Origin of the sequence: Neolewinella litorea, from assembly GCF_004803465.1 — a bacterium.
GTDB classification, from domain to species: Bacteria; Bacteroidota; Bacteroidia; order Chitinophagales; family Saprospiraceae; genus Neolewinella; species Neolewinella litorea.
Map to the genome: position 1 here is coordinate 516382 of NZ_SRSF01000003.1, position 41139 is coordinate 557520.

Sequence of the window (41139 nt, forward strand, 5' to 3'; positions counted from 1 at the left end):
CGTAGAACCGCGCCTTTGGTTATCCCACATCGATTGGTAGTGATATTGACTGGTCAATCCGACCGCAAAACTCTGGCCAACGAGCAACTGTATTGAAGGATTAGCCCGTACCTGTACAACGTCGCGGTCCGTCAGGGCGGTGACGGTAATCGCACTCGTGCCAAGCATGATCGACCCCTTGCGAAAACCCGATTCAACGGGAACCCCCTTGTTCTCGCCATCGTTCAGCACAAATCCTATACCGAGCGAAGCGATGAACCGGTCATTCCGCGCCGTCATCGCTTCAGCAGTGGCAATTGCGTATGCCAGTTCCGGTACGAACCTTACGCTGGGTGATAAACGAAGGCTGGCGCCAAAGCCCGGCGCCACTTCCAGTACCCCGTCGGTGAAGACTACTGCACCGCTGACGAAAACACCGGTCGTCGGGGTATTAGTCAAGTACGTACGCGTACTCATTCCTAAACTGTAGGTATAACTTCTATCGGCAACTTCGGCGGTAATGGACGTAAAGCCGGCCGCAAAATGAAGCTGCAGGGCATCCGCTAGCATGAAGCCGTAATTCGGTAGTACATAGGATTGAATGGTACGGGAGGCCGACAGAGGGCCGAGAAAAGCTAAGTCGGAAGCCAGCAGCGGTTCCAACCGACCGAGAGCGTACACCGGGGAGGCAGTGCCAAAACCTAAAAATTGATCGCCCTTTTGTAGTTGGGCCGTGACCGGCAGGGATAATAGTCCCATCGCCAGCAAAAGAGATAATCTGTGCATCAATAAGTGAGTATAAAGATTACTATAACAACGGGAGCAACGGCCACCCTATTTGAAAGGCGGGTCGATGTAACGGGGAAGAGAGAAAATAAAAGAGCCCAAGCAATTAGTAACGCTTAGTGAAAAACAGTCAGTCGCCATTACTCAAACACCACCCGCTCGCCGCCCATAATCCACCCCTCCATCCGCTCGCGGTAGAAGGCGTGTACCTGCGGCCGCTTGACCTTCAGGGTAGGGGTGAGGCGGTCGTTCTCGATGCTGAAGGGCTCTTTTGCGATCACCACCGCGGCCACTTTCTTGTAGCTGGGCAGCTTGGCGTTCACCTCGGCGAGCTGCGCCTCGAGTTGGGCCTTCACGGCCCCGCGATCCCGGTCCTGCCCGATTTCGGAGAGGGACACCACCAGCATGGGTTGGGGCATGCCAAGGCCCAGGATGCAGAGCTGGTCAACGTCGGTATTGCCGGCAAACTTCTCCTCGATCTCGTTCGGGACGATGAACTTGGCTTTGGCCGTCTTGAAGGTGTCCTTCACCCGGCCGATGAGGTAGAGGAAGCCCTCCTCATCGACGCGCCCCTGGTCGCCGGTGTGGAGCCAGCCGTCGGCGTCGATGGTCTCCGCGGTCTTTTCCTCCTCCTTGTAGTAGCCCCGCATAGTGTAGGGCGAGCGCGTCAGCACCTCTCCGCTCTCGGAGTCGATACGGCATTCGGTGCCGGGAAGGGTCTGCCCCACGGAGCCCGGCTTGTCCTGGTGGGCGAAGATCATGTGGCTCACCGCGCCGTTTTCGGTCATGGCGTAGGCCTCCGAAATGGGTATGCCGATACTGGCGAACCAGTCTTTGGTGGCCTGCGCAATGGGCGCCGCGCCGGTTACGTTGCAGCGCGATTGGTCCAGCCCCAGTCCCTTGCGGATCTTGCGTTTGATGAACCAAGAGACTACCGGGATTTTCAGCAGGGTATCCAGTTTTTCCTGCGGGAGTTTTTTCAGTACGCCCTGTTGCAGTTTGGTCCAGATGCGCGGCACGGCAAAGAAGAAGGTCGGCCGTGCGTGCTGCAGGTTGGCGGCGAAGCGGTCGATGCTCTCGGTGAAGAAGATCTCCCCGCCGTGGGTGAGGCACATGGTCTCGATGGTGCCGCGTTCGGCTACGTGGTTGAGCGGCAGGAAGCTGAAGTAGCGGTTGTCGCCCTGGTAGTCGTTCTCCAGCGGATTTTTCGGGTAGAGCTCCCGCATCAACGCGATCTGGTTTTCGATGCTCAGCATCACCCCCTTGGGCGTTCCGGTGGTGCCGGAAGTGAAGATGAGGGTCCAGAGTCCGTCGCGGTCCTGCAGTGGCTGGCCCGGCAGGGGTTCGTACGTTTCGAGGATTTCTTCCCAGGCCTTGCCGCGGTCAACTTGGGAGTTGTCGGCGTAGTGCGGAAAGCGGACGACCGGCAGGTCGTCGGGGACGCCGGTCTTCATGTTGTCCCACACCTCCGTTTTGCCCACGAAGAGTAGGTCAACGTCGCCCAGCTCCAGCACTTCGGCGATCTGCTCTCCCGTGAGCGTAGCGAAGAAGGGTACGCTCACGTGGCCGGCCATCATGATCGCCAGGTCGGCGATGATCCATTCTCGACAGTTCTTGCTTACCAGTCCGATATGGCTGCCCGGCGCCAGGTCCTGATCGTTGAGGTAGGCCGCGATTCGGCGGGCCATTTGTCCGGTCTCGCCCCAGGTATAGGTCTCCCACCGTTCGCCGAAGGGCTGGTGCAGGAAGGGCTTTTCGGGGTGCGCGGCTTCCTTCTCGTAGAAAGATTCCAGGGTAGTGCGGTCGTACATGGTCGTCGGTCGGTTAAATCGGCTCGTAAGGTAGGAACTGGGGCGGCGGCGCGCGGGTGCCGAAGACGGTCAGGTAGGCCGTAACCGGGGAACACCGTTAGGGGTGAGGCAGTAACCGTAAGCGAATGGGTAATACAGAATATTGGTTGGCCATCCCAAATTTGGCATACAATCCGGTGGTGATCTCATTAGATTGAGGATCGTATTGGAAGGATAACAAATCGCAGGCCTCACTTACGGCGTACAGCATCCGGGGGTCGGTAGGGGAGCGGCTGACCACAGGGAAATCGACAAATACCTGATCGTTTACGGACAGATATGCCGTCTGTTGGGTGTCGATCTCCATTCCGAAGCGATAATCTTGGTGGTGAATCAGGTCATCGATGGGTAGTGATCCTCTCGCCGCAGCGGCAGGGGAACGGCGCGAGAAGGCGAAGCGGGGGTCGAGAGAAAAAAGGTTCGACTTCGATAGTTTATCGTACGAGGTCGGTTCGTCCGCCAACCATTTACCGGCCAATTCACCGGGAATATTATCCAACGTATCTTTCTTCCAGTGATAGGTGCCGGTCGATACCTGCCCTAAGGGGTTCACCAAGCGGTAAGCCCCGATATCGGCCCCTTCACCGAAAAGGTGCAGTATACCCATCTCATACAAGTAGAACAGGACATATCGTTGCAGTCTCACGACCCGTCTTTCCATGAGCTTAACGGCCTGAAGTGAATCGCCGTAGCGCAATTCCACGATGGCCGGGGGTGTCTGCTCGCACATTGTCAGGGGCACCAGTGTTGCGGCGGGCTCAGAAAGGCTCAGGGTAGAACGTTCGAACCGTTCGGTGGGGTAGAATTTTTCCGGGGCGGCGGCTAGCAAATCAAGCCGGTAGGTTTGGCCGGTCTGAAGATCGCCCAGCCGTAGTCCATCATCGCTACCGGTAATCGTGATTTGCCATTTCCCGAGGTCAAGTGTATCTCCCCTGCGCGTGTAGGCATACGAGTTCACATCGCGTTGACTGGGGTAGTAAAAGGACAAGGAGTCTCCGTGGAGGATGAACACCATACCCGCTAGATCGGAGTAATCCAAGCCGTCCACACTGTTCGTAGCGTTAGTGACGACGTAGAGTTTTTCCTCTTCCAAAGGGCTTGTGGTGGTCTCGGTCTGATCAATTTGGCACCCCGGAAAACAGCAGAGCAAGAAAAAGTATATAAACATACAAGTGGGATCAAGGTGGCGCAGGGGGTAATTTTTCCTAAAGGTAGAAACATGAAGATACTTGGGGCGGTCGCGAACGCCCCCGCTTTCAGCGGTGCGCTACTGATCCGATTTACCCAGACGATGCCGCGGACGCGGTACTTCATTCTTAGCTTTGGATACCTTCCGCGAGATGGTACTCGTGCGGGTCCGTACGCTTCTACCAAATGCGGATCTGGTCCTGTTCCATCTGGACTGGGCGGCGGCGCGCGGGTGCCAGGGACGGAACCGGCCGCCGGGCGGCAAAAGGCACCAAATCGCTATCTTCCCGGCCAAGCCAAAAAATAGCCCCACGTTGAAGAATTTGACCCCGCTCCTGTTGCTCTTTGCTTTACTGTATTGCACCCGCGCACTGGCGCAAAACGCCCCTACGGAAACGCCCGTGCCGCGCCAGACCTCCAACAGCCTGGAAGACTGGCCCCTGACCTACTACCTGCCCGACCTCGAGTACGATCCCGCCATCCCCACGCCGGAAGAATTCCTGGGCTGGCAGATCGGCGACTGGCACATCAGTCACGACCTGCAACAGGCCTACATGCGCCTCCTGGCGGCGAGCAGCGACCGCATAAAACTGGTGGAAATCGGTCGCACCTACGAAGACCGGCCGCTGCTGAACCTCATCTTCACCACCCCCGAGAACCACGCCAACCTGGAAGAACTGCGCCTGCGCCACCTCAACTGGAGCCGCCCGGACGGCGACTCCCGCGCCTCGGAGGTGAGTGACGTGCCCGGCGTCCTGTACCAGGGCTTCAGCATCCACGGCAACGAGCCCAGCGGCGCCAATGCCGCCCCCCTGGTGGCCTACTACCTGGCCGCCGCCCCAATGAGCGAGGTGGGCGACCTGCTGAACGACAACATCGTGGTCTTTGACCCCAGCTTCAACCCCGACGGACTCAACCGCTTCGCCAGCTGGGCCAACAGCCACAAAAACAAGAACATGACCGCGGACGGCAACGACCGCGAGTACAATGAAGCCTACCCCCGCGGCCGCAGCAACCACTACTGGTTCGACCTGAACCGCGATTGGCTGCCCGTGCAGCACCCGGAAAGCCGCGCCCGTATCGAGCAGTTTCACCGCTGGAAACCCAACGTGCTTACCGACCACCACGAGATGGGCACCGACGCCACCTTCTTCTTCATGCCCGGCGAGCCGACGCGCGTTCACCCCATGACGGCCCCCGTTAATCAGGAGCTGACGGCCAAGATCGGCACCTACCACGCCGCCGCCCTGGATGAAATCGGATCGCTTTATTACAGTGGGGAGGGCTACGACGACTTCTACTACGGCAAGGGATCGACCTATCCCGACATCTTCGGTACGGTGGGTATCCTGTTCGAGCAGGCCAGCTCACGCGGCCACCTGCAGGAGTCGGACAACGGATTACTCACCTTCCCCTTCACCATCCGCAACCAGGTGACCACGGCCCTGAGCACCTTCAAGGCCCTGACGGAACTGCGCCCCGAACTGCTTGCCTACCAGCGGGAGTTCAACCGCGACGGGGTGACGCGCGACGGCTACGTGATCGATGCCGACGGCGACCCGGGCCGCGCCCGCGAGCTGGCCAACATCCTGGCCCGCCACCAGCTGCCCGTGCAGCACGGCCGGAACAACCAGGGCCAGGAAGCCTACTACGTGCCGAAGACCCCCTTCAGCGAGGCGGCCTTCGAGCCGATCCTGGAATTTGAGGACAGCCTCTTTTACGACGTGTCCACCTTCAGTCTGCCCATGGCCTTTAACCTGCCGTACCGCCAGGTGAGCGGCGGTGCTCCCGGCGGGATGCAGTGGACCGATTTCACCCTTGGTGGAAGCCCCTCCGAGATTGACCGCAGCCGGGCGGAATACGCCTACTTCATCCCTTCCAACGACTACTACTCGGTGCGCGCCATCTTCCAGCTGCAGGAAGCCGGACTGCGCGTCAAGGTGAGCGACCAACCCTTCTCGATCAACAACGGCGCCACGCAATTCGGCCGCGGTACGGCCATGGTGCCCGTGGTGGGCCAGAATATGTCGGCCGAGGAAATCCACCGCATCGTCAGCGAGGTGGAGGACGAGACCGGGATCGATATCCTGACCACTGACAGCGGCCTGGTGGATCCGGGCGGGCTCATGCTCGGCTCACGCTCCGCTTACCAGACCCTGCGCAAACCCGAAATTGCCCTGCTCATCGAGGGCTCCACGAGCAGTCTGGACGCCGGCGAGGCCTGGCACCTGCTCGACCAGCGCTTCGGCATTCCGATCACCAAATTGCCGATCGACGAGGTGGGGCGTGCCGACCTGAGCCGGTACAACACCATCATCATGCCCGACGGCTACTACAACAACCTGGACGAGTCGGTAGCCACCGCACTGAAGGACTGGATGGGCCACGACAAGGTCTTCATCACCGTAGAGCGGGCCAGTGCCTGGGCAGCCAAGAACGGCCTGGCCAAGCTCACCGAGCGTAAGCCCGCGGATCCCGACAGCAGCATCACCCAGCGGCCCTACGCTAAAGCCTCGCGCGACGGCGGCGGCCGGGTACTGGGCGGCTCGATCTACCAGACGACGGCCGATCTGACGCACCCCCTGCTGTTCGGCCTGCAACGGGAGGAGATCCCAGTCTTCCGCAGCGGCACCCTGCTCTTTGAGCCCGCCAAGAACGTGTACGCCACGCCCTTGCGCTACGCCGAGGAGCCCCTGTTGAGCGGCTACAGTCCGCGGGGTTTCGCCAAGTCAGCGGCCGGATCGGCAGCCATAGTGGTGAGCGGCAACCGGGGCGGGCGCACCATCTCCTTCGCCAACAATCCGAACTTTCGCGCCTTCTGGTTTGGGACGAACCGCCTGTTCATGAACGCCATCATGTTCGGCAGCACGATCGACGGCTCGGCGGTGGAGTAGTGGTCGGACCGGTAAGTGGTCGGACGACTTAAGTGGTCCTGCCACTTATCGGTGGACCACTTTGCAATAAAAATGCCCCAACAGCCCGCCCCCGCGGTGGCCCCTAACCCCTGCCTATGAAACTCTACGCCGCCCACCTTCACGCCATCGCCGAGGCCCTGCAGAATATCTTCCGTGAGGGAGCCTACGCCGACCGGGAGATCGCGCGCATCCTCAAGGCCGACAAGCGGCGGGGCAGCAACGACCGGGCCTTCATCGCCGAACACACCTACGCCATCGTGCGCTACTACCGGCTCTACGCCCACCTGGCCGGCGCCGAACCGCAGACGAAGGCGGAGTGGTGGAGGCTGATGGGGATTCACCTGCTGCTCAACGGCATTGACCTGCCCGACTGGCGCGAGTTCAAGGATCTGGACCGTAGTACCCTGCAAAGCGCCCTGGAAGAAGCTCGTACCGACCGGGCGCTGCGCGAGAGTATCCCCGACTGGCTGGACGTGCTGGGAGAAGAGCAATTGGGAGCGGAGTGGACCGCCACTATTGCCGCCCTCAACGAGCAGGCACCGGTGGTGTTGCGGGTCAACCGACTACAGGCCGATGCGGCCGCTGTCACCGAAAGCCTCGCGCAGGAGGGAATAGTCGTGGAACCCCTGGCCGGCGACGCACTGCTGGTCACCGAACGCAAGAACCTCTTCCGCACCAAGGCCTTCCAGCGCGGGCTATTCGAGGTGCAGGACTACAGCAGCCAGCAGGCCGCGCCGGCTCTCGAAGTGGAGCCCGGTCAACTGGTGGTCGACGCCTGCGCCGGAGCCGGAGGAAAGAGCCTGCACCTGGCCGCGCTGATGGAGAACAAGGGGCGGCTGCTCAGCCTGGACATCCACGGCTGGAAACTGGAAGAACTCAAGCGCCGCGCCCGCCGCAACGGCGTGACCAATCTCGAAGCGCGGCCCATCACCTCCACGAAGATCATCAAGCGCCTCACTGGCAAAGCAGACCGGGTATTGCTCGACGTGCCCTGCTCCGGACTCGGTGTCCTACGCCGGAACCCGGACGCGAAATGGAAACTCAGTCCCGAATCGATCGAGCGCGTAGTGCAAGAGCAACAAGAAATTCTGACCAACTACAGTCGCATGGTCAAACCCGGGGGCAAACTGGTCTACGCCACCTGTAGCGTACTGCCGCGGGAGAACGGCGATCAACTTCGAGCGTTCCTGCCTTCCCCCGCCGGGGAGGGCTGGGAAGTGGAGGAGGAGCGCAGCCTGCTGCCGCAACGCGACGGCTACGACGGATTCTTTATCAGCCGGCTGTCCAGAACCCGATAGCGGTCCAGCAGGCCCATGTTCTTGGCTTCAAAGGTGCCGATGCGCTCGCACTCGAAGCGGCTGTCGAGCAGGTTCCGCGTGGCTTTGCTGATGGTGACTTCCCCCGGCACCCCGGCGGCCTCCAGTCGGGCGGCCTGGTTGACCGTATCCCCCCAGATGTCGAAGGCGAATTTCTTCTGGCCCACCACGCCGGCCACCACCGGCCCGGTATGAATGCCGATGCGCGCCTGGAAGTCGCCGGCCTCGGACAGGTACCGCTGGATTTCCAGGGCGGCCCGCACGGTTTTGGCGGCGTGGTCGGGGTCCTCTTCCGGCACGCCCCCCACGCACATGTAAGCGTCGCCGATGGTTTTGATCTTTTCCAGCCCGTGCCGTTCGATGATCTCGTCGAAGGCCCGGAACGTGCGGTCGAGTACCTCCACCAGTTCTTCCGGCTCGCGTTGGCTCGCGATGCGGCTGAAGCCCACAAAATCGGAGAACAGCACCGATGCCGAGTCGTACCGACGGGCGGTGGCCCGGCCTGTTTCCTTGAGTTCCGTGGCAATTTTTCGGGGCAGGATATTGAGCAGCAGCTCGTCGCTGCGTTCCTGGGCCACCTGAATGCGCTGCTGAAAGCGTTGCGCCGAACGGTAGCGCAGGTACAGCAGCGCCAATGCCACCAGGATGCCGAGGGCCAGCACGATGAAGAAGTTACGTCGCTGCCGTTCTTCGGAGGTGAGGGATTCCTGCTGTTTGAGGAGAAACTCCTGCCGCACGATCCGTAAACTGTCGTTGAGGAGCTCGTACTTGAAGGAGTCCAAAGCCAGGTCCTGCTGCTGGATGCGCAGCAGTTGGCGCAGTTGACTGTCGTTGAGCGCTTCGATTTCCCGGTTTTGCAGGGCCACGATCGCGGTCAGGGCCGTTTCATCGACATCGTCGCTGTTGTCGGGGGAGGGCGCGGGTGCACTGGGGCGGAACTCGCGCAGGAGTGGCAGACCCTGCACGGTGGAGCCCTCCTGCTCGACAATGTCGCGCAACTGGGCGATGATGGAGTCCACCGTCGAGGTCATCCCCGCATCGCTAAAGCCCGCTGAGGCCAGCCGTAGTGATTCTATCCCAGCCACCCGGTCGCGGGAACTCGACGCGGGATCCTCCAGCAGGGCGCGGCCGTAAAGGTAATTGCCGTAGGCCTCCACGTTTGAGAGGCGCTGCTGGCGCCCGGATTCGGTGAGCGCGCGGCTCTGGGTGCGGGCGAGCTTGAATTTACCCTGGTCGATCATGGACTCGATCGCCTGAATCTGTCCGTCGTAGGCCGATTGGCCGAAGCAGGCTGGGGCAGCGGGTGCCAGAGTGAGCAGGCACAAGAGCAGGATCAGTCGGTTCAGCCATTGGTGCGGCGCGGCGAGCGGGAGCATGGCCATCGCTAATGCAGGTAACTGGCCCCGTTCAGGTCCAGTACCCCTCCGGTGGTGAAGGCGGCGTCGGGACTCGCCAGGTACAGCACCGCCCGGGCTACTTCCTCTACGGTGGCGACCCGGTTGAGGGGGCTTTGCGCGCGTACCGCCGCCCCGGCCTCGCCCTGGAGGTGGGGGCGGGCCATCGCGGTTTCGATGAAGCCGGGGGCCACGGCGTGTACCGTTATGTTGTCGCCTCCGACTTCCCGGGCCAGGGACTGGCTCAGGCTGTGCAGGCCGGCCTTGGCGGCCCCGTAGCCCACCTGCCCTGGCTCACCGCGGTAAGCGCCCCGGCTGCCAATGTTGATGATGGTTCCGCCGCCCCGCCCGCGCATGTGCTGAATGGCCTGGTAGGCGGCCGCGGCGGGTCCGATAAGGTTGGTGTTCAGGGTCTGCTGAAAGGTGCTCAACCACTTCTCGAAGGATAGACTGCCGTCGACGGGGTGGGGGGTGAAGATGCCCGCGTTGTTGACCAGAATGTCCAGGTGGCCCAGTTCGGCCACGGCACCGTCAACCAGTTTCCTGGCGGCCTGGGGATCGGAAACGTCAGCCTGGAGGATGGCGTGGCCGTCACCGGGTAGGGATGCGAGCACTTCGCGGGCGGCGTCGGCACTGCGGTGATAGTGGAGGCAGACGCGGGCACCGGCCTGCGCCAGCAGGGCAGCCGTAGCCCGGCCCACGCCCCGGCTGCTGCCCGTTACCAGGGCGGTGCGATGGCTGAAGTCGACTGTTATCATAATGCAAATGTAGGAGGTGGGGTCATACTTTTAGGGTGGCGCCAGCGTCTTAAGCTGAAGACCTAATCTTACTTATGTACTACCGTAGATTGCTTTTGACGTTCCTCGTGTTCGCTTCGGTGGGCCTCTCCGCCCAAACGGGGGACCTTTCCGAAGGTGCGCGCGCCGAAATGGCCGCGGCGGAGGAGCGGCTGGCCGCTCTCGTCGAGACCGTCTACACGGACAGTTCGGAGGTGGCTCGCTTCCAGGCCTGCCGGGACCTCATCAAGGAACTGGTGGCCGTACTGGATCGCCCGCACTCTTTTGAGTACGACTTCGCCGGCGTGCCCGGCCTGAGCATTCAGTATCCCGACGACCGCAGTTTCCGCATCTTCTCCTGGGAGCTTTACGTGGACCGCGAAACTTACCGCCATTACGGTGCCATCCAGCGCAACTCCCAGGAGCTGGAACTCATTCCCCTGGTCGACCGCGGCGAAAGCTGGCTGGAAAATCCGGAAAACGCCGTAGTGACGGCCGACAACTGGTTGGGATACGTAGTCTACGATATCCAACAGGGTGGGGAATACCAGGGTAGGCCGTACTACTTCGTGTTCGGCTACGACAGCTACGATGCTTATCGCCGGCGCAAGATCCTGGACGTGTTGTCCTTCGATCCATCCGGGAAGGCGGTATTCGGAATGCCGATTTTCGACACCTACTCCGAATCCGGCCTGCTGCTGCCCGACCGGGCCCGTCTGATCCTCATGTACGGCGCGGAAGCCACGGTGGCCCTACGATTCGATGACGAACTGAACGGGGTGGTCTTTGAGAACCTGGTGATGATGCCCGGCAGCTACGGGGAGGGGCCCGTGAATATGCCCGACGGCAGCTACCACCTGCTCAGTCTTGGCGAGGACGGCCGCTGGAAGGAAGAAGAGCAAATCTTTACCCATAAATACGACGAAGCCCCCCGCGAGGTACCTAAACCAAGCGAGGGGCGTGATATCATCGGCCGTGGGGGCAAGCCCAAGGGCGGCGGCGGTCGCTAGCGGGCGGCGGGGGCCACGGGGAAGCTGATCACCAGGTCGGACCACATCATCTCGACGTTGTTGTCGTCCAGGGCGAAATCCATCCGCTCGGCGGGAGTGGAAACTTCCTCGGCCATACCCTTCACGCGGAGTGCGTCGTCGGCCTCCGAGTAATCGTAGGCCCCCCACTGGTCAGCGGTCTTATTGAAGATAATCGTCCAGTTGTTCTTGTCCTCGGGCAGGGTAAAGAGTGAATAGGTACCGGCGGGCAGGGTGGCTCCTTCGGCGCCGACCTTTACGTCCTGCTTGAAGGTAATGCGGGTGGCTTCGTTCGCGCCCGTACGCCAGACCTTGCCGTAGGGCACCAGGTCACCGTAGATGGTCCGCTCATTGACTGCGGGGCTACCGTAATTGATGGTTACGTCTACGCCGTTGACCGTACCGGTAAGCTCCTTGCGGGGGCTTTTGACGGTAGTGTCGAGCACGGCGATGTTGTAGCCGCGATCGTTGGTCATACCGTCGTCGGTGGAAGCCATATCGGGCTGTTCAGCCGTCGGCGGCGGGGTGGTCTCCGGGGCACCGTTAGACGGGGTGTTGCAGCTCACGGCGAAGAGGAGGCCGCCGAAGAGCAGAGAGTGAAAGATGATGCGTTGCATGGTTGGTTTGTGTTAGTAAGTAAAAGTGCTCGTTAAACGTGGGACGGCGGGTAAAGGTGAAGTTATACCTGCGGTTTTTTTGCGCCTTCGCGGATGCGATCGACGAACTGCGGCGAGGCGGCGTAGGCCGACCAGCCTCCATCGACGAGTAGCTGCTGCCCGGTAATGTGCGCCCCGCCCGGTCCGAGCAGGAAGCCGACCGCCGCTGCCACATCGGCGGGCAGGCCCACGCGGCCCGTGGGGTTCAGGATGGACCATACGCCGGCGTAGTCCGGTTCCTCCATTTCGGTACGTTCGGTAAGCACGGCTCCCGGGGCCACGCAGTTTACGGTGATGCCGAGGGGAGCCAGGTCGAGGGTAAGTTGCTGGGCCAGCATGGCGATCCCCGCCTTGGACATGCCGTAGGCGGCCAGGTCCGGATAGGCCCGGTTGCCAACGTTGGAGCCGATCAGCACGATCCGTCCTGCCGTGCCCTCCTGGCGGAATTGTCGCGCCGCCGCCTGCGCCAGGAAAAAAGTACCCTTGAGGTTCAGGGCGGTAAGCCGGTCAAAGCTTTCCTCGGAGAACTCAAAGAAACTGCCGAATTCCGTCAGTCCGGCATTAGCCACGATCATTTTCAGGGTCGAGTTCTCGAGTGTAGCGGCAAAGTCCACCAGTTCATAAACGAAGTCCACGCTGCCGGCGTCACCCACGTACGGGAAGGCACGACCGGGTCCGAAGCTGTTCAATTCCCCTACGGCCTCGGCCGTGGCGGTGGGGTTGATGTCGTTCACGACTACGGAGGCGCCGTTCTCCACGAGGTAACGGGCGATGCCGAAACCGATCCCGGTAGCGGCACCGGTCACGATGGCGGTCTGACCATTGAAGAAGGGAGAAGGCATATGAGGAAATTGAGCACTCATGCTGGGCGGGTTGAAAGGTATCGGGTTAGGGTCCTACGGCCCGCCTGGGCGAACCACCGTATAAAGTCCGGTACGCGGGGATAGTTTTACCTTAGCGTGGTTTTCCGGCGGGGTGTCGGATAAAGGCTGCTTATGAAAACGTATCTGGACCTGCTGGGCCACATTCTGGAATCGGGCACGCCGAAGGGCGACCGGACGGGTACCGGAACGCTGTCCGTGTTCGGCTACCAGTCCCGCTACGACCTGCGCGCCGGTTTTCCGCTCCTGACCACGAAGAAGGTCCACTGGAAAAGCGTGGTCCACGAATTGCTTTGGTTCATCCGGGGAGACACCAACATCCGTTACCTGGTACAGAACGGCGTACGGATCTGGAACGAATGGCCCTTCCAGCACTACCTGCAATCCACCGGCCGGGCAGCCGACCTGCCCAAGCACGGCACCGCGTGGAAAGCCGCCCTCGCGGAGTTCACCGCGCGCATTGCCAACGATGCGGCGTTTGCCGCGGAGTGGGGGGAACTCGGACCGGTGTACGGCAAACAGTGGCGCGACTTCAACGGCGTCGACCAACTCCGGGAAGTGGTCGAGAATATCCGCCGCAGCCCGGACAGCCGACGGCACATCGTCACTGCCTGGAACCCCACCGATATCCCCGAAATGGTGAAGGCGGGGCTGCCCCCCTGCCATACCCTGTTCCAGTTCTACGTGGCCGAGGGGCGGTTGAGCTGCCAACTGTACCAGCGTTCGGCCGACGTCTTTCTCGGGGTACCCTTCAACATTGCCTCCTACGCTCTGCTCACCCATCTGGTGGCCCGCGAATGCGGACTCGAGGTCGGTGACTTCGTACATACCCTGGGCGACGCCCACCTGTACCAAAACCACCTGGAACAAGCGACCTTGCAACGCACCCGCGCGCCGCGCCCGCTCCCCAGCCTGCACATTCCGGCCTCCGCCCCGGGGATGTTCGAGATCCAGTTTGAGGATATCGAACTGCGGGATTACGACCCCTGGCCCGCGATCCGGGCCCCGATAGCCGTATAATGGACGTCAGCAAGGAACTCGAACGCGCCGGTCACGAATACAAGGCCAACCGGAAATTCATCTCCCGCCTCCGGGCCCGGCCGCCCCGCGACCTGGACGAGCGGATCCACGAGGAACACGAGGCCGCCTTCGAGCGGATCGACTGCCTGACGTGCGCCAACTGCTGCAAAACCACCAGTCCGATCTTCCGCGACATCGACATCGACCGCCTGGCCCGTCACCTCGGTATCCGGCCCGCGGAACTGGTGGAGCGCTACCTGCGGCTCGACGACGAGCAGGATTACGTCCTGCAGGTGGCGCCCTGTCCCTTTCTGGGGGCAGACAATTACTGCTCGGTGTATGAGGCCCGCCCGAAGGCCTGCCGGGAATATCCCCACACCGACCGGAAAAACATGTTACCCCTGCTCCCGTTGACGCTTAGAAACAGCCTGGTCTGTCCCGCCGTAGGGGAGGTGCTGCGCGGGCTGCGTGAATAATATGGGACACATCTACCGTACACTTCAGACCTTCGCCAAGCAAGCCGTCAGGAGCGTGGCCTTTTTGCCCGTTCCCATGATCATCGCCGCGGTGCTGCTGGGTTTCCTGTTTTTCTGGCTGGAGAAAAACACTGAGATCAGCAAGCACGCTACGGAAATCTTCCCGGCCCTGGCCATAACCAGTCAGGATACGGCCCGCACCATCCTGGGCATGTTTATCGGGGGGCTGATCACGCTTACCGTTTTCACCTTCACGCAAATCATGAGTCTGCTCAACCAGGTGGCCAGCAGCTATTCTCCCCGCCTGCTGCCCAAGCTGACTGGCGACCGTGCCCTGCAGTTCGTCATGGGGCTCAACCTGGCAACCATCGTGCTGACCATCACAGTCTTGCTGTCAATCCGCAGCAACGACGAATACAGCATCCCCAATTTTTCGATCCTGATTTGCACCATCCTGGGCATCACCTGTCTGGTGCTTTTCGTGTACTTCGTGACCACCATCACGCGCAAGATCCAGGTGAGCAGCATCATCGATGCCACGGCCAATGACGCGATGTCCAGTCTGGATCGCGAGCGCACGTGGAGTGAAAAAGGATACGCAGAAGGCAGTATACCGCCCGAAGTACTGCTCTGGGACGCCATCCCCAGTCCGCTGGGCGGCTACGTAGGCACGGTAGACCACGACACCCTGGCCCAGCTGGGTATCGAGTACGGTACACGCTTTTACATCGGCATCAGCAAGGGCCAGTACGTCCCTCGCGGGTTACCCATCCTGCAGACGGAGCACCGCCTCGATAAGGATCAGATAGAGCGCGTACTTGCCGCCGTGTCGCCGATCCCCGATCAGTTTGACGACTGGTACCTGCCGAATTTAAAACAGCTCACGGAGATTGCCCTGAAGGCCCTGTCCCCCGGCATCAACGACCCGGCAACGGCCCTTATGGTCATCGACCGGCAGACCGAAGTGCTGGCCGAACTGATGGACGTGCCCCTGCACAATGTCTACCGTTCCAAGGAGGGTGGGGAAGTCTGGTTTGCGCGTCACGGGTACCAGGAGGTGCTTGTGGCCCTGATGCAGGAGATGCGCTGCTACGCCAAGCAGGATCCGCTGGTGATGCGGCGGCTGTTTCAGATGCTGTACCATTTGCTGCAACTGGCCGGGGACAGGCTCTCGTACCGCCGCTACATCGAGCATGAAATTCGGGTGCTGGTATCGGATGCCCGTGCCGGGATCAGCAACCGCGCCGACCGGGCGGTGATCGCCAACGATCTCCGGTACCATCGACGGGCCATTGCGGGTGCGCGCCGGGTTACGGTGCTGGACCAGGTGGAGGCATAGGGGCCCCTCAGTCCATCAATATTATCCTCGAGAGTGGCCGTCACCGACCACTAATTTTCCTTCAGAGCTTGTAATTGGGCTCCAGGCGCCCGCCCTTTTCGTCGTAGAATTCCTGGATGATGGCCAGTACCTCTTCGGGGGTATCGACGATGGGGATGAGGTCGATGTCCTGCGGGCTGATGGTCTTTTCGCGCTCCGACATGGTATTGAAGATCCAGTCGCGGAGCCCGGACCAGTAGTCGGTGCCCACCAAAATGACCGGCACGGGGGTGATCTTCTTGGTCTGAATCAGGGTAAGCACCTCGAAGAGCTCGTCCATGGTGCCGAATCCGCCGGGGCAGCAGACGAAGGCCTGGGCGTACTTGACGAACATCACCTTGCGCACGAAAAAGTAGCGGAAGTCGATGTCCTTGTCGTGATCCACGTAGGCGTTGCTGCTCTGCTCGAAGGGCAGGTCGATGTTGAGGCCGATGCTGGCCCCCTTGCTGTCGTGGGCACCTTTATTGCCGGCTTCCATAATGCCGGGGCCTCCGCCGGTGATGATGCCGTAGCCCTGGCGAACGAGCAGGCGACCGATTTCCGTAGCGGTCTTGTAATACTTGTGGTCGGGCTTGGTGCGGGCGGACCCGAAGATGCTTACGCAGGGGCCGATGCGGTTCATGACTTCGAAACCTTCGACGAATTCGCTGATCACCTTAAACATGGTCCAGCTGTTCTCACCAAAAGGTTCGGTATTCCAGCGGCGGGGGGCGTGACGGTTCAGCCCGGAAAAATCACTCATAATATTCGATTATCGGCGGCCTGGAAAACCAGGTCGCTCGAAGGGAATGCCCGAAGGTAAGGAAGGGTTCTAAATAGAATAAATTTTACGACTTAGGCAACGCTTTCCCATCCCTTGTCGTTCTCCCCAGCGAATATTCGCTTAATTACCCAAGCCTGCAAAACGGCCGCCAAATGAACAGTATGACACAAGTTACCCACCCGGCCATGACCTCCCGCAGTGCCCTTTTGATGCAGAACCTGAGCAGCGAGCTTCGCCTGCCCGGCCACCGGCTGCACACCTTTACCCGTCTGCGGGAAGACCTCTTTCTGGATGCGCTGGATATTGAGTTGTTAGTGGCCGGACTGGAAAGCCGACTGGAGTACTACCTCACAGAGGAAGAAGCCAGCCAGATCGAGACCGTCGGCGACCTGCAGCACTATTTCCTGCGCTGAACCCCTACCTGAGGCGCCTTATTCCGCCACCCCGCCCCGAACAAGGGCAAAATCGAACAGGAAGCCTTCGTGGCGGGCGCGGAGCACCAGCTCATCTTCCGCAAGGTCCTGCACCTCGTAGGTCAGGGGCAGGGCCACGCCGGAGGTGCTGATCTCATCGCCTTCCCGACGGTAGGTGCCCGTTTGCGGCTCCCCGGTCATCAAATTGGTTTCAAAGGCGCCGTCGGTGCCAAAATCGAAGTAGAGCCCGTCGAGCAGACCCGTCTTGACATTGTCGCGCCGGGCTTCGGTAAGCACCCACCTTCCTTCCAGGGCGGCCGCTTCTTCAACCGGTACTTCCGGATCCGAGCCGCAGGCGGTAAACAGGAGGGAAAGCAGCAAAAGGGGTAAAATGAAACGCATGGTGGGGTCAATTGCAATGTCCGAAACACGAGCCGCGGCAGATTGTTAACCCGGCCCGATTATTGGCTTGCCCGCCGCAATCGGTCGTTGATCGCCTGGCCCAAGCCGCGGTCGGGCACCCGGGGCACCGTAGCTTCCCGGTAACCACCACCGGCCAGGAAACGCAAAATGGTGAAGAGACGCTGCGCGGCTTCTTCCAGATCACCGGTATCGGAAAGGCTGAATTCGTGCGCGTTCCGGGCGGGCTCCCCGAAACGCACTACGGCGTGGTCGGAACTGCCCGCACGTTCGACCTGCTCCACCAAATGCAATTTTATCCCCGGCGAATAGTGGTGCGTGAGCATACCGGGTGCCGCCGGTCGGCTGCTGCCGTGGGTCTGTACGGCCACGGGCTCCCGCAGGATCTCCTGTAGCCGCTCCAATGTCGTACCCCCCTTGCGCAATACGGTAGGCCGGTCCTCCGGGAAGGCGACGATCGTACTTTCGACGCCCACGCGGCAGGGTCCGCCGTCCAGGATGTAATCAATGCGGTCGCCCAGTTGCTCACCGACGTGGGTGGCGTTCACCGGGCTCACAAAGCCGAAGGGGTTGGCGCTCGGCGCCGCCACGGGAAAGTCCACCGCTTCCAGCACTTCACGGATCAGGGGGTGGGCGGGCACCCGCAGGGCCACGGTGTCAAGTCCGGAAGTAACCAGATCGGGCACCGCCGGTATGCGGTCGAGTACCAGTGTCAGCGGACCGGGCCAGCAAGCCTCGGCCAGGCGCCGCGCGGCTTCGGGTACGTGGCGGGCATAGCTCAGGATGCGGTCGGGGGAAGACTGGTGCAGGATCAGGGGATCAAAACTCGGTCGGTTCTTGGCGGCAAAGATGCGGCTCACCGCCGCGGCGTCGAGGGCGTTGGCCCCGAGGCCGTACACCGTCTCGGTGGGCAGGGCCACAAGTTGTCCGAGGCGCAGGCGGCGCGCGGCTTCTTCAGGGTCGGTTCCGATGATGGCGTTCACGCCGCAAAGCTAGTAGTAAACGGCGTAGCTCAAATAGGGCAGGGGCAGGTACAGGAAATTCTCGCTGTCCACCACCGTCGTCGCCAGTCCGAAGCTCCAGCGGTGCCGCCGACGGGTGAGGGCCACGTTGAGGGTTGGGAGCAAGATCAGCTGATCACCGGCATCCCCCACAGCCAACATCTCTCCGTAAACGTGCACCGTGGGGCTCAGCCGGGTACCAACGCCAACGCGGTAAGCCGGCACCGCCCCGCCCCCGAAGGCGTAGAGCATCCCGACGCCCAGGTTGAACATCTGGTCCTCGTTGCCGATGGTCACCAGTCCGGTCAGGTCGCCCCCGACCCCGATCCCGCCTCCCGAGAAGGTCACAATGGGCACCAGGAGCATCTCGTTGCTCAGGCCAAGGTGGAGCCAATCCTTGGCCGAGGTGCGGAACCGTTGCCCGAAGGTCAGGCCCAGCAGGGCCGCGTTGCCTACGGTGAGTTGCAGGTGGCGATTGAGGTTGAAATCCAGTACGTTGTAAGCCAGTGATACGGTTTTAAAGCGCCGCCGACCGCCGAAGGGCAGGGCCGAACGTACGAAGGTGAAGTCGTCAAAACCTATTTCGGGTGCGGGGGCTGCCCCGCCTTCCCGGACGACGCGCACCTTCCGCAGCTGACTTACCGGGAATGTGAGGGGCTCCGCGATGTTTACCACCCGCATCCGCAGGCTGTCGTCGTCCACCGCCACGACCGTGCCGAGAAAGGTGCTGTAGTCGAGCAGAACGACTTGGTGTTGCTGGGTGGAGTCGCCCGGTCTGACGTCTGCTGATAGGGGTCCCACACCGCTTTGAGCCGACAGGCAGGCAAAGCAAAAGAAGAATACGAACGCTAAAATTTCGCGCATTTCAAAGGGGATTATAGACGGGATAGACGGTGAAGATGCCATATTGTGTTGGTCATCCGATAATTCACTTCCCTTGCTCTACACCGATGAAGTTGTCCGTTACCGCCCCAGTCGTCTTTACGTTTTTCTGGCAGGGTTCTTCGTGGCCAATGCGCTCGTAGCTGAACTCATCGGGGTGAAGATATTCGCCCTGGAGGATACACTGGGCCTCGAGCCCTGGAATTTCAACCTTTTCGGTGAAGTGGGGGCCCTGCAGTTCAGTGCCGGGGTACTGCTTTGGCCGGTGGTATTCGTGGTGACCGACCTGCTGAACGAGTACTACGGTGAGCGGGGTGTAAGGCTTCTGAGTTACTTCACCGTCGTGCTCATCCTTTATGCCTTCGTCATGATTTTCTTCGCCATTCAGTTGACACCCGCGGAATGGTGGAGGGCGGGGGCGCAGGTGCAGGGCGTGCCGGATAACCAGGCCGCGTTCCGGGTTACCTTCGGGCAGGGCCTCTTCATAATCGTCGGCTCCGTCACGGCCTTTTTGATCGGCCAGCTGACCGACGTTTTCGTCTTTCACCGCATCCGCGAACGGACCGGTGAAAGGATGCTCTGGCTACGGGCTACCGGTTCCACCCTGGTGAGTCAGTTGGTGGACAGTTTCGTGGTGTTGTTCGTCGCGTTCAAATTTGGTCCCGAACTCTTCGGCGGGGTATCCGAGCCCTGGCCCTGGTCGCGGCTCCTGGCCGTGGGTACGGTACAGTACGTTTTCAAGTTCACGATGGCCATTCTGCTCACGCCGGTGATTTACGGCTGTCATGCGGTGATCGACCGCTACCTGGGCCTCAAGTCTGGTACCCGCCTCACCTGATCGGTTCCCGCGCCGCGTCCCAGACGCCCACCAGCACGGCACGTCCGCGATCGTCGATCCGCAATCCGCCGTAACGCGCCCGGGCAAAGCGGTCGCCGGTCCCTTCCTCGAAAAAGTAACTTTCCGCGCCGATGCGGATCGTCCCACGTTCCACGGCACCCGCGCGCCGCCGCCGAAATTGAAGGATGCCTTCACCGGCCGCCCGGGGTTCCATTTCGTTTTGTACCCGCAGCAAACGGGCCACCCCGGATGAATCGCGCGCGAAGACCAGATACCCGCGCACCGGCAGTTCCTCCAGCGCCAGTTCGTCACCGATGGAATACCGCAGCGCCAGGTAATCACCCTGCAGCAGGGATCGCGGGTCGACCGGCGCCAGTTCAAAAAGCACCAGTTCTCCCTCCCGCAGGATGCGCTCCTTGTCGACGATGAACCAGCCCAAGTAAGCCAGTACGGCTACCGTAGCCAGGAGGAGTAGGATGCGGTCACGCTTTCTCACGGGCGGAAAATTTGTGCCGCAGCAGGAAATAGGCCACTAGGAACAGGGTACCCACCGCCATGAGGGTCAGCGATTTGCCTAGCAGGGTCCAACGCAGGTCGTAATAGTACTGCGCGGTGAAGTAGGCCAGTCCGGCCACCCCGGAAGCGACGCCGAAGAAATGACGGTTGCGGAAACTAAGCACCAGCAGGAGGAAACAGCCCGCAAAGGGCACCGAGGCGTAAGACAATCCGCCCGAGGAAGGCACCATCCACTGGCCCCAGCGGAACCACAGCAGGCTCATCAGGAGTCCGAAGACCACGCCCGTGCGCAGGGGCGCGAGCCGGCGATCGTGGATGAACCGGTGCTCGAAGAAGGTCACCGCCACCAGCGCCGCCGCGGAAAGGACCACCGCCAGCCACACCCAGGCGCCGGAGCGGTCCACCAGGTGCAGGTACAGCAGGCAGGCGGGGAAAGAAACGGTGGCCAGTGCCACCAGGTAGTATTGGCGGGTGAATATCAGCGTCAGGACCGCCAGCCCCGGCACCGGCAAAATGAGCAGTTCGTCGGGAATGCCCGGCGGAAGCCCGATCATCATTAGGCCCGCCCCCAGCAGGTAGCCGCAAACCGTCGTGGTGGCGAGAAAAGCCTGGCGGGGCCGCCGGCCGAGCCACAGGGTGATCACCAGCAAGGTGCCGCCGAGACTGAGCGCCACGACCGGGCGTTCGAGTACGTCCGTAAGCCAGAGGAACAGCAGGAATACCAGACTGGCCAGGAAGCCACCCAGGCCCGCCAGCGCGCGCACGGCCGGTTCGGTTTCTTCGCCTTCGTCCGCTGCCCGCGCCGAGGAGAGCGACGACTGGTCAACCGTGAACGGCACCTCGGCGCGGGTGCGCCAGCGTTCGATCAGGTCATCGTACACGCCAGCCGAGATTAAGGTGATTGAGCAGCCGGGTGAGCAAGGTGATGCCCACCAGCAGCAGGGTGCCGGCAAGCAGGTAGCCCGGTGCGGAATCCATCCACCGCAGGATAAGAAAAGTGAGGGTGATGAGCGTACCGCCGCCAACCAGCGCGAGGTAGTAGATCGAGCGTTGCTGCAAGCTGAGCCAGGTCCAGCCGGCGTAGGTGACCGCGGCCAGCAGAACGGTGAAAATCAACTGCCAGGGCTGCCCGTCGTAGGCCCCGGCGCTGATGTTGATGGTAGCGATGATTACCGCCCAGAACGCAATCACGCGCAGCAGCCAGTCGAAGCCGGTCCGCCACCGGAACAGCCACCAGATCAATCCCCAGGCCGCCAGGTTGAACCCGAAGAGCAGCATGCCGGAAACGAGATAGGCCAACTCGATGCCGAGTTGCTGGGTGTAGGTGATGAAGGTCACGTTGATCAGGCCCACGAACAACAGCCACAGGGGGGCGAACCGGACGGCCACCAGCCATGGCAATGTGAGTACCGACCAGGTGAGGAAGAGGTCGTAAGCGTTGGCCCCGGTCTGGTACACCTGCCCGAGTACCGCCAGGATGGCACCGATGAGGACGACGGCGGCGGTCAGGGTCACCCGGCGCGCCAGGTCCCCCAGCGGCAGAAAAAGACCGGCCAGTGCGGTCAGGGTGAAACCGCCCACCGGTAGGCCGATCTTGATCGGCGCCGGAAGGGCGGCCCAGTTGTACGCGAAAAAGAAGAAGATGCCGCTGAGCAGAAAGGAGGCTCCGGCCCCCAGCAGCAGGTACTGCAGGAGTTGGCGCCAGTCGGCCCGGCTGGCGTAAACGTCGTCGCGCAGCGTCCGATCTATGTCCCGCGGGTGCCAGTTGCTGTGCCGGGCGACGAGGTGGACGATGTAGCGGGTGGGGGCCTCCATGCCGGGAAGATACCGCCTTAGTGGACGGCCGTTACCTCGTCGAGGAAAGCGCGCAGCCGCCGGAAATAAAAGTCGCCACCCACTTCGGTGATGTCGTTGTGGCCGGCCCCTGGCACGATGAAGAGTTCCTTTTGCCGGCTGCCCAGGGCGGCGTAGAGTTGGCGGCCCTGGTCGACGTCGATGTTGCGGTCTTCCGCTCCGTGGATGACCAGGACCGGCTGCCGCACCCGCGATGCGGCACGCAGGGGTTCGACCCGGCGGTGCTCGAATCCGGCGATATGGTCGGCGCGGTCGAGCAGGCAGTCGATCACCGGCCGGGGCAGGTCAAGCCCGCTCTGCCGGCAGGCGTAGGCGTGGGTGATGTCGCCCAGGTGGGTGAAGGCGCTTTCCACGATGCCGAAGTCGATTTCCGGACTGCGGGCCATGGCCTGCAGGGCTACCGCACCCCCCATGCTGTGGCCGAATACCCCCGTGGGAAGGCCGGTCGCCAGGTAGCGCAGGCGGCGGACGCCCGCAACCACGTCAGCCCATTCCCGGTAGCCGAAGGTGGTGTAGGTACCCTGGCTGCGGCCGTGGGCGCGCGCGTCGATGAGCAGTACGTTGTAGCCGTAGGGCACGAGCTGCGGCAGGTATTCCAGGTAGAGTTCGCGGGCGCTGTCCTTGCCGTGCAGGATAAGCAGGTTGCCGCGGGCCGGGCCGGTGGCGGGTACGTAGTAGGTAGCCAGGTGCAATCCGTCGTCGGTAAGCAGCGTGCTGGCCTCAAAGGCGAAGCCCAAATCGCCGGGGTCCAGGTTGATGAGCCGCCGCCGCGGACGGATAATGCGCCGCGGGAGCCACTGGAAAAGGAAGACGGCGAATCCGGCCGTCAACAGGAGTAAGCACCATACCATCCGACCAAGGTAAGGATACCGTTATACCCCGTTCGTCGAAGAAAATTGCGGTGGGGGTGGGGCGGCGGCTATTTTCCGGAAAATTATCGCCCGTGCGCCCCACGCTTACCCTCCTGTTCTGTCTGTTCACCCTTTTGTCCGCCGCCCAGGAGCGATTTACGGAGTGGCACGCTGATGTGTACCCGCAAAAAGACCGTTCGATCGAGGTTGCCGAACACCTCACGGTGGTCAGCGAAGGAGAATCGGTGAAGCGCGGCATTACCCGCAGCCTGCCCGAAGTAAAGGCCCACCCCCTGGAAATCCTGTCCGTGGATCGCGACGGCGCGGAAAGCCCCTACCATACCCGCCGGTCGGGCGGACAACTGACCATCTACGCCGGCGACAAGAAGAAGACCCTCCGGCCGGGCACCTACACCTACCGGATCCGCTACCGCATCGGCGGGGCCGTACAAAGTCAAAAGACCCTGGATGAACTGCAGTTCGAGGTAGTGGGGCCGGACGTGACGCTTCCCGTAGAAAAGGCCACCGCCACCCTGCACCTGCCCGACGGTCTGCAAGTAGTGCAGTACGCCTGCTATACCGGGGCAGACGGGGCCACGCAGCGGAATTGTACCCAGACGGCCCCCGAGGGCGGACAACTTTCCTTCACCGGGCAGGGGACTTTCGGTCGCGGGGAGCAATTTTCGGTAGCCGCTGGTTTCGAGCCGGGCTTTTTTCGGGCAGTCGATCCTGTTACGGCGGTGCCGGAGGCACCCCCGAACTGGTTCGAGCGGGAGGGTAGTCTACTGCTGTTCGTGCTCTGCGCGCTGGGCGCGGGCTACTATGCGTTCACCCGCTGGCGGACCTACGGCGTAGACCCGCCGGCCCCGCAGGTGGGCCACGTCTTTGCTCCACCCCAGGGACTTTCCCCGGCCGCGGTGAGCTACCTGGCTTCCGACTTCGGGGCTTCCCCCACTCAGGAATTCACGGCCTCGCTTTTGGCGCTGGCCACCCGGGGGTTTTTGACAATTGAGTCCGAGGAGGAGTCCGGCTGGCTGGGTACCCAGTACCGCTACTTTCTGCGCAAGACGAACCGGCGCCCGGCCCCCGGCGAACTGCCCGATGAGCAGGCCATGCTGTACGAACGGTTGTTTGCGGGGCAGGAAAGCGTCGTTATGAAGGGGGAATACGACGAAAAGCTCTACAAGACCTCCCAGGCCCACCACGAAGCGGTGTCGGATGCGTATACGGAGCGGTATCCCGTGAAGCAAAACCTGGGGAAGGTCTGGCCTTTACTGGGCATCTACCTTCTGGGGGTCGCCGCGGGGGTGTTCGCCAGCATTCACGCTACCGACGCACTCGTCTGGCCCTGGGCCATCGCTTTTATGGTCCTGGGTGCGACCGGGCTGGGGATTTTCATCTGGCTGATCCGGCGGCCGAGCCCGGAACTGGTACGCCTGCGCACGGAAATTGCCGCCCTCAAGGAATACCTCAGCCTGTCGGAAGCCAAACGCAAACGGTTATTGAACGCTCCGCAGATGAGCCGGGAACACTACGAGGAATTGCTGCCCTACGCCATTGCCCTCGGCATCCACACGAAGTGGACGGACTATTTTCAGGGCCTGTTTGACCCGGCTGCTTATCGGCCGGTATGGTACTTCGGCGGCGGGACTCCTTTCCACGCCGCAACCTTCAGTGACCGCTTCACCCAGGTGGCGGGCAGCAGCGCCACGCCGGTGTCGTCGTCGGCCTCCGGGGGCGGCGGTTCCGTCGGGGGTGGAGTGGGCGGCGGGGGCGCGGGTGGCTGGTAAAGGTGGTGCCGCCAGGCCGTTGGGTATGCCACGGGCAGGCGCTACCTTAGCCCTAAAGAAAGCCCATGACCAGCCAGCAATACATCGACCTTGAGGACCGCCACGGTGCCCACAACTATCACCCGCTGCCCGTAGTACTGAGCGAGGGGCGGGGCGTCTACCTGTACGACGTCGGGGGGCGACAGTATTTCGACTTCCTCTCGGCGTATTCGGCGGTCAACCAGGGCCACTGCCACCCCCGGATCGTGCGCGCCCTGAGCGAACAGTCCTCGCGGCTGACGCTGACCAGCCGCGCCTTTTACAACGACCGGCTCGGGCCCTACGAAAAGTACCTGACGGAATATTTCCACTTTGACAAGGTACTGCCGATGAATACCGGCGCGGAAGCCGTCGAGACGGCCATCAAGATCTGCCGCAAATGGGGCTACGAGGTGAAGGGCATTCCCCACGACCGGGCCCGCATCATAGTCTGTGGACAAAACTTCCACGGGCGTACCACGACCATCATCAGTTTCAGTTCCGACCCGAACGCCAAGGGCAATTTCGGTCCGTACACGCCCGGTTTCGAGTCGGTACCCTACGGCGACCTGGATGCCCTGCGCAGTAAGGTCTCCGAGGATCCGGCCACCATTGCCGGCGTACTGGTGGAGCCCATCCAGGGCGAGGCCGGCGTCTTCGTGCCGGAGGACGGTTACATCCCCGGCGTCGCCGCGGCCTGTCGCGAGAATAACATCCTTTTCGTTGCCGACGAGATCCAGACGGGCGTCGGGCGCACGGGGGCGCTTCTGCGCGTGTGTGGCGACTGCACCTGCGCGGGCCACTGCGAACGGCAGCCCACCTATACGCGTCCCGACGTGCTGATCCTCGGTAAGGCCCTCAGCGGCGGCACCTATCCGGTATCCGCCGTCCTGGCCGACGATGCCGTGATGAACGTGATCCGACCCGGGCAGCATGGAAGCACCTTCGGGGGTAACCCCGTAGCCTGCGCGGTAGCCATGGAGGCACTGGAGGTGGTGCGCGACGAGAAGCTCACCCAGAACGCCCGCCGGCTCGGCCGCCTCTTCCGCGAGCGGATGCAGGAACTGGTTGACCGGCACCCCGAAACCCTCCGGCTAGTACGGGGAAAAGGCTTGCTGAATGCTCTGGTCATCAACGACAGTCCGGAAGGCGATACGGCCTGGAACCTTTGTCTGGCCCTCGCGGAAAGGGGATTGCTCGCCAAGCCGACTCACGGCAACATCATCCGCTTCGCCCCGCCCCTGGTCATCTCCGAAGCCGAACTGATGGAGGCCTGTGATATCATCCAGGAGGCCATCGCCCACCTGGCCGCCGACCACGTAGGGTCCGAAGCCGAGAAGGTCGATCGCGGCTAGCGCTTATCTACCTGCGACGGGCGGAAAATCTCCAGCCGGTCGGTACCGATCATCTCGCTGGATAACAGCCGGGCGCTCGCGGGCAGCGACGGAGCGATGAGTCCGTTGCCGAAGCGGGCCGCGCCGGTGAATACCCGGGCCTCGTCCCACAATCCCTTGCTGAGAAAGGCTTCCAGGGTGGTGGCACCGCCTTCCACGGTGACGTGACTGTACTTCAGGTCGTGCAATTTGCGCACGATCTTTTTGAGGGCTTTCTTATTCAGGTCCTTTTCCTTGATCTCCACGGTGTCGGCCTTCATCTTGGCGGGGCGGCGGCCGGTAAAAACCAGGGGCCGCTGCCCGTCGGAGGTGAAGATCTTTTCGCGGCCCGACAGCCGGTCGTGGAGGTCCAGGATGACCGGCCGGGGGTCGGGGCCGGGGAAGAAGCGGCTGTCCAGTTTCGGCTCGTCCTCGATCACGGTGCGGGCCCCCACGATCACGGCGTTGGTGGTGGTGCGCCAGCGGTGGACGAGCCGTCGGCTGATGTCGTTGGTGATCCAGTACTTCTTGCCGCGGTCCTTGGGCCGGAGAAAGCCGTCGGCCGAGCGGGCGTACTTCAGGAGAATGAAGGGGCGCTGCTCGGTGGTGTAGATCATCCGGTTCATATTGGTGAGCTCCGTGGGCAGGAAATCCGGATATTCCTTTACCCGTACCCCGGCCTCCCGCAGGATGGCGGCACCCCGGCCGGATACCTCGTCGGTGGTGTCGCGCTGGGCGAAGACGACCTTGCGTACCTTCTCCTTCAGAATCAAACCGGTACAGGCGGGCGTACGGCCCTTGATGCAGCAGGGTTCGAGGCTAACAAAGAGGGTGGATTCGGGGATCAGCGGCCGGTCCTCTTCCTTTACCGATGCCATGCAATTGACTTCCGCGTGGGCCTCCCCGGCCTGGTGGTGGTAGCCCTCACCGATCACCTTTCCCTCGTGCATCAGGATGGCACCTACCCGCGGATTATCCAGGACGCGCGAATCGGCCAGGCAGGCGAGCTGAGCGGTTCGAAATAAAATGTCAGTATTTTTCACAATAGTTTAATTGCTTGAGCCTGAGGAAGAATATTGGGCGGTTTGACGTAATTATTTACTCATTAATGCCGTGATACGGGAAAATCTGTTAGTTTTGAAGCCTCAAAGTGAATAACACAAACAATCCGTGTCCGTCACTCGCCTGAAACGGCCACACCATTCTTTTTTATGTTACACCGAATCCCATTAAAGAACGCCCCCATGGAGGCGATTCTTGATCAACACGTCTTTCAGGAGCTGAGCAGTGATCCTTACCTGCGGGAACTGGAAGTATTCGACAATTTACGACTTCATTCTTCCGGCTGCGTGGTCTTTCAGAAAACCTTCAAGTGCGAAGAGGCAAAGAAAGGCTATCGGACGGTAACCCTGTACCTGCACAAGCTGGTAGCCGAGCGCTACCTGGGCCACAAGCGGGTAGGGGAGCGCAAGCTCGTGGGTTCACTCAACGGCAACAAACTGGATTGCCGGCTGGAGAACCTTGAATACCGCAGTCGCTCGGTGGCGAGCCGCAAGCGCCGCTCCTCCAGCAAGATCGGCTACACCGGCGTGTACAAGGAAAATAACCGCTACCGGGCGGTCATCTCCGTAAACCGGCGCAGTGTGCACATCGGCATGTTCAGCACCGCCGAGGAAGCGGCCCTGGCCTACAACGAGAAGTCTCTTGAGCTGTACGGCAAACTAGGCAAGATCAATGAGGTGCGCACGGGTCATCTCCCGCTTGCCGGGCGGTCCCGGTAGGGCCTCCACCCGGAATCCGGCCGCGCGCAGGTTGCGCTTGAACTGTCCCTTGGCGCAGTAGGTCACCAGCACGCCGCCCGGCCGCAACCGACGGGCGCAGCGGCGCATGGCCTCGACAGTCCACAATTCCGGCTGATTCTCCGGTGCAAAGGCGTCGTAAAAGATCAGATCGTCATGGACCGCCCCGCGGTCATCGGTCAGGAAATCCGCCCGCCGCTTGAGCAGAACGAAGTTGGGTTCCAGCGGCACCTCCACCTCCCAGGCCGCGGTGTGGATCTCGTCGAAGCGGTCGCGCCCGATGCCAAGCACCTCCGGGTAGTTAAGCTGGCCGACCAGGTCTTCGGAAATGGGGTAGCGTTCGTAGGTGGTGTAGACAAACGATATGTCCGGGTGGTGCCGCGCGGTTTCCCTGGCCAGCAAGGCATTGAGGCCCGTGCCGAACCCCAGTTCGAGGATGCGTACCGTTGACCCGGCCTTGGGAGAGTTAAGCCAATCGGACAGACCCGCCTGCATAAATACGTGATGACTTTCGCGCAGGGCACCGTGCGTACTGTGGTAGTTGACGCCGAAGCGGGCGCTGCGCAGGCTGTGGCTGCCGTCGTCGGTGGTGAGCAGTTCGGACTGCTCCATTCAGGCGGCCTGCCGCAGTTCGTCGACGCGAATGTCCAGGTGGCTGGCGTGGTACACGCAGCGGCCGTCGCGGATGAGCAGGACCTGCGGTGATTCGTGGCGCACGGCGAATTCCGAAGCGATATAGTTGCTTACGTCGCGGTGGCGGATCAGGTCGAGGTAGTAGGTTTCCAGGGTTCCTTCCTCGATGTCCCACTGCCGTTCCAGGCGGTGCTTGGCCATGCTGCTGATGGGGCAGGAGGTGCTATGCTTCAGGATAAGGCAGGGAACGGAATGGCTGCGTTCGATGATGGCCTCGATGTCGTGTACGTTACTGATGTGGTTCCAGTTCATGGGGGATGGTCTTCCGGTAGGGCCTTGCACGTCCGGCCGGGTAGGGCACCCGCGTCCGCGCAAGAAAAAAGTAAAAAAGGGCGCTACATAAGAAGCGCTAACAGGCCGGAAACAAGCTCGTCAAGCGAAAGGTTGGTAGGACAACCGAAGCCCCGGTTGCAGGAGCTGAGCAGGAGCAGGGAAGCGGCCGAAAAGCAGGAAAGGGAACGTTTGATGGTTTTCATATACTCGACTGGGGGGAGAAAGTAAAGTGAAAGGGGAAGGCTTTGGTTGGGGCATTTGTTTAGCGTGGCGTACTTTTGCCGCCCACCGCCGTGAGGCAACCGATTTAGCAAACAGAACCGAAAATGGCCAGAAAACTTGCCCTACGTGACGCCCTCCGGGAGGCGATGATTGAAGAGATGCGCCGCGACGAAACCGTCTTCCTGATGGGAGAGGAAGTCGCCCAGTACAATGGCGCCTACAAGGTGAGCAAGGGGATGCTGGACGAGTTCGGTCCGGAGCGCGTGATCGATACCCCGATCGCCGAGCTGGGCTTTGCCGGCATCGGCGTGGGTGCGGCGATGAACGGCCTGAAGCCGATCGTGGAGTTTATGACCTGGAACTTCGCCGTCCTGGCCTTCGATCAGATCATCAACAACGCCGCCAAGACCCTGAGCCAGTCGGCCGGTCAGTACAGCTGCCCCATCGTCTTCCGTGGCCCCAGCGGCAGTGCCGGACAGCTCGCACAGCAGCACAGCCAGACCTTCGAGAGCTGGATGGCCAATACGCCCGGCCTGAAAGTGATCTCCTGCACCGACCCCGCCGACGCCAAAGGCCTGCTGAAAAGCGCCATCCGCGACCCGGATCCCGTCTGCGTAATGGAATCGGAACTGCTCTACGGCTACGAAGGGGAAGTGCCTGAGGGCGAGTACCTGGTGGAGATCGGCAAGGCCGCCGTGCGCCGCAAGGGCACCGACGTGACCCTGGTGAGCTACAACAAAATGATGCTGCCCGTAATGGAAGCGGCCAACATCCTGGAGGGTGAGGGCATCAGCGCCGAGGTGATCGACCTGCGTACGATCCGCCCCCTGGACCGCAAGACCATCATCGAATCGGTGAAGAAGACCAACCGCTGCGTGGTGATCGACGAGAGCTGGCCCTTCGCGGGCATCAGTTCAGAGATTGCTTACGAGATCCAGAAGTCGGCCTTCGACTACCTCGACGCGCCGGTTATCCGCGTGAACTCCGCCGACGTGAACCTGGGCTACGCCGCCAACTTTGTGGAGGAGTTCCTGCCGAACGCCGAGAAGATCGTGCGCGCGGTGAAGCAGGTGACCTACGCCCGCCGCTAGCACACCGAGGCCTCCGGGTAATCCGGGGCCTTACCGCACTGAATCATAAGCCACCCGCCCGGCGGGCTTGGCCAGTACGATCTGCCAGAGGTGGTTGCGGTGGCTGCGGAAGCCCCCGGCGGCCGTGAGCAGGAAGAAGCGCCACATGCGGTAGAACCGCTCGTCGTAGTCAGTCAGTTCGCCGCGGTGCCGCTCGAAGTTGTCGTACCAGGCCAGCAGGGTGCGGTCGTAGTCCCCGCCGAAGTTGTGCCAGTCCTTGATGGTGAACAGTCCTTCCGCGGCCCGGCTGATCTGTACCGCGCTCGGGGCCACGCCGCCGGGGAAGATGTACTTGTCTGTCCACGCGTCGGAAGTGATCCGGCTCACGTTGGTGCCGATGGTGTGCAGGAGGAAGAGGCCTTCGTCGTTCAGGCAGCGCTCCGCCACCTCCATGAAGGTCCGGTGGTTCTTCGGGCCGACGTGTTCGAACATGCCCACCGAGACCACATGGTCGAAGCGCTCCTGAACGTCGCGGTAATCCTGGAAGCGAAAGTCGACGTCCAGGTGCCCGTAGCGCTGCTGCGCATATTCCAATTGCTTTCTGGAGATCGTGACGCCCACTACCGAAGCGCCGTACTGCTCGGCCGCGTAGCCCGCAAAGCTTCCCCACCCGCACCCGATGTCGAGCACCCGCATGCCGGGCTGCAGGCCGATCTTGCGGCAGATGAGGTCGAGTTTGGCTTCTTGTGCCTCGTCCAGGTTGGCGGCGTTCTTCCAGTAACCGCAGGAGTAGGTCATCCGCCGGTCGAGCATGCGCTCGTAGAGGTCGTTGCCGATGTCGTAGTGTTGCTTGCCGACGCGCAGTGACTTCTTTTTGCCCTGCTGGTTGGTCAGTTTGGCCCGCAGCACCGGCCACCACATGCTGAGGGGCGGCAACTTCCCGACGAGGTCGGCCCGCAGTACCCGGGTGATGAGCTCATCTAGCGCCTCGCAGTCCCAGTCGCCATCCATGTAGCTTTCCCCAAATCCCAGTACGCCCTGCGCCAGTACGCGGTTGTAAAAGCGGGGATCGTGCACCTGCGGGTCGTAGGGCTGGGGGCCGTCAATGGTGATCCCCGCCTGGTGGAGCAGGCAGCTTACGGTTTCCTTGGCGTTGCTCATAGAAGAAATCTTCATTTGATACGCACTGAATTTAGGCCAATCCTACCTAATCCCGCCACTGCATACCGCAATTCTCGTACGATGGTAAAGAAATTTCCTCCGGCTCCATCTACCACGGTTGAGCAAGTATGGATCCGGCGGACGGGTCAATAAATATTTAAAAAGAACCCGCCAACGCCGATAAGCACGGCCAACGTCTCAGGAGGAAAATCTGTGCCATGACGCGTAAAATTGCCTTTGTGCTTCCCCTGCTCGCACTGATTGCCTGCAACCGGGAAGATGCCGAAATCACCCACGACCTGACCGGCACCTGGGAACTGGTGGCCGTCTATGCCGACCCCGGCGACGGATCGGGAACCTACCAGCCGGTGACCTCCGACAATGTTCTGTTGCTCCTGCCCGACGGCAAGTTCCGGGCCAATTTCAGCTACTGCCCGGCGTCCGATGCCTCCACGGAGGGGGATACCGGTACCTATTCGGTACAGGATAACACCCTGCGCCCGAACTGCGACGGCGATACCCGCCTCCCCTTTACGGTCTCCGGTGACACCCTGACGGTAACTAACCCCGCCTGCATTGAAGGCTGCGGGGAGCGCTATGCCAAGGTCAGCGATGAGATCATCCCCTTATAGCCGCACCGGGAACTACTGCCCCGATCCCGCCGCCGGCTGGAAGGGGCCGTAAACCGCCCGCCGGAAATCGTGGTGCAGTCCGATCTGGTCGTAAGGGAAGAGCTGGACGAAGAGCACCGCCGTGAGTTCGTTGGCGGGGTCGACCCAAAAGAGGGTGCTGGCCGCTCCGTCCCAGAAAAATTCACCGACCGTGCCGGGGTTTTCCTCCGCCGTGGCCGGGGGGCGCTGCCGAACGGCGAAGTCGATGCCGAAGCCGACCTGCCCCTTGGTGGGCAGCCACGACCGGTCCGTCACCTCATCGGCCAGGTGGTTGGTGCGCATGAGCCGGACGGTTTCGGGCTGCAGTATGGTGGCCCCATCGAGGCTGCCGCCGTTGACGAGCATCCGGGCGAAGGTCATGTAGTCGTCGAGGGTGGAGGTGAGGCCGAATCCCCCGGGGGTGAGGGGCCATTCCTTCAGGTTGAAGGCATGGGCCTCGTCGTTTGGGAGCTGGGTAAGGGTGCCGTCTTCGGCCCGGTTGTAGGCCCCCGAGAAGCGGGGTAGGTCGGATTCCGGGACCACGTAGCGGGTATCGTCCATACCCAGCGGATCGAGGATGTGCTCGCGCAGGTAGTCGTCGAAGGGCTGGCCGGAGAGCCGCTCCACGAGGAGGGCCTGCACGTCGACCGAAAGACCGTACAGCCACCGGGAGCCCGGATCGAAGAGCAGGGGCAAGCGTCCCAGTTTTGCGCCCATCATCGACAGGGTATTATCGTAGTTCCGCAGGTCGGCGGCCTCGTAGGCAGCTTGTAGGCCGGGCGTATCACCGCCGTTGTAGAAGCCCGCGGTGTGACGGGTGATGTCGCGCACGGTAACCGGCCGGCTCGGCGCGGTGGTTTGCACGGCACCCGCGTCCGCGCCCGATTGATAGACGCGTAAGTTGGCGAACTCGGGCAGGTAATCGCTCAGGGGGTCGTCGAGCTGGAACTTGCCCTGCTCGTAGAGCTGCATCAGAGCCACGCCGGTGATGGGCTTGGTCATGGAATAGATCTGCGCGATGGTGTTGCGCTGCATGGGCGTACCGGCTTCCCGGTCGGCCTGGCCGAAGGCTCCGAAGTAGACCTCTTCCCCTTTCTCGTACACCAGGGCGGAGGCACCTGCTACGTCGCCGCGGTCCACGAAGGACCGCAGGGTGCTGTCGATCCGGCCCACGGTGCCGGGGTCAACCACCTGCCGGCGGGGCCAGTGGCGTTCGGCCAGGGCGCGGGTCTTCTCGATACCCTCGCGCGGGGGCAGGCTTTCCCCTTCGTACTCGATGCCGAGGTATCCGCGGTAGTTTGCCGCGCGGAGGATATCGAAAAGCACGCCGAAATCGATCTCCGTCTCCTCACCGCTTGCGTCGAAGTTGAAGGCCTTGACGCTGATGCCGCCGGCGTAGGGCATCAGTTCCTGCATGCCTTCGTAGCGGTTGTAGCGTTTGGTGCAGTTGCCGCCCCAGAGCTGGCCGCTGTCGCGCTCGACGCACCAGTTGTCGAAATCGGCCACCGCCCCCACCTCGTACTCCCGCAGACGGCTAGGCAGTTCGGTAAGCCAGGCGCCGCTGTTGCTCGGGCCGCCGTGATTCTCGACCAGGATCTGAATATCCTGGCTGCGGGCCTCCCGCGCTAGCCGGCCGATGCCGTCAACGCTGTTCCGCAACACCTCTTCCGGACTGCCGTCGCCGTGGGCATTCACCCGCAGGGCCGGGATGCCCAGGCGGTGGGCGGCCTGTACCCACTGGAGGTGTTGTTCTACGGCCGCGTTGCGCTCGGTGGGGTCGCTGGCGCCGAGGTTGCCCGCCCCGTCGATCAGCAGCATGGTAAGTTCGACGTCGGCCGCGTCGGCGGCGGTTTTCAGGCTGTCGAGGAAGGCGTTGTCCTGTGCCCGGTCGGCGAAGAACTGATTGACCAGTTCCACTCCTTCGAAGCCCATCTCGCCGGCCGTGCGTACGAAATCGAAATTGCTCATCTCTCCGTCGAAGAGCGCGCGGTGGAAGGACCACTGTCCGAGGGAATACTGCGGTCCGCCCCGTTCGGCGGTGGCGTCCGTGCGGGGCGCGTCCGTAGCCGCGCAGGCGGAAAGCAGGAGGAGGAAGAAAAGGTGGCGCATGGAGGAGAAAATTTAGGGTAAGATAAGCGACGCCGACGCCCTATCAATCCTGCACCATCCGGCGCGACCGTCCAATGCTACTGCAGCAGGTTTTCCAGCAGCAGCAAGTCGGTGGTGCCCTCGCGCCAGCGGGTCTCCAGGCTGTCGGGTACCGGGGCCGGATTGAGGGTGAAAGAGCCCAGGGCCAGATCGTCGTCGCCGTCGCCGTCGAAGTCTCCCGCCTCCATGGTCAGCCACCGCCCGGCCAGCGCCGCGGGGGTGGAGCGGGAAAGGAAATTCGGGGCGTTGGAAGAACCGGTGACGTTCTCGAGGTAGACGAAGCCCGCCGCGGGCTGGGTGGCGAAGTCGGCGAAGTTGCACGCCACCGCCAGGTCGGTATCGCCGTCGCGGTCGAAGTCGCGGGCCACCACCCGGGTAGCGCCGGGCAGGGCCTGGAAGTAACTTTCGATGAAGGTGTTGTCGCCCCGGTTGTCGTAGATCCGCAGCCCGTGGTAAGGCTTGCGGACGTTGGAGTAGTCGGCGTTGTCGCCGTGAACGGTGATGATGTCCCGGTCCCCATCGCCGTCAAAATCCACCAGTTCGAACCAGCTGGTACCCCAGACCGGCGAAAACCGGAGCAGGTTCTGCCGCTCGAAGCTGCCGTCCGCCCGTTGGTACAGCACGTCGATTCCCTCGTCGCCCTGGGCGTGGAGGACCACGAGGTCCCGGCGGCCGTCACCGTCCAGGTCAGCGGCCACCGTACGGGTGGAGCCGGCCGCCCCGAGCAGTCGGCTGCGCGTGAAGCCGCCCCGGTCGTCGGGGCGCAGCAGGGTCAGGGCTCCGGAATAGTTTCCGTACTCAGCGACGACGATCTCGGCTTGGCCGTCGCCGTCCAGGTCCTCCACCAGCAGGTGAACGGGACGGTGGAGGCTGTCTGCCACGACCTCCCGCCCGGCCGGCATCTGCCGGTACAGCGTGCCGTTGCGGGCTTCGGTGGGGTAGATGTTGCCGATTTCGAGGAGGAGGTCGCCGCTCACCGAGTCCGGGTGGTAGTGTACGAGCGGCAGCCGCAGGGAGAGGAGGTCGTCGAGTTGACCCGCGCGGTCCAGGCGGTGCAGCCTGCCGTATCCATCGCCGATCGCGAGCCCCCCCGGCCCGTAGCCCAGAAAGGAGACCAGCGATCCGCCCTTCCCGTCGACGTCGAGGGGATGGGGCGCGAAGCCGGGCAGGCTGTCCAGGCGCAGCAGCGGCGGTGCCGGAAGGATATCCGGCGCGCGCTCCAGGATGTAGTTGCGGATGGCCGTCCAGTCGTCGTAGGACACCACCGGAACGTCGGGGTAGAAGCCGTGCGCCACGGCCAGATCGTATTCTTCGGGTGAGAGCTGTCCGGCCGGATCGTACCCCAGGGTGCGCATCCCCATCCGGGCGCCCATTTCGGGCAGCACCCGCTTCTCCCAAACGGCCCTCGGCAGCGACTCCGGCGTGGGGGCCAGGTGGCAGGATCCGCAGTGGCGAGCCACCAGTTCGCGAGCGTTCGGTTCCGGCGTACAGCGGCCCAGGGCAAGCACGCCAAGACCGAGAAGGAAACCGTAGAGGGGAAGTTTGCGCATGGGCGGGCCCAAGGTACTGCACGCCCGGCGGCGGAGCTTGTCGGCGGTGACGCCAAAAGGGGTACTTTTACGCGGTCCGCAATCATCGCCTCCATGACCGTTGTTTCCCTGATCGGTGGGCTGGCCGCCCTGCTCACCACGGCCGCCTTCGTTCCCCAGGCGTATAAGTCTATCCGCTACCGGGACACGGCGTCCCTCTCCCTGGCCACCTTCAGCATGCTGCTGGCGGGCACCCTCCTGTGGCTGGGCTACGGCTACTGCATCGGCGACCTGCCCATCATCGTGGCCAACGCCGTTACGGCCAGCCTGGCCGGACTGATCTTTTTGCTGAAGCTGCAGGCCGTGTACCGGGCGCGGCGGTAGGTGTACCCTACCTTCGTCCCATGGATAAGCTACGCGCAATCGCCTTCGACGCCGACGATACCCTCTGGGTCAACGAGCCCTTTTTCCGGGAGGCGGAGGATAGATTCTGCGGACTGCTGGAAGACTACCTGCCGCACCACACCGTGAACCGGGAACTCTACGCCACCGAGATCGCCAACCTGCCGCGCTACGGCTACGGCATCAAGGCCTTCGCGCTTTCCATGGTGGAGACCATCGTCCGCGTCACCGACGGCCGCGGGCCGCTGGCGGTGGTCGACCGCGCCCTGCAGATCGCCAAAGACATGCTCGACAAACCCGTGGAGCTGCTCGACGGGGTGGAAGAAACCCTGGCGAGGCTGGGCGGCCGCTACCGCCTGGTGCTGGCCACCAAGGGGGACCTGCTGGACCAGGAGCGGAAGCTGGAACGGTCGGGGCTGGCCCACCACTTCCACCACATCGAGGTGATGAGCGACAAGCGGGTGGACAACTATCGCAAACTCATCGCCCACCTCGACTGCCGGCCGGAAGAGTTCCTCATGATCGGCAACAGCGTCAAAAGCGACATCCTGCCCGTGCTGGAACTCGGCGGCTACGCCGTACACGTCCCCTTCCACACTACCTGGGCGCACGAGGTGGCTACCAGCGACACCGACCACCCCCGCTTCCGCGAGGTCTCCTCCCTGTCCGAAATACCCCCACTCCTCCCGTGAAGCACCTCGACCTCGCCACCTGGCCCCGCCGGGACCACTTCCACTTCTTCCGGGCCTTCGACGAGCCCTTCTTCGGCCTTACCGTGCGGATCGATGCCACGGAGGCCTACGCCCGCTGCCGCGCCGGGGGGCACTCCTTCTTTCTCTACTACCTGTACCGCTGCCTGCGGGCGGTCAACGCCGTGGAGCCCTTCCGCTTCCGCATCCGGGGGGAGGGGGTGGTCGTCCACAACCGCATCCACGCCTCGGCGACCATTGATCGGGCCGACGGCAGCTTCGATTTTTCCTACCTGCCCTACGCGGAGGATTTTGCCCGCTTCGCCGCCGACGCCGGGGCCGAGATCGAACGCATCCGGGCTACCACCGGACTGAACCCCGGCGTGGCCGGCGACGACGTCATTCACTTCAGCGCCGCGCCCTGGCTCGACTTCACCGCCCTCAGTCACGCCCGCCACTACGGCCGCGCGGACAGCTGTCCGAAGATCAGCGTAGGTAAACTCACCGAACGGGAAGGCCGCCTGGGTATGCCCGTTTCCATCCACGGCCACCACGCGCTTATGGACGGCCGCGACGTAGGCGCCTTCGTGGATGCCTTCCAGGCGGGTATGGACGCGGCGGACTAGCGGTCCTCCTCCCCATTCTGCCGCCGCCCCTGTCGCTGCAGGAAACGGAACAGGAAGTAGGCCAGGGCCACGAAGGTGGCCACCGGGATAAGGAACAGCAGGCTTTCGAGGAACTTTACTTCCATGACATAGGGGATGGGCCCCGGGCGGGGGGGGCTCCGGTATAAGGATCAAGGGCCCCATTTGTTGCACCCGCGTCGTACCGCCCGCCGACGGGGCCTTACTTTTGCACGATGTTCCGGCGCGCGCTCAACTACTTCTGGCTGTTGCTTTTCCTGTTGGCCGTCAGCGCGCGGGTGCCGGGCCAGTCCGTGAAGCCGGGGGCCGTGGATATCGATGCCATCCAGCGCCGGGCCGACACTACCTTCCGCCTCGCCTTTCACTTCGTGGCCCTGCCCGACGGCCGCAACTTCGTGCGCGATCCCGACGACAGCCTCTTCCTCGCCCACGGGCGCCACGAGAAACTGCGTGCCGACGTACTCATGTATTACCTCTTCAACGAGCTCAATCACCGCTTCCGCACCGCGCTGCTGGACTACCCCCCGAGCCGCGATACCAAACTGCGCTTCACCTACGCCGGTGATCCCGCCCGGCCGCTGGAGAGTGCTCATTTTTACGCCCACGGCGAACGGATCCGCCCGGTGGCGGATGCTTTCAACGTGGTCTTCACCACCCACGGCCGCGCGGGGGCACGTGGGCCGGACGGGGCCACCACGGGTACGGGCAGCCGCACCATCTACGTCTACGACCGCCTGCAAACCTACTTGGCCGGCAGCCACGATACCTGGACGGTGGCCCGCCTGATCGGCCACGAACTTGGCCACGCCCTTTCGCTGGACCACACTTTCAAGTGCGACAACCCCTGCGCCGGTCAGGGCTTCGACCCCCTGGAGGAATGCTTCGGCGAATGCACCGACCACAACGGCGGCAGCGGACGCACCAACTGCTTCGGCGGCAGCCCCCGCGAACTCATGATGGGCTACGGCAGCCAGCTCCACCTCACGGTCTGCGAGGTGGAGCGAATCTGGAGATACCTCCTGCGCTGACTCCGGCAACGTTGTGCAAGGCATATCCCACAAATCGGCGGTCCACGGGGGTAACCTTTTCCGTGCGTCCGGATGAAAGGGGCAAGGATGTGGAACACGGCCGGGCGTACCGGCGGATGCTTTCTTCCCCCCCCTGCTCACTTTAGGCAACTACACACTATGAAAACACTTTCCGCCCCCGGCCTGCTGGTCGTGTCCCTCCTTTTTTCCGCCCTGCTCGGGGCCCAACCTTTTCCCGGCCTCAGTTTCGATAATTACGCGGGCGTCCACGGTCTGCTCCTCAATCCGGCCAACGCCGCGGCCAACAACGTCGGCTTCGAACTGCACCTGGGCTCCGTCAACGCCGGTCTGGCCAACGACTACATCGGGCTGCCTTCCTATTCCGATTTGTTGGACGAGGAGGACATCTACGCCGCCGACCTGACCCGCACGCCGGCGGCCGACAACTTCCGCAGCTCCCACCTCAACGTGCTGGGGCCCTCCCTGCTCATGGGCCTGGGGCAGTCGGCCGGACTGGGTCTCGTGACCCGCGTGCGCAACTTCTACGAGGTGCGCAACCTTGACGGGCGGCTCACCGAAGGGCAGGACGACGGCTTTGGCCGCCTGGACGACTTCTCCGGCACCTACCAGGACTTCAACACCAACTCACACGGATGGGCGGAGGTAGCGGTCGTGCTCGGCGCCGTGCTCGTCAACCGCAAGGAATTCCAGCTGAAGGGCGGCGCGGCCGTGAAGGTGCTGCGCGGCCTGGGCGGCTACCACGCGGGCAGCCCGTCGCTGGAAGTAGCCTACGACGGCGGCAGCGGCGAGCTGATCACCGGGGGCGAAGTGGCCGACGTGCTGGCGGGCGACTACAGCTACGGGGAGCTGGACCTGGATGCCCTCAGTGAAAAACTGGGCACCGGCGTGGGCTTCGACCTCGGACTTTCCCTCGAGTGGCGGCCCGGCGGCGTGCCCGCCGACCGGCTGCGCACCCCCTACCGGCTGAAGGTCGGCGCCTCCGTGGTCGATCTGGGGGCGGTCACCTACGAGGAAGCGCGGGTATCCACCTACCCGGTGGGCGGACGCGTTTCCACCGACCTCCTGGAAGGCAGGAGCCTGGCTTACGTCCTGGAAGATAACTACGACGGTACCTCGCGCCGGGAGGCCGCCGACTTCCGCCTGCCCACCGCCCTGTACCTCCACCTCGACTACCGACTGGCCGGCGGGCTCTTCCTGAGCGCGCTCTCGGCCTCGGCCCTGAACGCCGATCCGCTCTTAGCCGGCAACCGCATCACCAACGCCATCACCGTAGCCCCCCGCCTCGAGACCAAGTGGCTGAGCCTCTACGCCCCCGCCCGCTTCGGCGGCCCGGAAGGCACCTCCCTCGGCGCCGGCCTCCGCCTCGGCTTCGTGACGATTGGCTCCGCCACCCTCCTTTCCCACCTGTTTACCGATACCAATTACGCCGCCGACGTCTACGCGGGGGTAAAGATTCCCTTTTATCGGAGGCTGCGGGCCAAGGAGGTAAAGGAGATTGTGGAGTAGGGGTGGTTTGGTGGGGTGGGGTAGGGGTTGGATTCGGCTTTTTACTGTTACCTTCCCATTGTTGGTATCTTCAAGCTGTACGAGACCAATATTTGACGTAGTCCGGTTACCTTCTTTACTGATAATGTATTAATAAATACATATTGTCGGCGGTTGCGACTACTATTAACAATTGATGATATCTACAATTGCGTAGTGTCCTATTTAATATATGTTCTAAGGAAGAGAAAATATAACAGAGAAGCCGCCAAAATCGTAGTGCTGCAGGTGGATGCAATATCTGCGGAACGTCTGCCTTCCATTCCGGCAAAGTACTCTAGCGCAACTGCGACTACTACGTACCCAATAATAGAAGCAAGGATGGATATAGCTATGTATGCGATGTATTTCATGACGTGTAATATAAAGCAGGGACGAAGTTAAGAATTTCTCAACTTCGTCCCAGACGATCCGCGAGGTTAATTACAATGGCAGTCTTCGTACCCAAAGAAGCCATTAAAAAAGCCCCGTGTGCCTCTAGCAAGATTTCTGACAAAAGCTTTTGTCTTGTCAACCCAATCCTGCTCGTCTCCAGTACCTCCGAATATGGAAGCGCATTCCAAGTTCCTTAAAGTCTTCATGGTGCTTGATTTAATATTTTTAGATTAACGTGAGGTTGGGGCTATCCAAGCAGTTTTGGCAGCAAAACAGCAGGTTTTTGCTCCATGAAGGAGTAGGCGGCCACCGCGCTCAACATATGTGCCAGGGCATTCTGCGGACTCCGATGCCGGGTATGTTCAATATCAAATACCGTCATCAAGATATCGAAAACTGACTCAATTACTCCACGTTTGAATAGCGCATACTTTTCATTTATCGGCATTAGTTTGTTCTTCATGTTTTTCCGGATTTTGGTCACCACCTTTATCCCCTGCTGGTACAACTCGGAAAATATGCCGGATA

General features: G+C 62.2%; 41 protein-coding genes (1 of these 41 only partly in view). 18 read left to right on the plus strand and 23 right to left on the minus strand.

Annotated features, from left to right (window positions below; genetic code table 11):
* The 3 genes from E4021_RS10610 to E4021_RS10620 form a co-directional block, all read right to left on the minus strand.
* Window positions 1–765 carry the 5' portion of a hypothetical protein gene (locus E4021_RS10610; RefSeq protein ID WP_136459175.1) on the minus strand. Its footprint begins 300 nt before the window's first position, so only the first 765 of its 1065 coding nucleotides appear in the window; its start codon is at window positions 763–765; its stop codon lies off the left edge, out of view.
* Window positions 766–905: 140 nt separating this feature from the next.
* Entirely contained in the window at window positions 906–2576 is a 1671-nt protein-coding gene (locus E4021_RS10615; protein ID WP_136459177.1) for an AMP-binding protein, read from the minus strand.
* A 97-nt stretch (window positions 2577–2673) separates the two neighbouring features.
* Window positions 2674–3708: a hypothetical protein gene (locus E4021_RS10620; RefSeq protein ID WP_136459179.1), complete on the minus strand. Its 1035-nt coding sequence runs from the start codon at window positions 3706–3708 to the stop codon at window positions 2674–2676.
* Window positions 3709–4117: 409 nt separating this feature from the next.
* On the opposite strand from E4021_RS10620, the gene E4021_RS10625 reads away from it, so the two are divergent.
* Both E4021_RS10625 and E4021_RS10630 read left to right on the plus strand, forming a co-directional pair.
* Entirely contained in the window at window positions 4118–6697 is a 2580-nt protein-coding gene (locus tag E4021_RS10625; RefSeq protein ID WP_246050276.1) for a M14 family zinc carboxypeptidase, read from the plus strand.
* Between the two features lie 116 nt (window positions 6698–6813).
* The gene (locus tag E4021_RS10630; protein WP_136459181.1) at window positions 6814–8016 is read left to right on the plus strand and encodes an RsmB/NOP family class I SAM-dependent RNA methyltransferase; all 1203 of its coding nucleotides are present in this window, start codon (window positions 6814–6816) and stop codon (window positions 8014–8016) included.
* Here the strand turns inward: E4021_RS10630 and E4021_RS10635 are convergent.
* Window positions 7974–9416 carry an adenylate/guanylate cyclase domain-containing protein gene (locus E4021_RS10635; RefSeq protein ID WP_136459183.1) on the minus strand — a complete coding sequence of 481 codons (1443 nt, stop codon included), beginning with the start codon at window positions 9414–9416 and terminating at the stop codon, window positions 7974–7976. The genes E4021_RS10630 and E4021_RS10635 overlap by 43 nt on opposite strands.
* Window positions 9417–9418: 2 nt before the next feature.
* The gene (locus E4021_RS10640; protein WP_136459185.1) at window positions 9419–10186 is read right to left on the minus strand and encodes an SDR family NAD(P)-dependent oxidoreductase; all 768 of its coding nucleotides are present in this window, start codon (window positions 10184–10186) and stop codon (window positions 9419–9421) included.
* Between the two features lie 74 nt (window positions 10187–10260).
* On the opposite strand from E4021_RS10640, the gene E4021_RS10645 reads away from it, so the two are divergent.
* Window positions 10261–11214 (plus strand): hypothetical protein, encoded by a 954-nt coding sequence (locus tag E4021_RS10645; protein ID WP_136459187.1) that lies wholly within the window; start codon window positions 10261–10263, stop codon window positions 11212–11214.
* Here the strand turns inward: E4021_RS10645 and E4021_RS10650 are convergent.
* Both E4021_RS10650 and E4021_RS10655 read right to left on the minus strand, forming a co-directional pair.
* On the minus strand, window positions 11211–11849 hold the full coding sequence (locus tag E4021_RS10650; protein WP_211097001.1) for a DUF2911 domain-containing protein: 639 nt from the start codon (window positions 11847–11849) through the stop codon (window positions 11211–11213). The genes E4021_RS10645 and E4021_RS10650 overlap by 4 nt on opposite strands.
* A gap of 62 nt (window positions 11850–11911) precedes the next feature.
* Window positions 11912–12730 (minus strand): SDR family NAD(P)-dependent oxidoreductase, encoded by an 819-nt coding sequence (locus tag E4021_RS10655; protein ID WP_136459189.1) that lies wholly within the window; start codon window positions 12728–12730, stop codon window positions 11912–11914.
* A 153-nt stretch (window positions 12731–12883) separates the two neighbouring features.
* Between E4021_RS10655 and thyA the strand changes: the two genes are divergently transcribed.
* Genes thyA through E4021_RS10670 form a run of 3 tightly spaced genes read left to right on the plus strand, consistent with a single transcriptional unit; the run spans window position 12884 to window position 15604 of the window.
* Window positions 12884–13789 (plus strand): thymidylate synthase, encoded by a 906-nt coding sequence (gene thyA, locus E4021_RS10660; RefSeq protein ID WP_136459191.1) that lies wholly within the window; start codon window positions 12884–12886, stop codon window positions 13787–13789.
* Complete coding sequence (locus E4021_RS10665) at window positions 13789–14265, plus strand: YkgJ family cysteine cluster protein (RefSeq protein WP_136459193.1); 477 nt, start codon at window positions 13789–13791, stop codon at window positions 14263–14265. The genes thyA and E4021_RS10665 overlap by 1 nt, the downstream gene beginning before the upstream one ends.
* A 1-nt stretch (window position 14266) precedes the next feature.
* Window positions 14267–15604, plus strand: coding sequence for a DUF2254 domain-containing protein (locus E4021_RS10670; protein ID WP_136459195.1), 1338 nt, complete (start codon window positions 14267–14269; stop codon window positions 15602–15604).
* Between the two features lie 61 nt (window positions 15605–15665).
* Here the strand turns inward: E4021_RS10670 and E4021_RS10675 are convergent, their stop codons facing one another.
* Window positions 15666–16385 carry an LOG family protein gene (locus E4021_RS10675; RefSeq protein ID WP_136459197.1) on the minus strand — a complete coding sequence of 240 codons (720 nt, stop codon included), beginning with the start codon at window positions 16383–16385 and terminating at the stop codon, window positions 15666–15668.
* 182 nt (window positions 16386–16567) lie between these two features.
* On the opposite strand from E4021_RS10675, the gene E4021_RS10680 reads away from it, so the two are divergent.
* Window positions 16568–16819 carry an acyl carrier protein gene (locus E4021_RS10680; protein WP_136459199.1) on the plus strand — a complete coding sequence of 84 codons (252 nt, stop codon included), beginning with the start codon at window positions 16568–16570 and terminating at the stop codon, window positions 16817–16819.
* A gap of 18 nt (window positions 16820–16837) precedes the next feature.
* Here the strand turns inward: E4021_RS10680 and E4021_RS10685 are convergent, their stop codons facing one another.
* Genes E4021_RS10685 through E4021_RS10695 form a run of 3 tightly spaced genes read right to left on the minus strand, consistent with a single transcriptional unit; the run spans window position 16838 to window position 19104 of the window.
* Window positions 16838–17221, minus strand: a complete 384-nt coding sequence (locus E4021_RS10685) for a hypothetical protein (RefSeq protein WP_136459201.1) — start codon at window positions 17219–17221, stop codon at window positions 16838–16840.
* A gap of 59 nt (window positions 17222–17280) precedes the next feature.
* Window positions 17281–18222, minus strand: coding sequence for an L-threonylcarbamoyladenylate synthase (locus tag E4021_RS10690; protein WP_136459203.1), 942 nt, complete (start codon window positions 18220–18222; stop codon window positions 17281–17283).
* Window positions 18223–18231: 9 nt separating this feature from the next.
* A complete protein-coding gene (locus tag E4021_RS10695) occupies window positions 18232–19104 on the minus strand; it encodes a KOW domain-containing RNA-binding protein (RefSeq protein WP_136459205.1) in 873 nt (290 codons plus the stop codon).
* Window positions 19105–19177: 73 nt separating this feature from the next.
* On the opposite strand from E4021_RS10695, the gene E4021_RS10700 reads away from it, so the two are divergent.
* Window positions 19178–19960, plus strand: coding sequence for a queuosine precursor transporter (locus tag E4021_RS10700; protein ID WP_136459207.1), 783 nt, complete (start codon window positions 19178–19180; stop codon window positions 19958–19960).
* On the opposite strand, the gene E4021_RS10705 is transcribed toward E4021_RS10700, so the two are convergent.
* Genes E4021_RS10705 through E4021_RS10720 form a run of 4 tightly spaced genes read right to left on the minus strand, consistent with a single transcriptional unit; the run spans window position 19953 to window position 23181 of the window.
* Window positions 19953–20456, minus strand: a complete 504-nt coding sequence (locus E4021_RS10705; RefSeq protein WP_136459209.1) for a GDYXXLXY domain-containing protein — start codon at window positions 20454–20456, stop codon at window positions 19953–19955. The two genes, E4021_RS10700 and E4021_RS10705, sit on opposite strands and share 8 nt — an antisense overlap.
* Window positions 20443–21357 carry a DUF4401 domain-containing protein gene (locus E4021_RS10710; RefSeq protein ID WP_168797559.1) on the minus strand — a complete coding sequence of 305 codons (915 nt, stop codon included), beginning with the start codon at window positions 21355–21357 and terminating at the stop codon, window positions 20443–20445. Before E4021_RS10710 ends, E4021_RS10705 begins: the two co-directional genes overlap by 14 nt.
* Complete coding sequence (locus E4021_RS10715; RefSeq protein WP_136459213.1) at window positions 21347–22291, minus strand: DUF2157 domain-containing protein; 945 nt, start codon at window positions 22289–22291, stop codon at window positions 21347–21349. Before E4021_RS10715 ends, E4021_RS10710 begins: the two co-directional genes overlap by 11 nt.
* A 17-nt stretch (window positions 22292–22308) precedes the next feature.
* Window positions 22309–23181 carry an alpha/beta hydrolase gene (locus E4021_RS10720; protein WP_136459215.1) on the minus strand — a complete coding sequence of 291 codons (873 nt, stop codon included), beginning with the start codon at window positions 23179–23181 and terminating at the stop codon, window positions 22309–22311.
* Between the two features lie 92 nt (window positions 23182–23273).
* Between E4021_RS10720 and E4021_RS10725 the strand changes: the two genes are divergently transcribed.
* Window positions 23274–24971 (plus strand): DUF2207 domain-containing protein, encoded by a 1698-nt coding sequence (locus E4021_RS10725; RefSeq protein WP_168797560.1) that lies wholly within the window; start codon window positions 23274–23276, stop codon window positions 24969–24971.
* Window positions 24972–25036: 65 nt separating this feature from the next.
* A complete protein-coding gene (gene rocD / locus E4021_RS10730) occupies window positions 25037–26344 on the plus strand; it encodes an ornithine--oxo-acid transaminase (RefSeq protein WP_136459219.1) in 1308 nt (435 codons plus the stop codon).
* Here the strand turns inward: rocD and ribD are convergent.
* Entirely contained in the window at window positions 26341–27405 is a 1065-nt protein-coding gene (gene ribD / locus E4021_RS10735) for a bifunctional diaminohydroxyphosphoribosylaminopyrimidine deaminase/5-amino-6-(5-phosphoribosylamino)uracil reductase RibD (protein WP_168797561.1), read from the minus strand. The two genes, rocD and ribD, sit on opposite strands and share 4 nt — an antisense overlap.
* 201 nt (window positions 27406–27606) lie before the next feature.
* On the opposite strand from ribD, the gene E4021_RS10740 reads away from it, so the two are divergent.
* On the plus strand, window positions 27607–28143 hold the full coding sequence (locus tag E4021_RS10740) for a Pathogenesis-related transcriptional factor and ERF protein (RefSeq protein ID WP_136459223.1): 537 nt from the start codon (window positions 27607–27609) through the stop codon (window positions 28141–28143).
* On the opposite strand, the gene mnmD is transcribed toward E4021_RS10740, so the two are convergent.
* Both mnmD and ytxJ read right to left on the minus strand, forming a co-directional pair.
* Window positions 28084–28773 (minus strand): tRNA (5-methylaminomethyl-2-thiouridine)(34)-methyltransferase MnmD, encoded by a 690-nt coding sequence (gene mnmD, locus E4021_RS10745; RefSeq protein WP_136459225.1) that lies wholly within the window; start codon window positions 28771–28773, stop codon window positions 28084–28086. The genes E4021_RS10740 and mnmD overlap by 60 nt on opposite strands.
* Window positions 28774–29106 (minus strand): bacillithiol system redox-active protein YtxJ, encoded by a 333-nt coding sequence (gene ytxJ / locus E4021_RS10750; RefSeq protein ID WP_136459227.1) that lies wholly within the window; start codon window positions 29104–29106, stop codon window positions 28774–28776.
* A gap of 347 nt (window positions 29107–29453) precedes the next feature.
* On the opposite strand from ytxJ, the gene E4021_RS10755 reads away from it, so the two are divergent.
* Window positions 29454–30440 (plus strand): pyruvate dehydrogenase complex E1 component subunit beta, encoded by a 987-nt coding sequence (locus E4021_RS10755; RefSeq protein WP_136459229.1) that lies wholly within the window; start codon window positions 29454–29456, stop codon window positions 30438–30440.
* Between the two features lie 30 nt (window positions 30441–30470).
* Here E4021_RS10755 and cfa read toward each other — a convergent pair whose 3' ends face one another.
* Window positions 30471–31595 carry a cyclopropane fatty acyl phospholipid synthase gene (gene cfa, locus E4021_RS10760; protein WP_211097002.1) on the minus strand — a complete coding sequence of 375 codons (1125 nt, stop codon included), beginning with the start codon at window positions 31593–31595 and terminating at the stop codon, window positions 30471–30473.
* A gap of 203 nt (window positions 31596–31798) precedes the next feature.
* Here cfa and E4021_RS10765 point away from each other — a divergent pair, with 203 nt between their 5' ends.
* On the plus strand, window positions 31799–32212 hold the full coding sequence (locus E4021_RS10765; RefSeq protein ID WP_136459231.1) for a lipocalin-like domain-containing protein: 414 nt from the start codon (window positions 31799–31801) through the stop codon (window positions 32210–32212).
* 12 nt (window positions 32213–32224) lie between these two features.
* Here E4021_RS10765 and E4021_RS10770 read toward each other — a convergent pair whose 3' ends face one another.
* A complete protein-coding gene (locus E4021_RS10770; RefSeq protein ID WP_136459233.1) occupies window positions 32225–34339 on the minus strand; it encodes a serine hydrolase in 2115 nt (704 codons plus the stop codon).
* A 77-nt stretch (window positions 34340–34416) separates the two neighbouring features.
* Window positions 34417–35928 (minus strand): FG-GAP repeat domain-containing protein, encoded by a 1512-nt coding sequence (locus tag E4021_RS10775; protein ID WP_136459235.1) that lies wholly within the window; start codon window positions 35926–35928, stop codon window positions 34417–34419.
* 93 nt (window positions 35929–36021) lie between these two features.
* Between E4021_RS10775 and E4021_RS10780 the strand changes: the two genes are divergently transcribed.
* Genes E4021_RS10780 through E4021_RS10790 form a run of 3 tightly spaced genes read left to right on the plus strand, consistent with a single transcriptional unit; the run spans window position 36022 to window position 37624 of the window.
* Window positions 36022–36291 carry a SemiSWEET family sugar transporter gene (locus E4021_RS10780; RefSeq protein WP_136459237.1) on the plus strand — a complete coding sequence of 90 codons (270 nt, stop codon included), beginning with the start codon at window positions 36022–36024 and terminating at the stop codon, window positions 36289–36291.
* 20 nt (window positions 36292–36311) lie between these two features.
* The gene (locus E4021_RS10785) at window positions 36312–37001 is read left to right on the plus strand and encodes an HAD family hydrolase (protein WP_136459239.1); all 690 of its coding nucleotides are present in this window, start codon (window positions 36312–36314) and stop codon (window positions 36999–37001) included.
* Entirely contained in the window at window positions 36998–37624 is a 627-nt protein-coding gene (locus E4021_RS10790; RefSeq protein WP_136459241.1) for a chloramphenicol acetyltransferase, read from the plus strand. Before E4021_RS10785 ends, E4021_RS10790 begins: the two co-directional genes overlap by 4 nt.
* Here the strand turns inward: E4021_RS10790 and E4021_RS18460 are convergent.
* Window positions 37621–37749 carry a hypothetical protein gene (locus E4021_RS18460; RefSeq protein ID WP_262712773.1) on the minus strand — a complete coding sequence of 43 codons (129 nt, stop codon included), beginning with the start codon at window positions 37747–37749 and terminating at the stop codon, window positions 37621–37623. The two genes, E4021_RS10790 and E4021_RS18460, sit on opposite strands and share 4 nt — an antisense overlap.
* A gap of 108 nt (window positions 37750–37857) precedes the next feature.
* On the opposite strand from E4021_RS18460, the gene E4021_RS10795 reads away from it, so the two are divergent.
* Both E4021_RS10795 and E4021_RS10800 read left to right on the plus strand, forming a co-directional pair.
* A complete protein-coding gene (locus tag E4021_RS10795) occupies window positions 37858–38670 on the plus strand; it encodes a zinc metalloprotease (RefSeq protein WP_136459243.1) in 813 nt (270 codons plus the stop codon).
* Between the two features lie 159 nt (window positions 38671–38829).
* Entirely contained in the window at window positions 38830–40197 is a 1368-nt protein-coding gene (locus E4021_RS10800; protein WP_136459245.1) for a DUF5723 family protein, read from the plus strand.
* A 661-nt stretch (window positions 40198–40858) separates the two neighbouring features.
* Here E4021_RS10800 and E4021_RS10805 read toward each other — a convergent pair.
* The coding region (locus E4021_RS10805) for a transposase (protein WP_320055143.1) at window positions 40859–41139 on the minus strand (281 nt) is incomplete at its 5' end.

Excerpts from the sequence above, each read along its gene's own strand:
- E4021_RS10645 (WP_136459187.1), top strand. The coding sequence starts at position 10,261 with ATGTACTACCGTAGATTGCTTTTGACGTTCCTCGTGTTCGCTTCGGTG.
- E4021_RS10630 (WP_136459181.1), top strand. The coding sequence starts at position 6,814 with ATGAAACTCTACGCCGCCCACCTTCACGCCATCGCCGAGGCCCTGCAG.
- E4021_RS10615 (WP_136459177.1), bottom strand. The coding sequence starts at position 2,576 with ATGTACGACCGCACTACCCTGGAATCTTTCTACGAGAAGGAAGCCGCG.
- E4021_RS10650 (WP_211097001.1), bottom strand. The coding sequence starts at position 11,849 with ATGCAACGCATCATCTTTCACTCTCTGCTCTTCGGCGGCCTCCTCTTC.
- E4021_RS10640 (WP_136459185.1), bottom strand. The coding sequence starts at position 10,186 with ATGATAACAGTCGACTTCAGCCATCGCACCGCCCTGGTAACGGGCAGC.
- E4021_RS10695 (WP_136459205.1), bottom strand. The coding sequence starts at position 19,104 with ATGCGCGAAATTTTAGCGTTCGTATTCTTCTTTTGCTTTGCCTGCCTG.
- E4021_RS10715 (WP_136459213.1), bottom strand. The coding sequence starts at position 22,291 with ATGGAGGCCCCCACCCGCTACATCGTCCACCTCGTCGCCCGGCACAGC.
- E4021_RS10795 (WP_136459243.1), top strand. The coding sequence starts at position 37,858 with ATGTTCCGGCGCGCGCTCAACTACTTCTGGCTGTTGCTTTTCCTGTTG.
- thyA (WP_136459191.1), top strand. The coding sequence starts at position 12,884 with ATGAAAACGTATCTGGACCTGCTGGGCCACATTCTGGAATCGGGCACG.
- E4021_RS10780 (WP_136459237.1), top strand. The coding sequence starts at position 36,022 with ATGACCGTTGTTTCCCTGATCGGTGGGCTGGCCGCCCTGCTCACCACG.
- E4021_RS10800 (WP_136459245.1), top strand. The coding sequence starts at position 38,830 with ATGAAAACACTTTCCGCCCCCGGCCTGCTGGTCGTGTCCCTCCTTTTT.
- E4021_RS10675 (WP_136459197.1), bottom strand. The coding sequence starts at position 16,385 with ATGAGTGATTTTTCCGGGCTGAACCGTCACGCCCCCCGCCGCTGGAAT.
- E4021_RS10765 (WP_136459231.1), top strand. The coding sequence starts at position 31,799 with ATGACGCGTAAAATTGCCTTTGTGCTTCCCCTGCTCGCACTGATTGCC.
- E4021_RS10775 (WP_136459235.1), bottom strand. The coding sequence starts at position 35,928 with ATGCGCAAACTTCCCCTCTACGGTTTCCTTCTCGGTCTTGGCGTGCTT.
- mnmD (WP_136459225.1), bottom strand. The coding sequence starts at position 28,773 with ATGGAGCAGTCCGAACTGCTCACCACCGACGACGGCAGCCACAGCCTG.
- E4021_RS10720 (WP_136459215.1), bottom strand. The coding sequence starts at position 23,181 with ATGGTATGGTGCTTACTCCTGTTGACGGCCGGATTCGCCGTCTTCCTT.
- rocD (WP_136459219.1), top strand. The coding sequence starts at position 25,037 with ATGACCAGCCAGCAATACATCGACCTTGAGGACCGCCACGGTGCCCAC.
- E4021_RS10755 (WP_136459229.1), top strand. The coding sequence starts at position 29,454 with ATGGCCAGAAAACTTGCCCTACGTGACGCCCTCCGGGAGGCGATGATT.
- E4021_RS10685 (WP_136459201.1), bottom strand. The coding sequence starts at position 17,221 with ATGCGTTTCATTTTACCCCTTTTGCTGCTTTCCCTCCTGTTTACCGCC.
- E4021_RS10770 (WP_136459233.1), bottom strand. The coding sequence starts at position 34,339 with ATGCGCCACCTTTTCTTCCTCCTCCTGCTTTCCGCCTGCGCGGCTACG.
- E4021_RS10655 (WP_136459189.1), bottom strand. The coding sequence starts at position 12,730 with ATGCCTTCTCCCTTCTTCAATGGTCAGACCGCCATCGTGACCGGTGCC.
- E4021_RS10670 (WP_136459195.1), top strand. The coding sequence starts at position 14,267 with ATGGGACACATCTACCGTACACTTCAGACCTTCGCCAAGCAAGCCGTC.
- E4021_RS10680 (WP_136459199.1), top strand. The coding sequence starts at position 16,568 with ATGACACAAGTTACCCACCCGGCCATGACCTCCCGCAGTGCCCTTTTG.
- E4021_RS10635 (WP_136459183.1), bottom strand. The coding sequence starts at position 9,416 with ATGGCCATGCTCCCGCTCGCCGCGCCGCACCAATGGCTGAACCGACTG.
- E4021_RS10785 (WP_136459239.1), top strand. The coding sequence starts at position 36,312 with ATGGATAAGCTACGCGCAATCGCCTTCGACGCCGACGATACCCTCTGG.
- E4021_RS10665 (WP_136459193.1), top strand. The coding sequence starts at position 13,789 with ATGGACGTCAGCAAGGAACTCGAACGCGCCGGTCACGAATACAAGGCC.
- ytxJ (WP_136459227.1), bottom strand. The coding sequence starts at position 29,106 with ATGAACTGGAACCACATCAGTAACGTACACGACATCGAGGCCATCATC.
- cfa (WP_211097002.1), bottom strand. The coding sequence starts at position 31,595 with ATGAAGATTTCTTCTATGAGCAACGCCAAGGAAACCGTAAGCTGCCTG.
- E4021_RS10740 (WP_136459223.1), top strand. The coding sequence starts at position 27,607 with ATGGAGGCGATTCTTGATCAACACGTCTTTCAGGAGCTGAGCAGTGAT.
- E4021_RS18460 (WP_262712773.1), bottom strand. The coding sequence starts at position 37,749 with ATGGAAGTAAAGTTCCTCGAAAGCCTGCTGTTCCTTATCCCGGTGGCC.